This is a genomic window from Ensifer sp. ENS08, from assembly GCF_014852195.1.
Lineage (GTDB): Bacteria > Pseudomonadota > Alphaproteobacteria > Rhizobiales > Rhizobiaceae > Ensifer > Ensifer adhaerens.
This window is the reverse complement of the sequence record NZ_JACVBF010000005.1, coordinates 286,423-343,641: the sequence shown is the minus strand read 5'-3', so window position 1 is coordinate 343,641 and position 57,219 is coordinate 286,423. Positions and strand designations below refer to the sequence as shown.

Sequence of the window (57,219 nt, the reverse complement as noted above, 5' to 3'; positions counted from 1 at the left end):
TGGGCGAGTTCATGAGCCAGGGGGAGACGGTCGATGGATGAAGCACTGCGAGCAAGGGGAGAGGCCATCCGACGCCAGGTGCTTGGCGATGACTATGTCGATGGGGCAATTGGCAGCAGCGATGCCTTCTCGCGGCCGTTTCAGGATCTGTTGAACGAACGTTGCTGGGGCACCGTCTGGACGGACGAAAGCCTCGACCTGAGGAGCCGCAGCCTACTGAACCTCGGAATGCTTGCAGCGCTCAACCGCATGCACGAATTCGGCGTCCACTTTCGCGGGGCGATCCGCAACGGTTTGACCGACGAAGAGCTTCGCGCAGCACTCGTGCAGATCGCGATCTACTGCGGCATTCCCGCAGGCGTCGAAGCGTTCCGTGTGGCCCGGCGCGTCCGCGACGAGATGGCTGAAAAAGGAGAGCGCTGACTTCCACGTTTTCTAGGAAGGGGCAGCGCCGCGCTACCTCGTATCGCCGGAAGACGGATGGCGGGCTCAGAACTCAAGATCAACCCGATGGCAGGAAGAGGACCCTGTCAAAAACCAGAACGACAAAGGGAACGACAACATGAACACATTCGCAAAACTCACCGCGGCGGCATCGTTTGCCTTGTCGCTCGCGATCGTTCCGGCCCACGCCGGGGCCGTACTCGACCACGTGCTCGATGCAAAGACACTGAAGGTAGCGACCGACGCCAACTGGGCGCCGCAGTCCTTCATGAACGAAAAGAACGAGATGGACGGCTTCGATGTCGATGTCGCCAAGGAACTCGCCAAGCGGTTGGGTGTCGGTGTCGAGTTTGTTACCCCCGGCTGGGACATCATCACGGCCGGCAATTGGCAGGGGCGCTGGGACATGCATGTCGGCTCGATGACGCCGACAAAGGAGCGTGCCAAGGTCTTCGATTTCCCGGCCGTCTACTACTACACCCCGGCCGCCGTGGCCGTGCACAAGGACAGCCCTGTGGTCGGCCTGATCGATCTGGACGACAAGGTCGTCGGCGCGACGGCGACGTCCACCTTCGAAGCCTATGCCAAACAGGATCTGACCCTCGACGCTGCTGGCGCACCTGCCTTCGAATACACCTTCAAGCCGAAAGAGGTGAAGTCCTACGCCAACTCGACGACCGCATTCGATGATTTGCGCCTCGGTGACGGCGTGCGGCTCGACGCAGTCGTATCGTCGCTGCCCAGCATTCGCGACGCAATCAAGGCCGGCTATCCGATCAAGCAGGTTGGCGACCCGGTCTTTTACGAACCGCTCGCAGTCGCTGTCGAACACGGCGACAAGGAGCTGAGCGACAAGATCGCCGAAGCGATCAAGGCGATGCAGGACGATGGCACGCTGAGCAAGCTGTCGGAGAAATGGTACGGCGTCGACTACACCGTCGTGAAGTAAGGCAGCCATGTCTGGCGGTCCGGGCAGCCGGACCGCACGTTGTCCAAAGGGACCAAAGATGCTTTATCCCGATACTGTCGAGTCCGAAATACTCGTCCACAAACCATGGTTCGTGGCCAGCATGTTCGCTGCCGTCCTCATTGCCTTCACGGCCTTCGGCCTGACCGGCACAACGATGGGCGAATTGATGCGGCCAGTGATCGGCGAGCCGCTCGAAAGCGGATTCTACGGCCGCTTTGCGACCGCCTTCGTCGTGGCGGTGCTCTTCTGCCTCAACATCGTCCTGATCGGCTTTGCGAGCCTCAGGGTCCAGATCGTGGTCGTCTGGCTCGAGTTGCTGGCGCTGTTCCTCGCCTTCTTCCAGACCTTCGATCTCAGCCTGCCCTTCATAGAGGAAAAGTTGCCGTTCCTCATCACGCAAGGGCTGGTGACGACGGTCTATGTTTCGGCGATCTCGATTGTGATTGCCTCGGCGATCGCCATCCTCGGCGCCGTGGCCAAGCTCTCGACCAACGGCTTCGCCTATGCGATTGCGAGCTTCTACACGTCCTTCTTTCGCGGTCTGCCGCTGTTGATGCAGGTTTATCTGATCTATCTCGGCCTGCCGCAGCTCGGCTTCATCATCGACGCGGTGCCGGCCGGTATTCTGGCACTTTCGCTCTGCTACGGCGCATACATGACAGAAATCTTCCGCTCCGGCATCCAGAGCATCGACCGTGGCCAGTGGGAGGCGTCGCGCTCTATCGGCTTCGGCTTCGGGCTGACGATGCGCAAGGTCATCCTGCCTCAGGCGCTGCCGGTCATCATCCCTCCGACCGGTAACCAGTTCATTTCCATGCTGAAGGACAGCTCGCTGGTCTCCGTCATCGGTGTCTGGGAGCTCATGTTTCTCGCACGGACGCTCGGCCAGAAGACCTTCCAGCATATGGAAATGCTCATATCAGCCGCCATGCTCTACTGGACGATGTCTATCGTTCTCGAGCTGATCCAGTCCCGCATCGAACGTCACTATGCCAGGAGCAAGGTCAGATGAGCGCCGAGACCATCATCGACGTCAAAAATGTTTCCAAGTGGTACGGCGCCTTCCAGGTGCTGACCGACATCAACCTGACGGTCCGCAAGGGCGAACGCATCGTGATTTGCGGTCCGTCCGGATCCGGCAAATCTACCTTGATCCGTTGCTTCAACCGCTTGGAAGCGCACCAGGAAGGTGAGATCGTCGTCAACGGCATCAACCTGCATCCGAAGATGCGCAATGTCTCGGATGTGCGCCGCAACGTCGGCATGGTGTTCCAGCACTTCAACCTTTTCCCGCACATGACCGTGCTGATGAACTGCATGGTCGGACCGATGTGGATCAACGGCGTGCCGGAAGCGGAGGCGCGGGCAAGGGCGCTCACATTCCTCGATCGGGTACGCATCCCGGAACAGGCCCACAAGTTTCCAATCCAGCTTTCCGGCGGCCAACAGCAGCGCGTCGCGATCGCGCGCTCGCTCTGCATGCAGCCGGCCGTGATGCTGTTTGACGAACCGACATCCGCGCTCGACCCCGAGATGGTGTCCGAAGTCCTTGATACCATGACGAGCCTGGCAAAGGACGGCATGACGATGGTCTGCGTCACCCACGAGATGGGGTTCGCCAGGGCCGTCGCAGATCGCGTAATCTTCATGAACTCGGGACAGATTCTCGAGGAGGCTAGGCCCGATGATTTCTTCGACAATCCAAAACACGAGCGGACCAAGCTGTTTCTCGGTCAGATCCTGAAGCATTAGCTCGGCGCCCAACAGTTTCAGCTACCAGTTGATGCTCGTTGGTGCGTTCTGATGCGCGGAACGCGCTCGGCGTGTCTCCGAACGCTTTGCGAAACTCACGCGAGAAGTGCGCTGTGTCCGCGAAGCCTGTGATATTTGCAATTTCCATCACAGTCAGCGAGCCCCCGGAAAGCAGGTACCGCCCGTAGTTCAGTCGCATGTTCCTAAAGGTTCAGCCCTTCTGCGCGGCCCGCAAGGCGGAGGCCGGATAACGTAGGGTCGGGTCGAAGGGATTGAGCTTACTGCTGATCGCTTGCGCCTCTGCCTTCAAGAGATCGGTGATCGTGCCGCTTCGCGTTTCCGTCAGGCGCGATGCCAGCGTGCCGATGCTCAAGGAGGCGACGGCGATGCCGTTGCGGTCAATTACCGGCACGCCGAGCCCAGCCATGCCCTCGATCATCTCGAAATTCATCTGGGCTGCGCCGATCCGCCTGACCTCCTCGATCTTGATGCGCAGGTCCACCTCGTCGATCGCCGCCCGGTCCATGATGCGAGGCATATTAAACTTGATGATCGCCTCGCGTTCTTCCTCTGGCAGGTGGGCGAGGATGGCGATGCTGCCCTGGCCGATGCCGAGCGGCACCTTGCCACCGATGTCGCCGGTAAAGGAGCGGATCGGGAAGGGACCCTCGACGCGGTCGAGGCAGATTGCGTCAAAATTGCTGCGCACCAGCAGAAAGACCGTATCGTTGAAGGTGGCGGACAGCCTCAAGAGCGACGGCCGGGCGATGTCGAGGATGCCTTCTCGCCTGCGCGCCTGCGAGGCGATCGAGAAGAACTCCAGCGACAGGCGGTAGGATTTCCCCTCTGGCATTTGCTCCACGAGGCCTTCGGCAATCAGGGTCTTCAATAGCCGATGCGCCGATGGCTGGCTGAGATTCAGCCTCCGCGCGAGATCGATGACCCGCACACCCTCGCTCGCGTTATCTGCGAGGTCTTTCAGGATGTGGATCGCCTTGGTGAGGCTGGAGCTTCCGGCGTTCTCTGATTCCGACATTTGCGAAAATCTTTCAAAATCTGCGTGGCATAATTCCGTATATCGGATTTTTCTAACAAAAAATTCCGAAATAGAAAATTGCATTTGTGTTTTTCGTCAATTTCCTGGAGTTAATTCACACAAGCCTTCTTCAAGGGGTGGATGTGCCAGACGTGAATAGCCGAGAGGCTATTCCGAGAGCGAAACCGTGCCTTTATCGGGGCACTCGCGTACGCCGGAGATCTCAACGCCTGAAGGAAGGTTCGATGGTTGACGACGTGTCGCAGCCGCCGGGATCGCCGACAAGAAAAATGGGGCAGGCGATCTCAGGGGTAGCGACCCAGGGGAGAATGAGCATGAGTTTCCTGAACCTTGAGAAGGTCTCCAAGTATTATGGATCGGTCGCAGCCGTTCATGATTTCGATCTGGAGGTCGAAAAGGGCGAGTTTATCTCGCTGCTCGGGCCCTCGGGCTGCGGCAAGACGACGACCCTGCAGATGATCACCGGGCTCGTGCGTCCCTCCTCGGGCACGATAACCATGGGCGGGCGCGACATCACTCATTTGCCGCCGCCGCAACGCGAACTGGGCGTAGTCTTCCAGAGCTATGCGCTCTTCCCCCATATGACCGTGGCGCAGAATGTTTCCTTCGGCCTCGAAATGCGCAAGGTCGCAAAACCGGAGCGCGACAAACGGATCAAGGAGATCCTGTCGCTGGTCCATCTCTCGGCGCTTGCCGATCGCTACCCGCGCGAGATGTCGGGCGGGCAGCGCCAGCGCGTGGCGATTGCCCGGGCGCTTGTCATCAATCCGCCGGTGCTTTTGCTTGACGAGCCGCTATCGAACCTCGATGCGCAGCTTCGCGAAGAGATGCAGTTCGAATTGCGCCGCATCCAGCAGACCGTCGGCATCACGACGATCATGGTGACCCATGATCAGGCTGAAGCGCTGTCGATCAGCGATCGCGTCGTCGTCATGGAGAAGGGGCGCATCACCCAGGTCGATACGCCTTACGAACTCTATGAGCATCCCCGCAACGACTTCATCTCGTCCTTCGTCGGCAAGTCCAACTTCATGTGTGCGACCTCGTCCTTCAACGGCAAGGGCGCGTCGATCTGCATCGACAACACGCCGATCCGCTTCAACACCGACCGCCGCGAGCCGGATGGCAAAGTCTCGATCTTCATCCGCCCGGAAAAGCTCCGATTGACCGAGCCGGGCGAGGGCCAGATCCAGGGCAAAGTGACGACACGCTATTTCATGGGGAGCCAATGGCTGGTCAGCGCCGAGACACCGGCGGGCGTTCTTGCCGTTGCTGTTCCCAATCTCGGTGCGCCGCCGCCGATGGAAGGCGAAACCGTTGGGCTTGCCTGGCAGAGTGCCGACTGTCGTGTGCTGGCGGGAGCGGCCAAGTGATGAGCGCCGCTACCTCCGCCATCAAGCCGCGCCAGCTCGCGCCGTTGGCTCTTTCCGGGCCGACCACCCTGTTCTTCATCGGCCTCGTGCTCTTGCCGCTTCTGTTGACGGTGATCCTCTCCTTCAACAGCTATGACTATACCGCCGGGATCCAGAGCGACTTCACCTTCGCCAACTACCTCACGGTGTTGCAGGACGAATATTATCTCTCGACCTTCTGGCGGACATTGCGGCTTGCGCTTCTGACGACGGTCATCGCGGTGGCGATCGGTGTGCCGGAGGCCTACGTCCTCTCGAACATGCGCAAGCCCTGGCGGTCGATCTTCTTGCTCGTGATCATCGGCCCGCTGCTTGTTTCTGTGGTGGTGCGCACCTTCGGCTGGAGCATGCTGCTCGGCAAGAACGGCTTTGTAAACAGCGCGCTTGCCATTGTCGGCCTTGACCCGGTGCAGCTTCTCTACACCGAGACGGCGATCGTCATCGGTCTCGTCCATATCATGCTGCCGTTCATGGTCATCCCCGTCTGGACCGTTCTGCAGAAACTCGACCCGACGGTCGAGGCGGCAGCGCTCACCCTCGGCGCCTCGCGCTTCACCGCCCTTCGTCGCGTCGTCTTTCCGCAGGCGGCTCTCGGCATCCTCTCGGGCAGCCTCATCGTCTTTGCACTCTCGGCAAGCTCGTTTGCCATCCCCGGCCTGCTTGGCGGTCGGCGGCTGAAAATGGCGGCAACACTTGTCTACGACGAGTTCCTGATCGAGCTGAACTGGCCGCTCGGTGCGACCATCGCGATCATCGTGCTTGTCGCCAATCTCGTCATCATGCTCGCCTATAACCGCCTCATCGAGCGGCAGGCGAAGCGCAAGCTGGGTTGAAGCCATGCAGAGAAACGGACCCATCGCTCTCGCATTCCATAGCCTTGTCGTCGTCTTCATGCTGGCGCCGATGGTGGTCGTCTGCCTCGTGGCCTTCACGCCGGAAAACACCCTGGCGATGCCCTGGAATGGGCTGTCGCTACGGTGGTTCAAGGCGGTTTTCCATCATGCCGACTTTATGTCGTCCTTCGGCAACAGCGTAAGGCTCGCCCTGCTGTCAGCCACCATCTCCACCGTTTTTGCGGTTCCGGCGGCGCTGGCGATCACCCGCTACGATTTCCGCGGCCGTGAGGCGCTGAACGCGCTCTTCCTGTCGCCACTGATCATTCCGCACCTGGTCCTCGGCGTCGCTTTCCTGCGTCTCTTCTCGCTGATGGGCATGGGCGGGTCCTTCGGTTGGCTTGTCGCCACCCATGCGATCGTCGTCACCCCCTATACGCTGCGGCTGATCCTGGCGTCACTCACCAGCATGGACCGCAATGCCGAAAATGCGGCGCGCACGCTGGGGGCTGCGGAGTGGACGGTGTTTCGCCGGATCACCATGCCGCTCATGCTGCCAGGTGTCAGCGGCGGCTGGTTGCTCGCCTTCATCAACAGTTTTGACGAGCTGACCATGTCGATCTTCGTGACCTCGCCGTCGACGGTAACGCTGCCGGTCCGCATGTACATGTACGCAAGCGAATCCATCGATCCGATGATGGCGGCCGTTTCGACGCTCATGATCGGACTCGCCACCGTTACGATGATCATCCTCGATCGCCTGTTCGGTCTCGACCGGCTGCTTGTGGGCAAGGGCTGATATCCGATGTCGATGAACCCGTTACTCCGGCGGCGCTACCGCCTGGACGAGACACTCGTGCCCTTCACATTGAACGGGACGGCCCAAACCGGGCGCCGCGGCGACACGGTACTGACGGCGATACTCTCGGTGAGCGGTCGCCTGAGACAGAGCGAATTCACCGGGGAGAACCGGGCCGGCTTCTGCCTGATCGGCGCCTGTCAGGATTGTTATGTGATGACGGCGCAAGGCAGCCGCGTCCGCGCCTGCAGCACCGCCTTGCTCGCGGGCATGGCTTTCATCACCGATCTCGGCGCGGTGTCGGAGACGGCCCATGATTGAGCCGTTGCAGCCCGTCATCGTTGGCGCCGGACCGGCGGGCATACGCGCCGCCGAGCGCCTCGTGCGCGCAGGTCTCAGGCCGATCGTGCTTGACGAAGGTCTGCGCGCTGGCGGGCAGATCTATCGACGCCCGCTGATCGACGACGGTCGATCCTATCGCAGCCGCTATGGTTCGGAAGCCGGCAAGGCAAGAAGGTTACACGAGGCTTTCGAGGCACTCTTGCCTGCGATCGACTATCGCCCCGAAACGCTGGTCTGGAATGTTTCGGCGGCTGAGCACGGCAATCAGCTCGATGTCCTTTTGGCCGGCGTGCATCGGCAGATCGGCTTTTCGCAACTGATCCTGTGCACCGGCGCGACCGATCGCGTGCTGCCATTTCCGGGATGGACGACGCCTGGAGTTTACACGCTCGGCGCCTCCCAAGTGGCGCTGAAAGCCCAGGGCTGCACAATTGGCGACCGCATCGTCTTCATGGGCTCCGGTCCGCTGCTCTACCTCGTTGCCTGGCAATATATGAAGGCCGGCGCGTGCGTGGAGGCGGTGCTCGACACAGCACCCATCACGTCGAAGCGACACTTGCTGTCGCTTGCCATCCATGCGCCGCGCATCGTCGGGCTTGGTGTTTTCTACGGGCTCCAGCTCCAGCTGGCCGGCGTGAAGATCCGCAACGGCGTGCGGCCGGAGGCGGTCCTCGGGACGGGCCAGGTCGAGGGTCTTCGCTTCCGTCGGCGGGCAAGCAAAGGTGAGGTCGTCGAGACGGTATCCTGCGACGCGCTCGCCTACGGTTTTGCCCTTCGTCCAGAAACCCAGCTTGCCGATCTTGCCGGCTGCCGTTTCTGTTTTGACGAGCGCGATCGCGTGTGGCTGCCTGAGCGAGACGCCATGGGGCGCACTAGCCGGGCCAACGTATACGTTGCCGGTGACGGCAGCGGAATTGCCGGCGCCGATGCGGCGGAAGTCTCGGGCGAGCTCGCCGCGGCCGCTCTGCTCGAGGATGCGGGGAAAGCATCAGCGGATGGAGCGCGCCTGATGGCGGCTCGCGAAGCGATCCTGCGGCAGCGTGATATCCTCGAACGTGCCTTTCCCTTCCCGGTTGATTGGTTCGAGACGGTCCCGGACGAGACGACGCTGTGTCGTTGCGAGGAGATTACCATTGCAGAAGGACGCCGCGCCATTGCGAGCGGCTCCATCAGCGAGATCAACCGCCTGAAGGCGCTGAGCCGGGTCGGGATGGGACGTTGCCAGGGGCGCATGTGTTCCGCCGCTGCCACCGAGTTCTTGAGCGGGCTTTGTGGCGTTTCGCCCGGTGAGGTTGGTCGCCTTCGCGCTCAGGCGCCGGTCAAGCCGATCCCGCTTGGTTTCGGTGCTGCCGTAGAAGCGGAGGCTCGGTCATGAGATGGCGCATCTCCGTCGACGTCGCGATCATCGGCGGCGGGCTGGTCGGCAGCTCCGCAGCACTTGCCATGCGTAAAGCGGGGCTTTCAGTCGCCCTCATCGATAGGGGCTATTGTGGCGCGCAGGCGAGCGGGGTGAACTATGGCGGCGTGCGCCGGCAGGGCCGCGCCCCCGAACAATTGCCTTTGTCGCAGCGCGCACACGGTATCTGGCCGCAACTCAAGGCAATGGTCGGCATCGATGCCGAGTACATGCGCTCCGGCCATCTGAAGCTCGCCCGCACGGAAAAGGATTTTGCCAAGCTCGAAGCCTATGCCGAGACGGTTCGGGACTATGGGTTGGGGCTTGAGCTCGTTGCCGGTTCGGCGTTGGCGCACCGGTTCCCCTGGCTTTCCGCCCAGGCGGTCGGCGCGTCGCTCTGCCCCGATGACGGCCACGCCAATCCGCGTCTCGTTGCGCCCGCCTTCGCAAGAGCCGCCGAGCGCGCCGGCGCGATGGTACTGGAGCAGACGCCGGTGCGCGACGTCGCTGCGACCGGAAACGGTTTCGAGATCCTCGCCGGCGACGGCATCGAGATCCGCTGCCAACAACTGGTCAACAGCGCCGGTGCCTGGTCCGACCGCTTTGCCGCGAATTTCAACGAGCCTGTACCGCTGACACGTATCTATCCCTCGATGGTGGTCACCGAACCTCTGCCATTGCGTTTGCCCGTCAGCATGGGTGAACAGGGCGGCAGCTTCTATGGCCGGCAGGTGGCGCGCGGCAACTACGTCATGGGGGGCGGTCGCGGCCTGCCCCTTGGAGATCCCGACTATTCGCGTCCGTCGGTGACGGCTGCATCCTCCGTCATGCAGCGTGCAATCACGCTCTTTCCGCATCTGGCTGAAGCCCAGGTCATCCGCTTCTGGTCTGGAACCGAGGCGGAAATGCCCGACGGCAACCCGGTGATCGGCCCGAGCGAGACGACATCAGGCCTCTTCCACGCTTTTGGCTTCTGCGGCGCAGGTTTTCAGACCGCGCCCGCCGTCGGCGAAGTGCTCGCAGAACTCGTCACCGCGGGCCGCAGCACTACGCCGATAGACGCCTTTTCCATTGGCCGCTTCCGCAAGGTGGCGGCCGAAACTGCAGCCTCGTTGTGAACAGAAAGGGGAATACCATGATCGACCAACGGCTTACCAAAACCACGGCCCTCGCACTGCTGGTGTTCGTTGTGCAGCACAATTGTGCCTCGGCGGAAACCAAGACGCTCTACATCGGCATGAACGGCGGAAACTTCGAACGCGCCTATACGGAGCACGTGCTGCCGCCTTTCGAAAAGGCGAACGACGTCAAGGTCGTCGTCGTACCCGGCACATCCGCCGACATCCTCGCCAAGGCAACCGCCGCCAAGGACAATCCGCAGATGCATGTCATGCTGCTTGACGATGGCGTAATGGTGCGCGCCATCGGCGGCGGTCTCTGCCAGAAGATTGCTGCTGATCCGGTGCTTGACCAGATCCAAATGGCTGCCCGCCTGAAAGACGACATGGCGATCGGCGTCGACATGGGCATGACTGGCCTTGCCTATAACAAGAAGCTCTTCGACGAGAAGGGCTGGCCGGCGCCGACCTCGTGGATGGACATGGCCGATCCCAAGTTCGAAAACGCCGTCGTGTTCCAGTCGGCTTCCGCATCGAGCTTCGGCCTGCACGCCTTCCTGATGTTCAACCGCATCCAGGGCGGCGACGAGACCAACGTTGAACCGGGTTTCGACAAGTTCTCCGATACGATCGGCAAGAACGTCATCGAGTTCATCCCGAGTTCGGCGAAGATCTCCGAAATGGTGCAGACCGGAGAGGCAGCGATCTTCCCGCTGACCCCAACGGCCGTCAACAACCTCAAAGACAAGGGCATTCCAGTGGAATACGCCCAGCCGAAGGAAGGCTCCGTCGTGCTCGCCGTCACCGAATGCGTGATCGCCAACAACAGCGAACCGGAACTCAGTCAGAAGCTCGCCCACTACCTGCTTTCCGCCGAGGCACAGAGCCTGGCGCTCGATCAGGGCAACATCATCCCGTCAAACATCAACGCCAAGGCCGGCACAGATGCGGCAAACGCGAAGCTCTCGACGTTTAAGGCCAACATGGAGACCGCCAAGGTCCTCGATTGGGATGCGATCAACCAGAACCGGCAGGAATGGAACAAGCGCTGGAACCGCATGATCGAACGGTAGGTATGGCGGGAACGCTTATCGGTCCGCCAGGCGCGCAGGCGCGCCTGGCGGTGCGACATGGGTTCCCGGGCAATGCACCGGAAAATCCAGTCAACGACGGCGCGAACGAGGTGCTGGCGCGCTTGCTTGAAGCGTACGCCGTGCGCACAACGAAAATGAGCCTCCGCAGGGGGGCGGAGGCTCGCGCGCTCAAATATTGTCGGTAACAAGTTTTATAAATATCAAGCAGTTACACGGAAACATGAACCGTAAACGCAGCGGCGGCTGCGTCGAAATAGGATGGCGGTGTGTGCAAATGCAGATGCAGTTTGCCAATCGGGAAACCGCATAGCAACTCGCCCAAATGGACACTTTGCGTAATACATTGGGATTAGCCAATGACGCGACGCGAGCGCTAGAAAAATCGCGTAACGTTTCGTCGGGGCGGCTCCGCCACGTTAGTGATTGCGACGTGGCTGTGAGGCATCGGCGCTCGCAATATGTACACTGAAACGATCAAATCATTGGGGAAAGGCGAAGCGGTAACGCATGTAGTGCCTCTCCCGACGGTCGCGACCTAGTCTCGCAACAAACAGCGCAAATCACCAACGTCGTGCAATTGTTTTTGAACTTATGCCATCCGCGTAAGCAGCACAGCCAGTGGGATGCTTGCGGCATGGCGCTCATGGCTGCCCCCGCTCTATAATCGAGCTGTCGCGTATATCATTCACAATTGTAACGAGCCCTGTTGGAATTAACTGTTACATTTGGAACAGGTTCGTCGGCACTCGTCATGTAAAGTGCGGAAAGGCTGGCTGAATAAATTCAGTCAAAGGCTATGTCCGATACTAAATGTCAGGGATTTTCGTCCGAAAATCCGACGGATATCCTTGTTTTGTCGCCAAAGTAAACGTTTCTCGTTGAATTTTTAACGAGGTGGATCTTTTCCATAGTGTTGCATACGAAACCCGACGACCAACTGACGGCTCTGTCCCAATGTGAAGCAGAGCCCGACGGCGGTTGGACATGCCCTGGCGTTGGTCTGGGCGATTGGCAGGTCCCGCGTGGCGTGACCGTGCCAACTTGAACGCACAGTAAACCGACCATCAGCCGCGGCAGAACTAGCGGGCAACAGCGCGCTACAAAAACGATGGGAGGCTTCCGTGAAGACAAGTGTACGCTGCATATGCGCCATGCTCGCCGAAGAGGCAATCGTCCTATCAGCCTACAACGATGGCACAGGAACCATGACGGTCGGCGCCGGACATACGGCGGCGGCCGGTCCACCTGTTCCCCGCTCCGGCCTGACGATCACCCTGACGGAGGCGATCAACATCTTCCGCACCGATCTTGCCAAGTTCGAGGCGCAGGTCCAGGCAGCCGTCAGGACCCCACTGGCGCAGCATCAGTTCGATGCCCTTGTGTCGTGGCACTTCAATACGGGCGCGATATCGAAGGCAGGCTTGACGCAGAAGCTCAATGCCGGAGACGCTGTTGGCGCGGCCGCCGAATTTGCGCGCTGGAACAAGAGCAACGGCAAGGTGCTCGACGGCTTGGTCGCGCGTCGCGAGCGTGAAGCAGCCATGTTCGCAAAGGGAGAGTATGGCAGCCCGAAGATCCGCGTTCTGGAGAGCAGGGGCGGCCCGGACGAAATCTTCACCGCCGACCAGATCGAGACGCTCCTCGGGGGTGCCCCGAACTCGGAAGAAGAACAGACCACCGAAGAACTGCTGGCCAATCCGATCTCGCAGCTTCTCCCGCTCAACCGGCCCAAGCAATCCGCCGCGCTCACGAACACCGTGCTTCAGGAGTTTAGAAACCTCATCCCGGAAGAGGGGCGTGATGACGCTGTGACGTTGGTCGCCGTGCGCGGCTACTACCTCAACTCGATGGGCAAGGAGAGCGCAAACGATCGCGGCGTCTACGACGACGCGATCTTCATCGTCGAGCCGAGCGGTGTCCACAACTTCAACGCCAATACGGACCCCAGCCGTTTCGGTCGCGGTATCGCGCGGCTGAAGCCACGCCAGGCGATCCGGTACAGACCCGGTCTACACGGGTTTGGGCGCAAGAACGGACCCTATCCCGCCTTCCGGCAGGACAGCGACTGCACGGTCATTCGCGATGAAACCGGTGAGGATACGGATTCGCAGGATGGCCGCTTCTGGATCAATCTCCACCGCGGCGGCGTCACGTCCACCTCCAGCCTCGGTTGCCAGACGGTCCCACCGCATCAGTGGAACGAATTCAAGACCCTCGTAGACGGTCTGCTGAAGAAGCATGGACAGGAGACTTTTTACTACTTGCTCGTCGATCAGGACGATGTCCCACAGGAGGAAACGACCATGCCTGTTATCACGCAGCCGGCACCGGCTCCGGCGACGACCGAGGCGAACCCCGCACAATTGCTGCAACAGATCCTCGCGCTCGCTGCGATGTCGCGCGGACACAAGCCCGCGAACCAGGGCGACATGACCTGGCTGGTCGATGTCTTGCGGGCACTTGTCACCCAACCGACGATCAATGGCGTTGTCCTGAATGGCGCGAAACCGGACCCGCTCGCATCGGTCAGCGACCCTGACCTGACGCCGGTCAACGGTGCGCTCGGAAAGACGCTCGGGAATGCGCTCGACGGCCGCAAGACCGCGATAGGTGCCATCGGCATGCTCGCCACGACCCTTCTGCCAATCTTCTTCCCGCAGCTGGCGCCGGTCACGGCGATCGCTGCACCCTTGATCGAGGGGGCGGCGAACGCGGGCGCCACAGCGGCGGCGACGCATGCTGGCGGAGGGCTCGGCAGCGAGCTTGTAACGGCCGCCTTCCCTGTCTTTGCCGCGATCAGCGGCTGGGGCGTGATGGGCAAGGTTGAAAAATGGGTCCGCGCCCTTCGGGGCGGGCTTGAAGCGCCGGCCGCGTGAGAACCGCGGCTGCTCACGCCAAGACAACAGGGAAACGCACATCAGGGCCATAAAGGAAAAAAGAGATGAAACGCTTGGTTGTTTGTTTCGACGGAACCTGGAACGACGCCGATAGTGCCCGTTCCGAAACGAATGTCGCGCGGATCGCGAGGGCCATTCGCGCTTGCCAGGACGAAAGAGGCGGTATTCCGCAATCTGTCCTGTACCTGCGTGGTATCGGATCGTCCGGCCTGCAAATTCAACGCCTTTTGGATGGCGCGATCGGCACTGGCGTCGATGAGAACATCCGCTCCGGATACATGTTCCTCGCCCAGAACTATGTTTCAGGCGACGAGATCTATCTGTTCGGTTTCTCGCGTGGCGCCTTTTCCGCGCGCAGCCTGGCGGGGCTGATCGCCTCATGCGGACTTCTCAGACGGCAGCGGCTCGGGGATCTGCGCAACGCCTGGCAGTATTACAGAACCACCGAGGACCGGTCGCCGAAGGATTTCGTTGATAGATATTCGACGGATGCGCACCTGGATGTCGAAGTCACGATGCTCGGGGTCTGGGACACGGTCGGCGCGCTCGGCGTTCCCAGCCACATTTTCAGTGGCTTCAACTGCAGGGAATATGGATTCCACAATACCACGGCCTCAAAGATAACGCGCCACGCCTACCACGCGATGGCCATCGATGAGTCGCGAGACGAGTTCGTGCCGACGCTCTGGACAGGCGACGTCCCGGCCAATTGCACGATAGAGCAGGTCTGGTTCGCAGGCAGCCATGGAGACGTTGGCGGAGGGTATGTCGACCGTTCACTGGCCGATATCCCGCTGGTCTGGATGGCGCAAAAGGCGCAGGCCTGCGGGCTTGTGATGGACTGGACGATGCTCCCGAAAGGACTCGACGTCAGCGCCCCGCATCACGACTCGCGTGCAGGCTGGTCGCTTAAGGACCGGTTGACGCCGACATTCCGGCAAATCTGCGAGAAGCCGTTCAGGGTGAATTACTACGAAACGCTTTACCGGCCGCGCGATGGACAGGGCATCGCTCAACGCACGATCAACGAATCCCTTCATGAAAGCGTGATCGCGCGCTATGGGCAGACAGTTTCCTTTTCTCCGGACGACGATCCGTCGGCGCGCGCGCAGCAAGTCTACAAGCCCAGAAATCTCGCTCCGCTTTTCAATGTCCCGGTTCGGGGGCAGCGCCCAGTGGCGCCCAATGTGATCGCGGCTCAGACTGCCCAGGTCGCGACCGTTTGAAAACACCTACACGCCCGGTTCATGGGGCTGGACGGGACGATGCACGGCAAGACGAGGAGGTCTTGCCGTGCATTTTCGTCTGGCCGCTCGTGAAGCCAAAGCTGGAATGGATTTCACCTGAGCCGGAGGTCAAGGCGACACTGCACATTCGCAACCGCATTGCACCGTCATCGGTTTTGTGGAGCCGGACGTCCGTGCCGCAGCGTTTGGGGCCGAGCAACTTTCAGGGGGCCTCGCTTGATGGCCCACCCGAGAATGCGCCGCAAAAAAGAGATCGCCAGGTGGTGCCCGTGACCTACTGCCATGGTCCAATCCGCTTCACGTGTCCGCACGGACCAGCATTGCCAGCAATCGTGCACTGCCCGCCGGTAAGCGAGCGGCTAGGCACGTTCTAGGCCCTTGCGGGCTTGCGGTCACGCTGCCGAGGCAGAATAGGCGATCGGTGGTTAGTCCCAGTGACCGTGACGCCGGTCGCCTCGTCCGTCTTCTTGAGCTTACGGATCCCGGCCCACATATGGCGTCGTCGGCGCCGGCTAGCGGTCCGTCTTCGAAATGCTTTGCGAAACCTCGGGCAAATGCACCGGATCTTGCTGCGCACCGGCACCAGACCCAGGCTTCTCAGTCATGTCGCTTCCCGCCGGAATGCTGTTGATCCGGAACAGGGTGGCGAGATGTTGAGACTTTTGCGTCCCGGGAAAATGACCTGAGAACAGCCGCTCGACGGTTCCGTCCTCGAACATGCCGTAAAGCGCAAGTGTGATGCGCTCGGGGAAATCGGGGAAACGGCGAGATGAGACCACGAGGGCGTAGGGCTCGTAGGTGCCTTCCGTAGTCGGTGTGGTGTCGGCAGCACAACGGGTACCGGTACGTTCGCCATAGTCGGCAAGTGCGGCCTTGATGATATCGACATCCCCGAAATAGCGGGCCAGCCGACCGTTACAAAATTCGTCCGCCGCCTCGGAATGCGAGTCGATTTCTCGCGGGCAGATCATCCAGTTGTCCTGCGTCAGGTGCGCCGCATTGGTTTTCAGCGTGTCGCCGATCGTAGATCCCTTGACGTAGCCCCAGATCTCAAAGGTTCTCTTCTTCTCGGTGTTTTCCTTCGTGGGCTGCTGGAGAGTGAAATCAAACTTCTGTTCCAGCCAGCCGAGAAGGCCGTTTCCGGCGGTTGCTGCAGGTTGGGTCGTACTGGGCGGGGTGGCTTGGTTCGCGGGCACCGACGACCATCTTCTCGTCTTCGGATCTTCGCCCTTTGCCTGTTTCAGCCAATTGAACACGTCCGTGCAGGTCGGTTTGGGCGGTGCGTCTTTGGGAAGGTCTCCGGCTGCCTCTGACGAACGTGGATCGAGATGCGCCTTGACGTATGAGCCGTTCGCCACGAAGACGATGGGCGAGAACGCAAGATAGGGTGCCTGCCCGTTGTAGGCGAAGTTCTGCATCCGCTTGAGCGTGATCGTCGTCGGATCGCAAAGTAGGTCGTAGTCGCCGTCGCCTGTTTTCAGGAACGCGGCTCGTTTCTTTGCGTCCACGCCCTCTTCGCTAAAATGATATCCCGCACGCTGGACGGCCTCGGTGCAGATATCCCAAAAGAAGCCGAGATAGCCTTTGGTGTCTCGGTCCCGCCAGATGAAGGGTCGCGCATCTTCGCGCACCCCAATCCTAATCTCACCGCTGTCAAGCGTCTCAGCACGCGCAGTGTAAGAGAGGACATGCGCTGGGACGAGTGCGGCGACGACGAATTTGGCGAGCAGTGGGCGCATCGGCTACTCCGCGGGTGTTGGTCTTGACGCCACGCGTGCGGGCGTCTTTCCCGAACGGAAGCGCTCGGCGCCGCCGCGTTGGTTGAGAAGAGCAGCCGTGACGCAAAACACGACGACGAAGCCGATGAACGCCGAGAACATCGCCGAGTAGACGACGAGACCTCTATCGATTGCGTCGAGGCTCAGAGTGGTTGCGGGCTTTGTTGCCCATGATGTCAGGTAACGGGTCGCCCCTCCGCAGACGGCCATGACAACCGATGCGCCGACCGCCCAGATCAGGCTTGAGAGATACGTCGGCTGCAGCGAGAGTGACAGTGCCCGAGCCAACCATGCATCGAGCAGGAACGCCACGATCAGGGCAAGTACGGCGCCGCGAACGGCCGTCGGCGCGTTGTATTCGAACGAAAGCTGCAGGAACAGCGAGAGGCCTTGATCGCCGGCGGCCCAACCTGTGTCGAGGCCGGTTTTCCAGAGCTGCAGCCCCATGACGAATACGGCGGCGACGGCCCAGGACACGAAAACGACGAGCACGGCTTGCGGCAACCACGAGGTCCAATGCGCCTCGCGCATGTTCCGCCAACGACGCGACTGCATGCCTGCGTCGCGAAGCGCGAGCGTCACAATCATCGGGATGCAGTAGTTGTTGAACGCGTAGAAGATGTAGGTCAGCGTGCGAGAATAGACATTGACGGGGCTACCCCATACGAGCTCGCTTTCAAACCGACCGGGTAGCAGGCTCCAAAAGAGGCTGACGAAGAGCACGGTGCCGAGGGCCCAGAGCGCAGTCAACGTCGCGTAGGATCTGCGATAGCCAGCGCTTAAATGGGGGTGCAACAGGGCGCCGAGGAACTGCTCGAGCTTTTTCCGGGCAACGACTTGCTGATGTGCCGCCGCCTCGTCTGCCGTCGCCGGCGAGACGACGATGATCTCGTGCTCGACATAGAGCGCGAGCAGGATGCAAAGATCGTCTGCAAGGTCGTCGGCATCCGACGCCAATCGCTCCCAGGTCGCCCTCTTGCGTTCGCCGAGGCTTGCATCGGCGGCTCCGTTGCTGACAGGCGCTTCCTTCGCCGCGCCTGACCCGTAGCCCGACCTCTCGTCCAGATCCACGACCAACTGATCCCGTCGCTTGCTGAGCTCTTCCTCAAGTTTCTGAAAACGCTCCCGCGCGGGGGCGTTGGCGAGCTTCAGCTTGCGGTCGAGGATCCAGGCAGAGACGGAGAAGATCAGTTCCAGATCGAGACGAAAGTCCTCGGGTTCGCTCAACTGATCCTTCGCGGCCGCCTGATAATGATCAATACGCTCCCAATTGCTGCGCGGAATGAGGAGGGTGTTCTTTTCGAGGGATGACGCGCTGTCGGCCGAGATCGCGAGGTCCTTCCGGCGCAGATCTTCACTGGCGCCGATGACGCGGGTGGGAATACCCGCCAGGCGGTGGGCAGCACTTCGCATCCAGTCCTCGAAGCTTCCCAGAAGCGGGAAACTGGGTGCCAGACCGACCATGATCAGCGCGATGGCAAGCGAGACCGATGCGTCGATGCCAATATCGATGTCCCGCACGACCGACGGAACGACGATGGTGGACAGAGGCTGCATCCAGGTGCTTGCAGCACTGTTGCTGCCCGGGGTGAAGCCTGTGGTGATCGCTACCGGGGCATCGACGGAAGGAACGGGAAGCTTGCTCGCACCGATCGAAAGATCCGGGCCACCGAGCATTGGGAGGAGTTCCGCGTAGGCGCAGAGGAAGAAGTAGATGATCAGAAGTATGAGCGCGTAGCATGCGTAGGCGTGCATGACGATGCGCCGCGCCCGAAGCTTGTCGGGCGACAACAGGTTGACAAGCCGCTCCATCTGCCGCCCGCCCTCGTAGGTGACACGGTTGAAGCGCCCGTAAGAATAAAATAGGACTATCGCCGCTCCGAAGAGCAGCGCGACAAGGTTCGGCATGGTGGTAAATCACAGTTTGGGGCAGTGCCTTAACGGCACTGCTGTACCGCCGGGTTGCATTGTGCAGCTGCCGTCGCAGGCACGAATGACGTCAGGGCAATGAGCACGAGCAATAGCTTCATCATGGCATCCTCCCTTGCGATTTTGCTTTTTGATGCAGGAAGCGATCAGTTAACAAGTCGCGTTGTCGAAAGGCATAAGTTGCAAGACAACCGAGTGTTCAAGGAACTACTTTCCCGATTGTATGATACCAAACGCGTCACGGCGTGGATGTTACGTTCGTAACACCTGAAGTCTCTGGGCAGGTGTAATTTACATCGGTCTCTGTGCGTTCCGCGCCATCGCCAGCGCGGTCACCAATCTCCGGATCTCCAGGCAACGCGCCGGCGAAAGCTGGATGGATGGATCTCTAGCGCAGCCGCGGGCTGCTGCGGAATATCTCAGCAGCGGCGCTTGAGCCGTCGCTGACATTCGACGCCGACCGGATAGGACCAAGTCTTCCGTCCGAATGGGGCGGCCCGCATCGTTATGGACTGGGAGGCCTGCCACTGGCTGGCGCCAGCTGGTACGAGACGGTCCTCATGGCACCATAAGGGACGCTCCACGGCGAGGTAGGGAATGGCTGCTGCACGGAAGAAGAACCTGACTTGCGCAATCGCGGATCGGGCGGACAGTTCGCGCGAACCGGCTTTGTTCGCTTTCGCGGCCGCCGCCTGGTACACCCACTTTGTCCGTCTGAGCGGCACCGCGACCACCGCCGTATTCGTGGATCCGTTTCGCGGTGCCTACGCACCCTTGCCAAATCGGCTTTCGAGATATGCTACACCAAACGACACGATGTCCCGCGCGTCGAAGAGGTGGCAGAACGCATCTCCGACCGTCCCGCTCCGGTGCCGGCTAGTGGCAACGTAGGCATTCGCAATCGTTTCGACCGCGTCGGCCTGGCCCGCGACCGCAAAACGATCAAGGATGCCGTTGGTGTCAAAGTCTTCGGCGGTCTCCCATACCGTTTCACCATTCGGACCAAGAAGCGGCATCTCGTAAGTCACGCGCCGCTTGCCGGGGATGTCGGCGATGGCTTCCGCATAGTGGAGAGCGGTAACGGAGTTCAAAGGGGCGCCCAGCAAGAGCACTTTTCCCCTTAGTTCGACAAATCGTTGGATTGGCGAGCCATTTCCCAAGGCCTGGCCAAGCCGATGAGGCTCGATCAACGTCTCGGAAAGTGGCCCAACCGCAACCATAGATGCGTCGGGATGAGCGCTACGGCGTGCGCCGGGCGCTTCAACAAGAAACTGGTTGAGCAGGCCGAAACCCGGATAGGTGCGAGCGGTTGCGGGATCGAACGGCGGCCAAGTACGACGCGCTTCATCAGCCATCCGGGCGCCATTCAAAGTTTCCTCGTAGGGTGAGCGGTCCCATGAGGCATAGCCCATAAGGGTGCCCGATGATCCAATCGCATCGAGAAGTGCGCCGACAATGGCCGTCGGCCCGCCTTTGACAGCACCAACGGCTTTCAAGGAGGCGTGAACCATCACAAGATCGCCCGTTCGAACGCCCAGTTGTCGAAGATCCGTCGTAATTTCAGTCCGGGTTTTCATCGAACCAGTTCAGATTTTCCGAGGTCTTGAAATCAGGCCGCCAGGGCCAGCACGAGTACCCACGCTACCAGTGAGGGCGAAGGTCAAAGCCAGCATGCTTGTGCGGAGGCCGGCGGGCGACTTGCCAATTGTAGGCATGAACTGTCTCCTCTCCGAGCAAACAATGCTTAATTGAGGCTGGATGCATAGGCGTGTTCCATGCGATGTTTAAAGCGACGCCCGACGAGCCGTAGCGAGCACCGTGGCCTAGAGGGCCTCGCTCGCGACTTTGGCCGCCATCGATACCAGGAGCGCTGCCAAAGCCACGGCTGTTCCAAGTCTCGCGATCTTCATACGGCGTTCGCGACGGCCGTTCCAGTCATATCCCATCAGCGTCGCCTCCCGTTCCGCATTTGGTTTGGTCCGCCAAGGGCTTTCAATCGACCTTGCGCCCTGGCCGGCGTTCTTGAAGTAACTTGAGGTATCTGCGCCGGATGCAATCGATGGGCACATCGCCGGTGAACCGCAGCTTGAGCAGGACCTCGACCTCGGCATCACGCTCGATCGCCATGCCGCACTCTGCCCATTTCGCAACGACGCGATCGGCGATTTCCTTCCGCGTGGTCACGAACGTCCCTTTGCTTTGGGTCATTTTCGTTGCAGGGCGAGCGCGCCGGCCTCCCGGCAGACACCCCGCAGCGATGAAGACCGATCCGCAAGGCCTCCCAACGTCCCACTGATGTGATCGGCCTGTTGTCTGGTTAATCTGAACTGCAGCGCCGACACATCCGTGAGATTAGGGTCGACGCTGAATTCGATCCTCAAGAAAACGTCGCCCGTTTCATCGCCTTTTGCCGGCTCGGCTTTCCAGCCGACGATGGTCGAGGACCTGACATTGCCACGCCCGTCCGTACTCCAGTCGTTCATGTGCTTGCAAACCTCTCTCTTTGCGAAAACCAACGACAGACAAGAAGCTCTAGACCGCACGCCAGGAAGAATGTCCGAAAGTGCGCGTATCGGAATTGGTACATACCAGTGTTAAGCAATAGTTTTGATTTATGCATTTGGCATTTAAAAATTACAGGTCGCTAAAAGATTGATGCGACAATAGAGCCAGACACTTCCTTGCGCTGATTGTTAGCGCAAGGATTGCAGCTTGCCTGTAGGATGTCCTTTCTCAAAGCAAACGGGAGGTTGTTATGAGTGATCACGTCTATAAGAAGGTAGAGCTGGTCGGCAGTTCGAAGTCGTCTGTTACAGACGCTATCGAAACCGCGATCGCGCGTGCATCGAAGACCATGAGAAACCTGGAATGGTTCGAGGTCGACCAGATCAGGGGACACATCAAGGATGGCGAAGTCGCGCACTACCAGGTGGTCATGAAGGTCGGGTTTCGTATTGACGACTGAACAGGCGACGCGTGGGCGCCAGCTTGGATCGACTGGCGCTTGCAGCAACGATCGTTGCGCCACGCCGGTAAAACACGCGGCTCAGTCGATTGTGCAGGGTTAGTAAGGGCTACATTCTGTTCCAGCATAAAGCTCCGCGCATGACAGGGGTGTGCCATGGAGCCCCTGCGGGCACGCTGCTGCAGAGCGAAAGAAGACGTGGTGGCCAGGACGCTGGTCAACGAACGCGGGCGCGAGATCATGGCGAGGTTCCGCGGAACCACGCTCGCCGGCTGTCTTTCCCGCGCAGGTGCGCAGCAAGGTGCGGTACAGGCTGAGCGTCGTCTTTGCCAGACCGAGCAACTTGAACACCATCGACGTAAGGTAAGTTTTGCCCCGAAACCCCACCCCTCGAACTACCTTCCGCCCATCAAGTTCAGGACGACAAATCGTCAGGCTCCCCGGCCTTTTCGATCTGCTCCCGGATATAGGATTCGATGTAGTCGAAGACCTCGGCCGCGCCTGCGTCCGTCGCGATCAGATCGATCGGCCGACGGCCGCCGAGATGCACGCTTTCTCTGCGTGCCCATTTCAGGATCTCGCCTTCGCCTCGCAGGACCGGGCGCGCCATCTCCAGCATTTTCGCAAGGTGATGCGGCTTCGCATACCATGAGTGTGGCTTGATGCTGGCACGACGGCGGCCGGGAACGACATCCGGCAATTGCGAGGCGCGCAGCTCTTCATCCAAAATATGCCGCCGCACCCAATGGGCGAGCTTCGCAAGCGAGACGTTCGCCTCGCGCTCAAGATCGCCGCCAGCGCCGACATTGCGCGTCGGGATCACCAGCCCACGGACGATATGGGGGCAACGCGCTTTCAGCATCTCAAGTGCCGGCGCCAGGTCCGTGTCATTGGTGACAAGTACCACTTGGTCGACGTCCCCGCTCAGCGCGTCGTCGTAGAGTTGGAGCGCCAGATTCACATCCGACTGCTTTTCCTCAAGCTTCCACACCTGGATCTTGTCGCAGTCACGCGGCCAGCGTTTCGGATCATCCGCCGGAACGATATGCTGGTTGGCCTTGTAGAGCGAATAATAGCCCATCACGAAGGAAAGCCGTCCGGCACAATGCGCCGTCAGGGCATTGTGGTAGTGAGCCTGCGACGAGACCGAATCCTCTCCCTTGGCCGCGCTGTCGATAATCTTCGCCGTGAAGTATTTAATCGCACAGTCCGGGTGCAGGATCATCGTCGCCGGATCGGCGCCCGGTTCGGGACGATAAAGGATGCTCGGCAGTATATGCGCCTCGAATAGGGCGAGAACATCGAGCCATTTAAACGCGGTCTTGCGTAGGCATCCATAATAGAGATTATAGCCGTCGATATAGACGCGTGTTCGTAACGCTGGCACTCCTTGCTCCCGGGCATAAAAAAACCGGCTTGCGCCGGCTTTTTCCCCCAACCGCCCGGAGCCCATGTCTCTCAGGATGCTGGGTTAGTTGTTAACTGCCAACATAGTGTTGGGAGGGCTTATAGTCAATTGGATTTGACGGTCGTTTGCGCTTCGAAGCCAACGATTTGGCCTTGTAGGCCGCTAAAATAGGCATGCCTTGCGAAATTCGCAATCGAATTGCCCTATCCGTCGCAGTCGATCGTTCTGCCGATCGTCGAGGACCTGTCACTTGCCATGGTCGACCGGTTCAGCGCCAGCCGCTTCTGGAATCAGGTGAGAACCTACGGTGCCACCCCCATCCACTACCTCGGCGGGATTCTCCAGATTCTCCTAAAGCAACCCGAAAGCAAAGGTGACCGCGAGCATCCGGTGCGGGTCGCGTGGGGCGGCGGCTGCCCAAAGGAGGTGTGGCCGCTCTTCAAGGAGCGTTTTGGTATAGATATGCGCGAGTGCTACGGCATGACCGAAGCCTCCAGCATCACCACCTGCAACGCCACCGGCGTTGTCGGCGCCGTGGGTCAACCGATGCCCTGGTTCTCGGTCGATATCCTCGACGAAAAGGGCGAGCCGGTGCCGACAGGGGGCAGGGGCGAGATCGTCGTGCGCACTTCGCTGGAGGGCGCGCTGCACACCGGCGATTCCGGCTCATTCGCGCAACATCGCCGTTGTCGACGAGTTCGAACGCACGCCGAGCCAGCGGATCATGAAGAATCGGTCGCCTGTCGCACTCGGCGATTGCTGGGACCGACTGGCGCAGCAATAGGGCTGGCGTGCTTTGGGCCGAGTGCGCGCATGAAGGGAAGCGACGGTATGGATCAGTCTGGCGAAATCGTGCTGGTTGGTTGCGGCAACATGGGTTTTGCGCTGCTTGAAGGCTGGGTGGCCCGGTTTGGCATTGCCGCTGACCGAATTCATGTGGTCGAGCCGGTGGAGGCCCTCCGCCGGCGCGCAGTGGCAGCGGGCGCTGCGGCCTACGCGGATGCGTCCGAGCTGCCGCAGGCACTGCAGCCGCGCGCCTTCATTGTCGCCGTCAAGCCGCAGGTCATCGGCTCGATGCTTGCGACATACCGGCGGTTTAGCGCAACCGCCGCCTTTGTCAGCATCGCCGCCGGCGTGCCGATCGCGACCTTCGAGGCGACGCTTGGTGCGGTGCCGATCGTGCGCGCCATGCCCAACATGCCGGCGTCGATCGGCATGGGAGTTATTGCCGCTTTTGCCAACGCGCACACCGGTAACGTTCAGATTGCCTATGTGAGTGATCTTCTGGCAGCCGTCGGAAACGTCCATTGGCTGCCGGAAGAAGAGCTCATCAATGCCGCGACTGCAATATCGGGGTCGGGGCCGGCCTACCTCTTCCATTTCATCGAGTGCTTGACCGAGGCAGGTATCGCTGTCGGTCTGCCGGTAGAGACTGCGCATGCGTTGGCGAAGCAGACGGTTGACGGTGCTTCAACTCTCGCCAGCGCCAGCGTCTTTTCTCCCACGGAGCTCCGCCAGCAAGTAACCAGCCCGAACGGCACGACTGCTGCGGCACTTGAGGTCCTCATGGCCGAGCCGAGTCTGGCGGCTTTGCTGAGGGAGGCAGCCGCGGCCGCGCATCAGCGGGCTCTCGAGCTTGCTGTGGTCGGTTGAGCGGTAATGCCTGTGCGAGACAATGACGGACCGGTGCGCCTCGTTCATTCGCTCAAGGATAGCGATGTCGCCCTCGCTAGAGCGTTGGCGCTTCGAGTGCCGTTGCACCGATGAATTCTGCGGTCGCCTGCGTCATGACCGGACACGGCTGTCCATGGCTCAAACAGGTTGCCGTTCGGATATGGCATCATGTTGGTAGAGTTGCACGAAGCGTCACGCCGGCACGACGAAATGATCGATGCAATTGCGGACCACGATCCTGACCGAGCTGAGGCGTTGGTTCGCGCTCACCTCGATCTGTCGCGCAAGAACATGGCGGTGTAGGCCGCCCAGGAAGGGATGGCGATTTCTCTCGGCGTGTAGCGTATCTGAGACGGCAGGTATTCTTACGTTCGTGCGCCAGTCGATTGATCCCACTTGGACGCGAAGCGACCAATGACGTCGAAGACAGCGCGCGACACGCGAAATGGCTGGTCAATCGAGCGAGGCCTGCCGCTAACGCCTGGAACGTAGACACCAAGTTCCTTGAGCCGCCGGACCTGTTGGTGGGCGCGGGCGATGTGGTCGCTCCCTGGCGGGCCCGGCATCATCGCAATCACCGTCAAACCCACGGCGGGCGAGGTATCGCCCGTTCTGAAGCTTGATGCGTCCAGCGACCAGGAGCCACCGGAAAGTCCGGCCGACAGCATTTCGACGAGGAGCGCGACGTTCGCACCCTTGCGGCCACCGAAGGGTAGCAGCGCGCCTAAGAGTGCCTTTTCGGCGTCCCGGGTATCGGCGCCTTCGTTGTCGACCGCCCATCCTTCCGGGATTTCTCGCCCCTCGGCGGCGGCGGCGGCAATGTTGACGTAGGCAGTCGCGCTTGACGATTGGTCGACGATGAGTGGCGGCGCGTTGGCGCCGAGCGGAAATCCGAAGGCGATGGGGTTCGTGCTGTAGACAGCCGGTCCTCCTGCCTTCGCTACGACCATGGCATTCGCGTTGGTCGCCGCAAGACCGCTCAGGCCTTCCAGCGCGAGCCTGCGCACGTAGTAGCCGAGCTCGCCCGTTGTATAGCTGTTCTTCTGGGTGAAGAGCGCGATCCCGAAGTTGCGGGCAGCATCCACGAAATCGCGGAAGGCAAGGTCGAAACCGAGCTGCGCGATGCCTCGGTCGGCATCGCAGGTGATGTGAGCGGGGAAGGGGCGCGTGGCGGCCGGCGTGGGATCGCAATTGATGCGCCCCTCGCGAAAACTGTTCAGATAATCGACGAGGTGCGGAAACCCGACCGCGCTCGGGCCGAAGCGGGCGGCCGACACTGTTGCGTCCACGAGCGATCGGGCGCTCGCCGGATTGGCGCCGGCACCAAGGCAAGCTCTCATCGCCAGATCTTCTGCTTGCCTCTGGTTGAGTTCGACCTCTTCCATCTCAGATCTCCAGTCCCGCTTTCCTACCCTCATAAAACGCATAGGGTGCCTGCCGCGGTGCGGCGCAATCGCCGATCTGGCGCGTAGCGATACCGCGTTCGGCGAGCCCCGGCATCAGCCAGTCGGCCGGGGCATTCGTGGTGGCCGTCACCAAGGCATCCGCGTCGATGAAGCGACACTCTCCCGTGGTGTGGTCGACGATGGTCGCGCCGTTGCCGTGCCATTCGATGACGCTGGCTTCGACGATCCATGTGACGCCGAGTTTCCTGAGCGCCTGCCGCATCGGAACGTCGGCTGCGGTTCGCTGCAGCTCCTTGCCGACGAACGGGTCGGGCGTCAGGAGCGCCACCTCGTGGCCCTCCTCGGCGAGCTTCCAGGCGGTGCCGCAGCCGCGCCAGCCGCCGCCTTCATCCAAAAGCAGAACGCGCTTGCCCGGCCTTGCCTGCCGCGCCATGACGGCTTCGACTGTGAAGACGTTACCCTTCGCCAGGCCCGGCATCGCCTCGACCGCCGGCAGCGCTTTCTGGAACACCGTCTCCGGCGAATAGGAGCCGGTGGCGACGATGACACGCCCGAACTCGGAAGGATCGATGTCCTCGGCCTCGACATAGGAGTTGAGGCGAACCTCTACACCGAGTTTTTCGAGCTGGCGCTCATACCAGGCGATGAGATCGAGGATCTGGGCCCTTCGTGGCTGCATGCCTGCGAGCAGGAAGTTACCGCCGAGCCGGTTCGACGCCTCGGCGAGCGCGACTTCGTGGCCACGCTCGGCGGCCACCCGGGCGGCCTCCAGTCCGGCTGGGCCGCCACCGATGACCAGCACGCGCTGGGGATCGCTGGTCTTCAAAAAGCGGTCGCCGTTCCATTCGGCCTCGCGGCCGACGGACGGGTTGATCAGACAGCTGATCCAGTAGTCGCGCGACCGGCGTCCCCAGCACATCTGATTGCACGAGATGCAGCCGCGAATGTCCTCCGGGCGATCTTCGGCCGCCTTCTTTGCAAGATGCGGATCAGCGATCTGCCCGCGCACGATCGAAACGAGGTCGGCTGCTCCCTGGCCGAGCACCGTTTCGGCGTTTTCGGGGGTGCGGATGTGGCTTTCGGCGATCACAAGCGCGTTCTTGACGACACTCCTCAGGACTGAAGCGAGATCGGCGCCAAGTTTTTCCGGATAGAGGAACGTGGGCATCAGCTTGTAGAAATCGAGGTAGCCGCCAGAGCCGCAGGTGACATAATCGATAAGGCCCAGTTCGTCGTGCAGGCGGATGATTTCGGCAAGCTCGTCGCGTTGAAGCGCAACCTTCACGTCCGGTTCGTCACTGACGGCAAGGCCGACAATGAAATCCGGCCCGCAGACGTCCCTGATCCGCGTCAGGATTTCCCGAGACATCCGCGTGCGGTTTTCAAGCGAACCGCCCCACTGATCGTCGCGCCGATTGCACCATGGCGTCCAGAATTGGTCGACCAAACCGAGATAGGCAGCCCATACTTCGACGCCGTCAAAGCCGGCGTCCCGACAGCGACGTGCCGCCGCAACGAAGCCATCGATCGTTTCCAGGATTTCCGCTTCGGTCATCGGATGCGAGCCGTCGCTGTCATGATAGCTCGGCCCGCCCGAAGGCGACCAATGCGGATGGAACGAATTGTCGGAATCCCCATGCGCTCCGACGTGATAGAGCTGCTGGATCGCTATGGCTCCATGCCCTTTGATCGCCTCGACCACCTTCTTGAAATGGGGGATGACACTGTCATCGGAGTGGCGAAAATTGCCGCGAGTTAAAACGGCTGCGGCATGGACGGGCATGGGTTCGACGACGATCATCGCGGCGCCGCCGATCGCTCGTTCCCGGTAATAGGCGGTATGTCGTTCGGTCGGCAGACCCTCGACCGCCATGTTCGCCGTGTGCGCGCCGAACACGATCCTGTTCTTCAGCGTGTGGGACCGCAGTTTGAGAGGGGAAAACAGCCGAGGAAATTTCTTGGACATGGCGCAACTCCTGGCGGGGAGGGGTCGGGACTGGAATGGAATGAGGGAGGAGCCACCCTTGGCGCTTTTCCGGGCGGAGGACCGGCCGCACGGAGGAATGGCATTCGCCGGCCGATCCGCGCTTACGCCGCGTTGGCCGCGATTGCCATTGCGCGATCGTTCGTCTCGTGCGCATTGACCATGGCGCCCGCGAGCTGGCGGAAGGTGACAGTGCCGAGAGGCATTCCGGACGGATCGACGACGGTGATATCACCTTCGGGTGCAGAGGCGAGCGTACGGACCGCTTCTTCGATTGTGAGATCGGCGGCAATCCGTTGCCCACTGTCGGCTGCAGTTGCACCAAGCGGTGCCATGATCGCCTCCACATGGACAACGCGGCCCCGGTTCACCTCCTTGACGAAATTGGCGACATAGTCGTCGGCAGGCCTCAGCACGATATCCTGGCTCGTGCCCTGCTGGATGACCTCGCCGTCGCGCAAAATGGCAATCTGGTCACCGAGCCTCAGCGCTTCGTCGAGGTCGTGGGTGATGAAGACGATCGTCTTTTTAATCTCCTTCTGCAGGTCCAGAAGCACCGTCTGCATGTCCGTGCGGATGAGAGGATCGAGGGCTGAATAGGCCTCATCCATCAAAAGCACCGGTGCGTCGTTGGCAAGCGCGCGGGCGAGCCCGACGCGCTGCTGCATGCCGCCGGAGAGCTGATTGGGATACTTGTGCTCGAAGCCCTTAAGTCCAACCCGTTCCAGCCAGCGCATGGCAGTATCGATGCTTTGTGCGCGCGCTACGCCCTGGATTTCAAGGCCGAAGATCGTGTTGTCGAGCACGCTTCGATGCGGAAGCAGCGCGAACTTCTGGAACACCATGGCGGTCTGGTGGCGGCGGAACTCGCGCAGTTCCGCCTCTGGCATCTTCGCCACATCGACGCCGTCGACGAGAACTTCGCCGGCCGTCGGATCGATCAGCCGGTTGATATGCCGGATGAGCGTCGACTTGCCCGAGCCGGAAAGCCCCATGATCACCTGGATCGAGCCCGACGGCATCTCGATGTTGATGTCGCGAAGGCCGAGCACGTGCCCGTGACGCTCGTTCAGTTCGGTCTTGGTGAGGCCGTTCTTAACCGCCTCGACATGAGCCCCGGCATTCGGTCCGAAGATCTTATAGAGATGGCGGATTGCGATGCCGCCGAAAGCGTGCTCAGCCATGGACCACCTCCCGGTGCTTCTGCAATCGTTCGCCATAGGCCTGGCTGACCCGGTCGAACATGATGGCGATGCCGACGATCGCAAGACCATTGAAGATACCGAGCGTGAAGTACTGGTTGGCGATCGCCTTCAGTACGGGTTGGCCAAGACCCTGAACACCGATCATCGAGGCGATGACGACCATGGCAAGCGCCATCATGATCGTCTGGTTGATCCCTGCCATGATGGTCGGCAGCGCAAGCGGGAGCTGCACCTTGAAGAGCTTCTGCCGGTTGTCGGCGCCGAAGGCATCGGCCGCCTCCAGTACGTCCTTGTCGACCAGGCGAATGCCGAGATTGGTGAGCCGGATCATCGGCGGGATCGCGTAGATGACGACGGCGATCAGGCCCGGCACCTTGCCAATGCCGAGCAGCATGACGACGGGGATCAGGTAGACGAAGCTTGGCATGGTCTGCATGACGTCGAGCACCGGGTTGACGACCCGCTGGACCCTGTCGGAGCGCGACATGAGAATGCCGATCGGCAGGCCGATCGCGATCGACAGGATCGTGCAGACGAAGATCATCGAGATCGTCCGCATCGTATCGTCCCACATGTCGAAGTAGCCGATGAGCAACAGCGTCACGAGACAGCCGGCGGCGATGCGAATGCTTCTGGTCGCTGACCAGGCGATGGCGAGGATGAGGAGCGTGATGATCGGCCAGGGCGTCTTGGTCATGAACCGTTCAGAAGCGATTAGAAAATGCTGGAGCGGCGCGAAGAAGCCCTCGATCAGATCACCGTAGTTTCGGGTAAAGCCGCGAAACGTTTCGTCGATGACTTTCTTGAGGTTTCGAAGCGCGTTGTCGTCCATGCTGGGAAATTGATAAAACCAGTCCATTCGGTTCCCCTTCTCGAAAGAGCCGATGCGTTCTTGTTGTTATGTCGGCGAGAACGGTGCGATATGCTGAAGGCACACCGCACCGGGTTTTCGGCCGTGCTGACTACAGCGCAGCCTCGATCTTGGCGGCGGCCTCCGGGGAGACCCACTTCTTCCAGATATCCGGGTTTTCTTCGAGGAAGTGCTTTGCACCTTCCTCGCCGCTCGCCTGGTTGTCGGTCATCCAGGCCATCAACTTGGCGATTGTCTCGTTGCTCCAGGAGCGCTTGTTGAGGTACTCCATGACCTCGGGGCCAGCTTTTTCGGAAAAGGGCTTGGCGACAAGTGTCACGATCGTATCGACCGGCCAGGCGCTCGGCTTCGGGTCAGTGCATTCGGCAACCGTAATGCAACGCTTCCACTCGGCTGCGTCATAGGGGACGCCTGCCTCAAGCTGCACCATCTCGTATTTGCCAAGCAGGGCGGTCGGTGCCCAGTAATAGCCGACCCAGCCTTCCTTGCGCTCATAGGCCTTGGCAATCGAGCCGTCGAGGCCTGCTGCCGAGCCGGTGTCGACCAGCGTCCAGCCGGCCTTCTCTGCTTCGAAGGCCTTGTAGAGCTGTGCGGTCACGACCGTTCCACCCCAACCCTGTGGACCATTGAAGATCGCGCCCTTGCTCGGGTCTTCAGGATCCTTGATGAGGTCGGGATGCTTCAGGAGATCGGGAATACTCTTGATGTCTGGATGGGCATCGGCGAAATACTTCGGGATCCACCAGCCCTGAACGCCGCCATCGGGCAGCGGAGACCCGACCTTTACGATACGGCCTTCTTCGGTTCCCTTCTTGACCACGTCGGGAAGCAGATCGATCCAGGCCTCGGGCGCGATATCCGGCTCGCCTTTTTCCGCCATGGAGGTGATCGTCGGTACGGTATCGCCGATGGTGATTTCGGCGCTGCAGCCGTAACCTTCATTGAGGATGATCTTGTCGAGATTGGAAATGACCTCGGCACTTTGCCAGTTCATGCTGGCGATGGTGACGCTGCCGCAGTCTGCCGCGCTGGCGAGCGACGAACCGGCGACGGTCCCAAGGAACAGGCATGTCGATGCAAGCAAGCTTTTCATTATCGTTCCCTCTTTTGGCGGCTTTTCTTCTGAGGCGGGGCGCCGCGGACCCCGTCTCAACGACGCTAGGAGGCTTCTCCCATGCGAACCGATTTCCTGAACGCAGCCCTCAATCCGCGTGAGACGGCGGTATCGAATCCGGCCGCGCGCATCTCCTCTATCGCGGCCGCGGTGGTGCCGCGATAGTCGAGGAAGGTCTGGACAATGTCGGTCGGACAGTCGTCACGCTGCTCAAGCAGCCGACCGGCACCCGTGATAAGGGTATTGACGGCACGCTTGGCGATCTCGGGAGCCAGTCCTTGCGAGACGGCGTCTGCCATCATCGCTTCGGCGAGCAGCGCCGGAAAGGCAGGCCCGGATCCGGTGAGGCCGGTCAGATAGTCGATTTCCGCTTCTGAATGCACTTCATCCTGAGAACCGCAAGCATCGAAGATCGCCCTTATGATGTCTCGATCGTCGTTCTGCAGCCCGGCGGCTGCGACCCACGGCGTGTAGGACTTGCGGACTTCGGCCGCCGCATTTGGCAGGGTTCGGGCCACGCGGTCCGTCCGATGATGCTCAACAAGGGCGCTGAGGCGGATGCCCGCCATGACGGAGATGACAAGCTTGCCCTCGGCGACAACGTTCAGGCTGAGCCAGTCAGCCGGACGGACGGAGAGAACGATGACGTCCGAGCGGTCGGCAAGTGCCTGATTGTCCGATGTCCAGAAGGAGCGGTTGAAACGGTCGGGGCGCTCGCTGCGATAGGAGAGCGACAGGTTCTGAGGCTCGACGATGCCGGCGTCGAGAATGGCGTCGGCGATTGCTCCGCCCAGCCATCCCGCACCACCAATTACGCCAACCCTCAAAGGCCCGCCCGTTTCCATGCTTCTCTCACTCTGGTTTGTAGCCATGCCGGGCGAAGAAGCGATCGAGCTCCCTCTGCTGTGGTGTTTGTCCGGTGTAAATCGCGATGTATTCCGGAATGCGCTTCATGCGGAGCGCAAGATCCTCCTTGGACTGCATCGAGATGTATCCAATCTGGACCAGGTAGGTCGTTCGTGCGCGAACGTCCGCCGGTCCCGCGTCATATCCGAACCGCATGAACATGCGGCCCAGCGCCTCCATTCTCGCCTGATCGGCCTCATGGACTTCGGCCTGTATCTCGGGCGATTGCAGCGCCCAGCTGCGAACGGCGAACTCGAACTGGGAGTCGAACAGTTCCTTGTTCACCCAGCAGTCGAAAACGTTCAGCATCGCCTCGGCCAAGGACTCCGCATAGGCTTCGGACTGTTTGACCAGATTGCCGGTATTCTTCTCCCTCCAGCGCGCGACGAGGGCACTCAGCAGTTCCTCCCGGTCCTTGAAGAACCAATAGAAGCTGGTCCGGGAAAGATTGAGCCGTTTGGCCAACGGCAGGATCTTCACCGAGTCCACGCCCGACTCGAGCAGGGAGTCATAGGCGGCCTCGAGCCATCCCTCCTGAGAACCGCGCCAGCCAGTGTCAGTCATCGCCTGTTCCATGATTGCCTCCTAACAAATCCAAACGGCCGTTTCAAGCAAAATGTACATATGTGTCGAATATCTGAACCACGGTGTTTTTGATTATTGACACCTATGTACATTTCCGCTTACCGTTGCGATAAATTCCCATAAACCGGAGCCCGTCGCATGTCGAACGATCCCCTGCTTCAGCCGTTTCAGTTGAAGCATTTGACCCTGCGCAACCGCATCATTGTTACGTCTCACGAGCCTGCCTATCCCGAAGACGGCATGCCGAAGGACCGCTACCGCGCCTATACCGTTGAGCGGGCCAAGGGCGGGGTGGCGCTGACGATGACCGCCGGCTCGGCGGCAGTGTCCAAGGACAGCCCTCCGGTCTTCAACAACCTGCTCGCATACAAGGACGAGATCGTGCCTTGGATCCGGCAAATGACCGACGCCGTGCATGAAGAGGGGGCTGCGATCATGATCCAGCTCACGCACCTCGGCAGGCGTACCCGCTGGGACAAGGGCGATTGGCTCCCGGTCGTTGCACCCTCACATCATCGCGAGGCAGCGCACCGAGCCTTTCCCAAGAAGCTCGAAGACTGGGATATCGAGCGCATTATCAAGGACTTTGCGGACGCCGCCGAACGGATGAAGGCGGGCGGTATGGATGGTGTCGAGCTGGAAGCCTACGGGCATCTTATTGACCAGTTCACCTCGCCGCTCACCAACGAACTCGACGGTCCTTATGGAGGTTCGCTCGATAACCGCCTGCGCTTTTGTTTCGACGTCTTCAGGGCCATGCGCGAAAGGGTCGGCAGCGACTTTATCCTTGGCGTTCGCTATACGGCAGACGAATGTCTTCCCGGCGGGACAGGAAAGGCCGAAGGCCTGGAGATTTCCCGTCGTCTCAAGGAAAGCGGCCTCATCGATTATCTGAATGTCATCCGCGGTCATATCGATACGGATCCGGGCCTCACAGATGTCATCCCGATTCAGGGGATGGCGAGCGCACCACATCTGGATTTTGCCGGCGATGTGCGCGCGGCAACCAAGTTTCCAACCTTTCATGCCGCCAAGATCCAGGACGTGGCGACGGCTCGTCACGCAATCGCTGCCGGCAAGGTCGACATGATCGGTATGACCCGCGCCCACATGACCGACCCGCATATCGTGCGGAAGATCATGGAAAAGCGCGAGGATGATATTCGCCCCTGCGTCGGCGCCAACTACTGTCTCGACCGCATCTATCAAGGTGGCATGGCTTTCTGCATTCACAATGCGGCGACCGGTCGCGAAGAAACGATGCCGCACCGGATCCCGAAGGCTGCCGTTCGCAAGAAGGTCGTCATCGTCGGTGCCGGTCCGGCCGGCCTTGAGGCTGCTCGCGTCTCGGCGGAACGGGGTCATGAGGTCGTTGTTTTGGAGGCCGCGAACAATCCGGGCGGTCAAATCCGCCTGACGGCCCAGAGCGAGCGCCGGCGGGAAATGATCGGCATTATCGACTGGCGCATGAGCCAGTGCGAAAAGCTCGGCGTCACCTTCCGGTTCAATACCTGGGCCGAGGCTGAGACGGTACTCACCGAAAAGCCCGATGTCGTCATTATCGCTACCGGTGGATTGCCGCACACAGAGGTGCTGTCGAAGGGCAACGAACTCGTCGTTTCCTCCTGGGACATCATCTCCGGTGATGTGAAGCCTGGAACCAACGTGCTCATCTTCGACGACGCCGGCGACCATGCGGGCCTCCAGGCTGCCGAGTTCCTCGCCAAGGCCGGTGCCAAGGTGGAAATCATGACACCGGACCGCTCCTTCGCGCCCGAAGTCATGGCGATGAACCTCGTTCCTTACATGCGCTCGCTGCAGAAACTCGACGTCACCTTCACAGTCACGTACCGGCTGGAGTCGGTTGAAAAGAGTGGCAACCAGATCATCGCCCATGTTGGCAGTGACTATGGCGGCGTTGCCAAGCAGCAGACCTTCGACCAGATCGTCGTCAACCACGGAACCATCCCGCTGGACGACCTCTATTTCGAATTGAAGCCTGGCTCGCGGAACCTTGGCGAAGTCTCCTACGACGAGCTTATTGCCGGCACGCCGCAGTCCGTCGAACGCAACCCGGAGGGCGCCTATCAACTCTTCCGGATCGGCGATGCCGTTGCGGCCCGCAATACACATGCGGCCATCTACGATGCGCTGCGTCTTGCCAAGGACATCTGAGAATGGCGCGGTTTGACGCCTTGCAAGCGTTTTTGGACGCGGCCTTTGTCGCGTTCAACCAGTTTTCACAGGATCTGAGGGCGCGCCAGTCACTCATGCAGATTTTTGCCCAGCTTGAAGCGCCGCAACCGCAACGTCTGGACATCGGCAAGCGCCTCCCGGTCTGCAGCCAACATCTCGACAGTGTGCTGGCTGCAGAAACCGGCCGATCGTCCCTGGATACGCTAATCAGACGCTTCTCGGACCTTGAACCGATGCTCGAATGGAAGTGGCGCTCGGTCTACGACCATACGGCCAGCGAAAATTTCTTGGTGAGCCACGCCAATGCGATGATCGCCGGACCGGGCGGCCTGGAGGACCGGAGGGACCTCTGGCTCGGCGCGACGCTGATGGCGCCGTATGTGCGTTATCCCGACCACGACCACGCCCCGGAAGAGACGTACCTCGTCCTGTCGGAAGGCGAGTTTCAGCATGGCGATTCCGAATGGTTCTCACCCGGGATCGGAGGTTCCTTCTACAATCCGCCTGGCGTCAGACACGCCATGCGGTCGGGTGAAAAACCGCTGTTTGCATTCTGGGCATTGTTGCCTGATCGACCGAGGCACTGACGAAAGGGCGTTCGGCCGAGACCGAGCGCGGGAGAAAGGTTTGCCATGAAAATACTTGTGACGGTGAAACGGGTCGTTGACTACAACGTCAAGATCCGGGTGAAGGCAGACGGTTCGGGCGTCGAACTTGCGAACGTGAAGATGTCGATGAACCCGTTCGACGAAATCTCGGTCGAAGAGGCGCTCAGGCTGAAGGAAGCCGGCAAGGCTGAGGAAGTCGTCGTCGTTTCCGTTGGTCCGGCCAAGGCCGAAGAGACGCTGCGCACGGCGCTTGCCATGGGTGCCGACCGCGCCATCCTGGTTGAGACCGAAGACCAGGTCGAGCCGCTCGCTGTCGCCAAGATCGTCAAGGGCGTGGCCGAGGCTGAACAGCCGGGCCTGATCATCGTCGGCAAGCAGGCAATCGACGACGATTCGAACCAGACCGGCCAGATGCTGTCGGCCCTGCTCGGCTGGGCGCAAGGCACCTTCGCCTCCAAGGTCGAGATCGGCGATGGCAAAGCAACCGTGACGCGCGAAGTCGACGGCGGTCTGCAGACCATCGACATCAAGCTGCCGGCCGTCGTCACCACCGACCTGCGTTTGAACGAGCCGCGCTACGCCTCGCTGCCGAACATCATGAAGGCGAAGAAGAAGCCGCTCGACAGACACACCCCGGCCGACTTCGGCGTCGACACCGCCGCCCGCCTCAAGGTGCTGAAGACCGAGGAGCCGTCGGGCCGCAAGGCCGGCATCAAGGTCAAGTCGGTCGCCGAGCTCGTCGAAAAGCTTAAAGTCGAAGCCGGCGTCCTCTGATTTAAGGAAGGGAGATTTTATCATGGCCATTCTTCTTCTGGCTGACCACGACAGCAACCACCTTTCCGACCAGACCGCCAAGGCGCTGAGCGCGGCCTCGAAAATCGCCAGTGGGACTGGAGCCGATGTGCATGTTCTCGTTGCCGGCGCCGGCGCGAAGCAGGCTGCCGAACAGGCGTCCAAGCTTGCAGGCGTTTCCAAGGTGCTCGTTGCCGACGACGCCTCGCTTGCCAACAACCTTGCCGAGCCGCTCGCTGCCCTGATCGTCTCGCTCGCTGGCAGCTACGACACGATCGTGAGCGCCGCCACCTCGGTCGGCAAGAACGTCATGCCGCGCGTTGCAGCGCTGCTCGACGTTTCCCAGGTGTCCGAAATCATCGAGGTCGTCTCTTCCGACACCTTCAAACGTCCGATCTATGCCGGCAACGCCATCCAGACCGTACAGACGACCGAAGCCAAGCGCGTCATCACCGTGCGCACCGCTTCCTTCGCTTCCGCCCCTGAAGGCGGCTCGGCCGCGATCGAGAGCGTCTCGGCTGCCGCCAACCCTGGCGTTTCCTCCTTCGTCGCCGACGCGCTGTCGTCGTCCGACCGCCCGGAGCTGACGTCTGCCAAGATCATCATCTCGGGCGGTCGTGCGCTCGGCTCGTCGGAAAAGTTCCAGGAAGTGATCCTGCCGGTGGCCGACAAGCTCGGCGCTGCCGTCGGCGCTTCGCGCGCTGCGGTCGACGCCGGTTACGCTCCGAACGACTGGCAGGTCGGCCAGACCGGCAAGGTCGTTGCCCCCGATCTCTACATCGCCTGCGGCATTTCCGGTGCCATCCAGCACCTCGCCGGCATGAAGGACTCGAAGGTCATCGTCGCCATCAACAAGGACGAAGAGGCGCCGATCTTCCAGGTCGCCGACTACGGACTGGTTGCCGATCTCTTCGACGCTCTGCCGGAGTTGCAGAAGGCTTCGTAGGTCCGTTTTTAAGCGACCGAACCCAGGTGGGCTGACCGTGGTTCGGTTGGCCCTTCCACGCGATTGAAGCATCAACGAAAAGGATACCACAGTGGATGTACGCGCCGCCGTTGCCGTTCAGGCAGGCAAGCCGCTCGAGGTCATGACGGTTCAGCTCGAAGGCCCGCGGGCCGGCGAAGTGCTGATCGAGGTCAAGGCCACAGGCATCTGCCACACCGACGATTTCACCCTGTCCGGCGCCGATCCGGAAGGCCTGTTCCCTGCGATCCTCGGCCATGAAGGCGCCGGCATCGTCGTCGACGTCGGCCCGGGCGTGACCTCGGTGAAGAAGGGCGACCACGTCATCCCGCTCTACACGCCCGAGTGCCGCTCCTGCCCGTCGTGTCTGTCGCGCAAGACCAATCTGTGCACCGCGATCCGCTCGACGCAAGGCCAAGGCCTGATGCCCGACGGCACCTCGCGCTTCTCGATCGGCAAGGACAAGATCCACCACTACATGGGCTGCTCGACCTTCGCCAACTACACGGTGCTGCCGGAGATCGCGGTTGCCAAGGTCAACCCGGACGCCCCCTTCGACAAGATCTGCTACATCGGCTGCGGCGTGACGACCGGCATCGGCGCCGTCATCAACACGGCACAGGTGGAAATGGGTGCGACTGCGATCGTCTTCGGTCTCGGCGGCATCGGCCTCAACGTCATTCAGGGCCTGCGTCTTGCCGGCGCCGACATGATCATCGGTGTCGACCTCAACAACGACAAGAAGGCCTGGGGCGAACGCTTCGGCATGACCCACTTCGTCAACCCGAAGGAGGTCGGCGACGACATCGTGCCTTACCTCGTCAACATGACCAAGCGCGGAGCCGACCAGATCGGCGGCGCCGACTACACCTTCGACTGCACCGGCAACACCAAGGTGATGCGCCAGGCGCTCGAGGCCTCGCATCGCGGCTGGGGCAAGTCGGTGGTCATCGGCGTTGCCGGCGCGGGCCAGGAGATCTCTACCCGGCCATTCCAGCTCGTCACCGGCCGCAGCTGGATGGGCACCGCCTTTGGCGGCGCGCGCGGCCGCACCGACGTGCCGAAGATCGTCGACTGGTACATGGAAGGCAAGATCGAGATCGACCCAATGATCACCCATACGATGCCGCTCGAAGACATCAACAAGGGTTTCGAACTGATGCATTCGGGCGAGAGCATCCGCAGCGTGGTGTTATACTGAGCGCGGGTTGAGGACCGTTTCCAGACTGCAAATGCACTTTTTGCGCCGCAGCGTGATCTAGCCGGCGGCGCCAACAAGCAGCCGGGCATTGTGCGCCGGCCAGAAGGAGGAGAAGCCCATGCCAAGCATTGCGATCCATCCATCCCTCGACAGCGGGTTCAAGGCGACGGACGCTGCCTTTTCCGGCGGCACGCTGGTCTGCAACTGCGCGAGCAATCCCGTGAAAGTGCGCGTCAAGGGTGATATCGCCCACAACCATGCTTGCGGCTGCACAAAGTGCTGGAAACCCGAAGGTGCGGTGTTTTCGGTCGTTGCCGTCGCACCGACGGCCAACGTCGAGGTGCTGGAAAACGGCAACAAGCTTGCGGTCGTGGACCCGGCGGCGCTGATCCAGCGCCATGCGTGCAAGGATTGCGGCGTACACATGTACGGCCCGGTCGAGCGTGACCACGCGTTCAAGGGGCTTTCCTTCGTTCATCCTGAGCGCTTCCAGGAGGCAGGCTGGGCAAAACCGGGTTTTGCCGCCTTCGTATCGTCGATCATCGAGAGCGGCTATGACCCGGCCGGAATGGACAGCATGCGCGCGCGGCTGCGCGAACTGGGCCTCGAACCCTATGACTGTCTCAACCCAGTCCTGATGGACGTTCTCGCCACCTGGGCGGCCAAGAAGAGCGGCGCGCTTCCTGCCTAATAGTCAGACCGCTGACTGTCCGCTATGTCGATCGCTAGGCCAAGCCTAGCGATCGACGACGAGATCACTGAGCGGCTTCGAACAGCAAGGAAGGAAAAGCCCAGCATCGATCTCTCGTTGCCTTATCCCGCCATTGTGGTTCATCTCGACCGAACCCGATACGAGCTTGGACTTGCACGTGCCGCAGACGCCGTTCGAACACGATGAGGCGAGTTTTACGCCCGCTTTCTTTGCGCAGGAAAGCACGGTCTGCTCGCCCCCGATTTCGATCTTGCGGCCCTGTTTGGAGAACTCGACCTGGAACGTTCGGGTCGCCGGCTGATCGACGATAGGAATATCCGGGGTGTCGATCACGGCCGCATCGAAGCTCTCCTCGATGTAGTTGGATTGCGGAACGCCGAGTTCGGCAGCGATCGTGCGCGCTGCCGCCATGAACGGGGCAGGGCCGCAGCACATGACAATGCGTTCGGCGATATCGGGAACAGCAAGCTGCAAGTAAGCAGCCGATATGCGTCCCGTCAGGCCATGCCAGTTGGTTTCGCCGGTAACGACTTCCGGCAGAAACTGCAAGCGCAGGCCCTTCATCCGGTTGGCGAGTGACGCGAGTTCGTCGCGGAAGATGAGGTCCTTCGGGGTTCGCGCCGCGTGCATGAAGACGACGTCGACAGGCTCGCATGTATCGGCCAATTCGCGAACCATCGCCATGACCGGTGTGATCCCCGACCCTCCCGACAGAAAAAGGTACTTCCGACCGTTAGGGCGAATGAACTGGCCGAGGGGACCGTTCGCCTTGACCTTGGCGTTGACCGTGAGCCGATCGTGAAGCCAGTTCGAGATCTTGCCGTCGACGACGCGCTTGACGGTCACCGAGAACGCATTGCTGCGCTTCGGCGAGGACGAGATGCTGTAGCAGCGGCTTTCCGGCTCGCCCTCGATATCGAGGTCGAACAGGAAATACTGACCGGCTTCGAAGGCAAAACGTTTGCCTTCGGTGGACGCAAAGGTAAAGGTCTTCACGTCGTGTGTTTCCTGATGGACATCGATGCAGACCAGGTCCTCGTCCGCGTCGCGGCTCCAGATATCGCTCGGCTCGAGACGCCCGGCGGAAGAAAAGTTGCTCTTAGTATCCATGGGCGCGCATCCGATCGATGTACCACGACGCGAATTTGTCGAGGTTTGTTTCGGAGAAGGGCGAGTAGGGACCCGGCACGTAAGCGGGATCTTCGACGCCGGCGTGGGAGCGGGCGACCAGTTCGGCGTCCTGCTCGGTTGTGGCGATCCAGACGTTGGTGAGCTTTTCGAGTTCGTAGTCGACCCCCTCGACGGCATCCTTGTGCACAAGCCATTTCGTCCGCACGAGCGTCTTGTCGGCCGATAGCGGAATGACGATCGAAACGACGGCGTGGTCGCCCATGAAGTGGTTCCAGCTGTTGTGACCCCAGAGATGCATGTCGCCGAGATCCTTGCGCGACATCGTGCCGAGCAGCTTTGCCGAGGCAGCGGTCGCGTCGGGCGTCTGGGATTCGCCCGCCCCCGAAATGATCAGCCGTTGCGTCCGAAAGTTGGTGGTGCAGTCCACCAGTTGCTCGACCGCCGCGGAGGGGTAGCCATCTGCCTCCCACCGCCTGGTGCGCTCCTCATACAGCGAAAAATGCTCCTCCGCCTGGGCGCGATCTTCCGGGCTCAAAGCGTCCGGATCGAAGCCGAAATCGAGGTCGACGAAGGAGACGCAGAGCTCGGGATGGTTGGCGGAACAGTGGTAGCATTCACGGTTGTTCTCGATCGTGAGCTTCCAGTTGCCTTGTTCGATGACATCGGATTCATACGCGACCTTGGCGTTGGCGATATCGTAGGGAGCAAGCCGTTCTGCCATGACCCCGACGAGACGCTCAATATCTTCGGGCGGATCGTTCGAAAGGCAGACATAAACAAGGCCGCCAACCGACTTGAAGATCACGGGCTTGAGGCTGCGGCATTCCTTGTCGAAGCTCTTGCCCATATGGGGCGCATAGCTCAGTTCACCGGAAAGCTCATAGGTCCAGGTGTGGTAGGGACAGACAAGCTTCGAAACGATCGTCTTGCCTGGATCGAGCAGTCGGGCGCCTCGGTGGCGGCAGACATTGTGCATGACGCGGATCCCGCCGTCATCGTCGCGCAGGAGGATGAGGCTGGTCTTGCCAATATCGACGACGGTTGCATCGCCCGGCTCCGGTACATCGCATTCAAGCCCAATGCAGATCCAGTGCCGGCGGAAAAAGACCTCCAGATCCGCCTCGAAGACATCCTCTCGCGTGTAGAGACCGGCGGGAAGCGAATGGCCCTCCGCTCTTGCATCAAGCAGCGATGATATGGGAGAAGAAAATGTCTGCAGCATAATTCCACCTTATGTTCCGATCGGAAGCTCGAGGGGCTCCACAAAGAGGATCGCTCAGGCGCGGCAGTCGCTCAACGGCACAAATATGCGCGTTTCACATTACCAAATGTAATGGATCCAAGATGGTCAATCTGAGGAAGAAACTCCCCCCGCTCACCGCGCTGACGGCCTTTGAGGCAGCGGCTCGATTGTCGAGCTTCACACGGGCCGCGACGGAACTCGGCGTGACGCAGGCGGCTATAAGCAGACAGATCCATTTGCTCGAAGAGGACTTTGGGTTCCCCTTGTTTCGGCGGCTTCATCGCAAGATCGAACTGACTGATAAAGGCCGGCTGCTTTACGCAGCGGCGGGCGACGCGTTCAATCTTATTGCCGACACCGTTGCGGATCTTCGGTCGGAGGGAGCAGATGACGAGCTGGCAATTGCAGCGACCATCTCCTTTTCACATTTCTGGCTGCTGCCAAGGATCGCTGCGTTTTCTCGAGCCTACCCCGAAATCAAGCTTCGCATCATCACACAGGATGCTCGAACGAGTATCGAGGCTAGCGATGTGGACCTGGCGATCCGCTACGGGACCGGTACCTGGCCGGACGGCCAGGCGGAGTTCTTGTTCGAGGACGAGGTTTTCCCGATTTGCAGTGCAGATTATCTGGCCACGGCGGATCCGATCCGCACGCCGGGAGACCTCATCAATCATCCGCTGATTACGAGCGATATTGATGACCCGACATGGACGGGCTGGGATGAATGGCTTGCAGCATTTTCCGTAAAGGCGCCGAAACGCGCCCGCGGCCTGCGATGCAGCTTCTATACGGAAGCCATTTATGCGGCGATGAACGGGCAAGGCATTGCGCTCGGTTGGAACCGCCTTGTCTCCGACCTTATTCGGCAAACTCGTTTGGTCCGCCTTACCGAAGCCTCCATTCGCACCAGGGCGGCATATTTTGTCGTGGTGCCGGCGAGAAGACCGAAAAAGGAAAGCGGACGGCTGTTCATCGAGTGGCTGCGCGAGGTCTCTTCAAGCGCTGAATGAGAGATCGTCCGTAACTTGTGGTCGGGGGCCGATTTAGCGCGTCCCGCCACTCTTCTTTTTTGAGAACTGAGCGACAGCCGTTTGGTGATCGATAAATGCTCCTTCACGGCGGCCGGGCTCGCTCCGGAATGAGCCAATGCGACGCCTTTTTTGCCGCGCCAACCGATGCGCTTGCCGAGCACATAAGACCTTTGCCGGCCGCCATAAGACTGAGGTCCTATGGCGGAACCTCTCGCGGTAACTAACTTGGTCAGAGGGATTCGATCTGTTGATGATCGGTGGCACCTGCGTGGTGCCGAGCCCATTTGACCCGTTGGAGGTCGAATGCCGATCGCTAGGACTCTGTAGGTGGGAAATTTATGAAGAAAATAGGTGCAGTACTCTTGGCCGCCGGCACGGCGCTATCGGCGGTCTCGGCGCAGGCGGTTCCGATGTTCGCTGTTTCCACTGGGCAGACCTCCCAGCCGGTCGATTTGATCCATCATAAGCCAGGTCATTACGGCGGACCGCCGCACAAGCGCGGCTACGACGGCTACCGCTACGGCAGCAACCGCTACAATGCAGCTCCACGATACGGCCATTACAATGGCTATGAGGGTTACCGGTACCGCCGCGACGGGTACCGTCGCCACAGTGATGGATGGTGGTATCCCCTGGCCGCATTCGGGACAGGAGTGATCATCGGTGGCGCAATCGCCTCACCGCCTCGGCAGGTCTATTCCAACGCGCCGTCGTCGCATGTCGAATGGTGCTATGACCGCTATCGTTCGTACCGTGCCTACGACAACTCCTTCCAACCCTATTATGGGCCGCGCCAGGAATGTGTGTCGCCGTACTACTGACCAGCGAGGCGCCCGCTTGCCAGAACGTGTCGGGTCGCTTCGATGCTCTCCGACACCGTGGTGGTTGCTGCTTCAGCCGCGTTGCTTGAAGTGGCGACCCAGAATTTGGGGGATCATGCCGCCTGCTAGGAGGCTCTCTACTTCTTGCCCCGTCTCCACGGCTGCTCGGGCCGTCAATCGCAGGCATTCACCTGAAACACGTCTCAAGACCAGTGGCACGGGTCCGCGCGGAGAAATGGTCGTCGCGTTGACTTCCAGGAGATCGGTGGCTGTTATCCGCGGCACTTCCTCCTCCTGCAGAAGAATAGGAAGGATGCCCATGCCAATGAGGTTTGTTCGATGAATCCGCTCAAAACTCAAGGCGATCACGGCGCGAACGCCGAGTAGCCCGATGCCTTTTGCGGCCCAGTCTCGCGACGATCCAGCGCCATAGCGTTGCCCTGCAATGATAACGACGGACCGGTGCTCCAATCGGTAGCGCTCCGCCGTCTCCCACAGCGGCGCTTCCTCTCCTGTAGGCGCGTGGATGGTCATCGATGCAGGCCTTCCGCCAAGGAGGTGGTTGGCGGCTGTACGATTGTCAAAGAGGCCGCGCACCATTGCTTTCCAATTACCGCGACGTGCGGCGTAGACGTTAAGATCGTCCGCAGGGTCGCCAGCGGCCACGAGGTGGCGGCCGGCGAAGCTCGAAGCGCTAATCTGGCCCGCGGGCGAGATATGGTCCGTCGTCATGTCGTCCCCCAACACGAGCAAGGGATGTGCCCTGTAGTTTCCGAGGCGATTGGCTGTCTCCACAGCAGCAAAGGGTGGCCGGCGGATGTAGGTTGAGGCTTCGTTCCACGGAAACGTCGGCGACTTCGGAGCGGCCAGCGCGCGCCAGGCATCATTTCGTTCCGCATCCAGGAAAGCCTGGGGAAAATCTTGTGCGTCGGAATGCTGCTTGAGAACAGCGTCGATCTCGTCACTGCCAGGCATCAAATCACCGAGATGAATGGCTGTCTGCTCCGGGCTCCGGGCGATTTCCCACTTCATGGGGTTTGGAATGAACCTTCCGATCAACGACAGAGCCACAACATGAGGCGGCGATGCCAGGAAGCCGAACTGGAGCCTTGGATGCACGCGGCCAGGAAAGTTGCGATTACCGGAAAGCAGTGCTGCCGCGATCGTGCCGCCGGCGATTGCTTCAGCCATATCGCCCTGAAGCGGACCAGAGTTTCCGATGCAGGTCGTGCACCCGTGCCCCACGATGTCGAACCCGACGGCCTCAAGATCAGCAAGCAATCCACTGCGCCTCAAGAAACGCTCGGCCGATGGCGAGCCGGGTGCCAGCGATGTCTTGACCCAGTAGGGTGGGCGCAGACCCAACCGGTTCGCATTGCGGGCAACCAGGCCCGCCGCGACCAACAGCCGTTGATCCGACGTGTTGGTGCAGCTCGTGATGGCGGCGATCGCGATTGCGCCGTCCGGTATGCCGGGTTTGCCTTGCTCCAAGGGCCGGCCGCATGCGGTCTCAAGTGCACCTAGGGCATCGGCCAATGGCAGCTTGTCCTGCGGGCGGCGTGGACCGGCCATCAAGGGTTCGACCGCCGCAAGGTCGAGCTCGATCACGCCGGTATAGCGCGGCGAAACGGCAGGCTCGAACCAGAGGCCGAGCATCTTCGCCGCGTCGCGGACGAGTTGGCAATGGGACGGAGAGCGACCCGTCTGGGCGAGATAGGAAAGGGTTTGTTCGTCTATAGGGAAGTAACCCGTCGAGGCGCCGTATTCCGGTGCCATATTGGCGACGACGGCGCGGTCTCCGGCCGAAAGCGTCGAAACACCCTCGCCGAAGAATTCGACAAATTCCCCTGATATTCCGTGACGCCGCAGCAGGTGGGTCACTTCCAGCGCGAGATCGGTTGACAGAACGCCTGGTGCGAGCCGTCCCATCAACCGCACGCCGACCACATCGGGAATGCGTAGCGTCACAGGAAACCCAAAAAAGACGCTTTCGGCCTCAAGACCCCCGACGCCCCAAGCCAATACGCCGATGCCGTTGATCATCGGCGTGTGGCTGTCCGTGCCGATCAGCGTGTCGGGTACGGCCCATTTTTCTCCATCGCGTTCCTCGATGGAAATCACCTTTGCGAGTTGCTCGAGGTTGATCGTGTGCATGATGCCGGTACCTGGGGCGTGCACCTTGACACCCGGTAGAGCCTGGGTTGCCCACTTCATCAGGCGGTAGCGCTCGCTGTTTCTGTCCATTTCCCGTTGCATGTTGAAACGGCGGGCATCAGGCTGGCCGTAGCGATCGACGGCAACGCTGTGATCGACGGAGACGTCGACCGGGAGAACGGGGCTCAATTCGCTCGGATCGCCACCAGCATCCGCGACCGCGTCCCGCATGGCGGCAATATCAACGAGAGCCGGCACACACGTCGTATCGTGCATGAGGACACGGGAGGGGTGAAATGCGATTTCTGCCTCGCTCGTGCCGGTCAAAAGCCAGGCCTTGAGGGCCGAAACGGTGGCGGATAACCGAGCCACATCCTTGCGCGCTACGTTTTCAAGGAGATTACGCAGAACCCAGGGCAGGCATTCGAAGTCAGGACCAAAAGCGGTGCGCAGGTCAATTGCGTTCAGCGTTCCGTGTTCCGAAGGAATGCGCAGCACCATGTCGATTGCTCCTATATTGCTTTTTGATAACTAAAAAGCCAAAATAGCAGCAAAGTCAATCAATGGACCGCCTTCCTTTGGCTTTTTCGTTGGCGAAATATGCAAAAAGAAGGGATGTCAGTTCCCTTTGGCGGTGGGGTGAAATATCGTTGGACCCGGCAAAGCTTTCCGAATCCGGGGAATATCGACATGCGTTCCAGCCAATTGGCCCAGACCATCGCCAACGAAATCAGCCTGCTTGTGACATCGGGAGAGCTCACTGTCGGCGACCATGTAAAGACGCAACAATTGGCCGATCGTTTCGGCGTTTCCCGTTCACCGGTCCGCGAGGCGATGGAGATCCTAGCCGGGCAGGGGCTGCTGGAGCAGAAGGAGAACCGCGGCTTCTTTGTGAAAGAACCGCCAGGTGCCATCGCCGAGCGGGTCCGTGAAGACGCCGAGCCGTTCGAAGTTGCGAACGACTACCAGCGCCTTGCCGAAGACTGGCTAACCGACCGTATCCCGGCGGAGGTCACGGAGCAGACGCTGCGCGAGCGCTACGAACTGACCAAGTCCCAGGTTAACGACGTGCTGATGCGCGCGACCCGTGAAGGATGGGCTGAGCGCAAGCAGGGTTATGGCTGGCGCTTCCTGCCGGTCGCAAAAACACCGGAAGCCTTCGAGCAGATCTATCGTTTTCGCATGCTGATCGAGCCGGCCGCCATGCTTGAGCCGGAGTTCAGCCTCGATCGAAAGATCATCGATGAGCAACGGCGCATCCAGATGCGCATGCTTGAGACGGACATCGAGCGACTACCGGCGGAGCGCCTTCTGCACAATGGCGCGCTTTTCCACGAAGAGCTCATCAAGATGTCAAACAATCCCTTCTTCCACATCTCGCTAGTGCGGGTAAACCGCATGCGACGCCTCCTCGAATATCGATCCCGCGTCGATCGTAGCCGTACGGTACGGCAATGCCAGGAACACCTCGAAATCCTTGATCTTCTTGAGCGCGGCGAGGTCGTCGAGGCTTCCTACGCTATGCGTCGGCACCTTGGGGGCGCGCTGTCGAAGAAGTCGCCGATTACCTGGTCCTGGTCGCACCAAGCGCATGAAAAAGACAATCTCGAAAAATAGAGATTGCATTTTCAGATTTAAAAAGCCAATAATTCGCCCGTGACGTAGAGCGGCGACTTCGCTCGTCGCCTCATGGGAGATTAGCTGATGAAAATATTCGTGACGCCGTGTGATGGAATCGGTCCGGAGATCACTGCGGCAACCATGGAGGTCCTGAAGGCAGCCGACGCGGCTTTCGATCTCGGCCTCGAGTACCATTTCGAAGACACCGGTTTCGCGAGCCTGGAAAAATTCGGCTCGACGCTTCGCGACGAGACGCTGGATCGTGCCCGCACTTTTGATGGCATTATCTTGGGCCCCCAGTCCCACATGGATTATCCGGCCCGCGACAAGGGTGGCGTGAACGTCTCGGCAGGCTTCCGCGTCAAGCTGGACCTCTACGCGAATGTGCGTCCGGCGCGCTCCCGTCCGTTCTTGAACGACGCCAAGAAGATGGACCTCGTCATTATGCGCGAGGCGACGGAAGGCTTTTATCCCGATCGCAACATGTATGCCGGTACGGGAGAGTTCATGCCGACGCCGGACGTGGCGCTTTCCGTGCGCAAAATCACCGCCTCTGCCTGCGAGCGCATAGCGCGACAGGCCTTCCTGCTCGCCATGAAGCGCAACAAGAAGGTGACTGCGGTCCACAAAGCCAACAACTTTATCCTTACGGACGGCCTGTTCCTTCAGCAGGTACGCAAGGTCGCCGCCGAATACCCCGAGGTCACGCTCAACGAATTCATCATCGACGCGATGGCTGCCCATCTGGTTCGCGACCCCTCGCGGTTTGACGTGATCGTCGCGACAAATTTCTACTCGGACATTCTTTCGGATCTCGCCAGCGAGCTCTCGGGTAGTCTCGGCTTGGCCGGTTCGATCAACGCCAATGCCGAGACAGGTCTTGTCTGTGCCCAGGCGCAGCACGGCTCTGCCCCCGATATCCAGAACCAGAACGTCGCCAACCCGACTTCGCTAATCCTGTCCGCAGCCATGATGCTCAGCTGGCTCGGCGAGCAGCGCGGTCTGCCACAATTTGAAGCGGCGGGCGCGGAGATCGAGCGGGCGGTCGACGAGGTTCTCGCGAACCCCGACGCGCGGACGCGCGACCTCGGCGGCAGCACCGGCACGGATGCTTTTGGTTCGCTCGTGGCACGTGCTGTTCGCAGTGGTGAGGGTGATCGGAAGCTTGCGAGAGCCTGATCGAGCTTTGTACTTTGGATAATTAAAAGCCAAAGTGTGGACATGGAGACGCGAGGGCGGCAACGGCCCTCGCAGAACTGCCCGGAGGAGATTTGGAGCCGGGCGTCTTTTGGGAGAAGAGAAGATGAACAAGTATGTTTCCGGCCGCCTTGCGGCCGTTGCGGTCACCGCGGTCATGACGGCATTTTCGGCGCACGCGCAGGAAGTACCCGCGGGCTATCCAGCAGATTATGCGGAACTCATCGCCAAGGCGAAACAGGAGGGCACCGTTTCGATCTACACCTCGACCGATGCTGCCCAGTCGCAGAAGCTACAGGATGCCTTTACCAAGAAGTACGGGATCAAGATCGCCTATAACGATCTCGGGACGAACGGCGCCTATAACCAGGTGATCTCGGAGGCCGCCGCCAGCCAGACCACCGCCGACATCGTCTGGAGTTCGGCGATGGACCTGCAGATGACGCTGGTTCAGGATGGCTATGCGGCCGAATACGCTTCACCTGAAGCCGGCAATCTTCCGAGCTGGGCCAACTACAAGAACACGCTCTACGCCACCACGGTCGAACCGATCGGCGTGATCTACAACACCAAGGCGCTTTCCGAAGACAAGCTTCCGAAGACCTATGGCGACATGATCACGTTCCTGAAGAGCAACAAGACCGAGCTTCAGGGCAAGGTTGCCACGTTCGATCCTGAAAAGAGCGGCTCCGGCTTCCTGCACCACTCCAACGACGCACGCAACCGGCCGGATTTCTGGGATCTTGCTAAGGCCATGGGCGACGATGGCGCCAAGATCTATTCCAGCTCCGGCGGCATGAAGGAAACGGTCGTTTCGGGTGAAAACGTCATCGCCATCAACATTATCGGCTCTTACGCGCTCGATTGGGTCAAGGAGAGCCCGAACCTCGGCGTGCATTTCGCCACGGACTATACGCCGGCCTTCTCGCGTCTGGCGCTGATCACCAAGGACGCTCCGCATTCGAACGCGGCCAAGCTTTTCGTCGACTTCATGTTGTCGTCCGAAGGCCAGTCGCTTCTGGCTGAAGGCGGCCTGCCGTCGATCCGTGAAGACGTGACCGCCGGCCTCAACATCAAGACGCTTAACGAACGCGTCGGCGGCGGCCTGAAGCCGATCGCCGTCGACGAGGGTGTTCTGGAATACATGGACCAGATGAAGCGCGTTCAGTTCCTCAACGACTGGAAAGCCGCCCTCGGCCGTTGATGCTTAGCCGACCGCGGCGCTCAGGCGCCGCGGTTCCGCCACCGTTTGCGAGAGGCATAGAATGTCAACCCACATCCAAGCACCGGCTGCAGTCCCTTTGACGAAAGCCGCAGCCGAAAAGAAGTATCCGGCAAAGATGCCGCGGCATGGAAATGCAAACTTTTATCGGCGCATCGTCATCGGTCTGCTCGCGGTTGCCGTCCTGGCACCCGTCGGCCTGATCATCTATCAGAGTTTCCTGACGGCTGCGTTCTTCAGCCCCCGTGCGCACTTCGGCTTCGATGCGTACAAGTACGTCTTCACCGACAAGAATTTCTATCGCGCTCTCGGTACGACGGCGATCTTCTCCTTCGGCATGGTGGCGATCGCAGTGCCGCTCGGGGGTCTGCTCGCCTTTCTGATCACGCGCACCGACATCAAGGGCAGGCGACTGCTCGAGATCCTCGTGCTCGTGCCTATGTTTATTTCGTCTATCGTGCTTGCCTTTGGCTACACGGTGTCGGTCGGTCCGACCGGTTTCGTCTCGCTCTTCTTCCGCAGTGTGCTGGGCTTCGTACCCTGGAACATTTACAGCCTGCCGGGCATGATCCTGATCGCCGGTCTGAGCCACGTTCCGCACGTCTACCTCTATGTCTCTTCGGCCATGAGGAACCTGCCGTCGGACCTCGAAGAAGCCGCACGCACCACCGGCGCTTCCGTCTGGCAGGTTTCGCGCGACGTTACGCTGCCTATGGTGCTGCCGGCGCTGATTTTTGCGGCGGCCCTCAACATCCTGCTCGGCTTCGAGACCTTCGGCATTCCGCTCGTTCTTGGCGATCCGAACGGGATCATGGTGCTGACCACCTATATCTACAAGTTGACGACGCTGTTCGGCACACCGACCTATCAGCTCATGGCTGTCGTCGCGGTCGTTTTGGTACTGATCACGCTGCCGCTCGTCTGGATGCAGCGCAGGCTGCTGCGCAATGCTCGCAAGTATGCAGCGCTCGGCGGAAAGGGTGCCCGGGTCGCCACCTTGAAACTCGGCGCGAGTGGCCAGGTCATTGCCCTTTCGCTCATCGGTTTCTGGCTCTTCGTATCGGTTGTCCTCCCGATCGGCGGCATCACCGTACGTGCCTTCGTCGATGCCTGGGGCGAGGGCGTCAACCTCTTCGACCAACTGACGCTCACCAATTTCAGCCGCATGCTCGAAGTGCCGAGCCTCTACAACGGTATCGTCAACACGATCATCCTGTCGGTCGTCGGTGGTGCTGCGGCGGTGGCGATCTATCTCGCCGTCGGCCTGGCCGGTCACCGCAACTGGGGCATGTCGAACACGGTGCTGGATTATATCGTCCTCCTGCCGCGTGCGCTTCCGGGCCTCGTCGTCGGCCTTGCCTTCTTCTGGGTCTTCCTGTTTGTGCCGTTGCTTACGCCGCTGAGGCCAACACTGGTCAGCCTTTTCGTCGCCTATCTGGTCGTCGGCTTGTCCTATGGTCTGCGCCTCTTGCAGGGCACGCTCATTCAGGTTGCGCCGGAGCTCGAGGAGTCCGCGCGCACCACGGGCGCCACGATCGGCCGCACTTGGAAGGATGTGGTGATCCCGATCGTCCGGCCGGGTCTGGCCGGTGCCTGGGCGCTCATCATGATCATCTTCCTCCGCGAGTACGCGACCGGCGTCTACCTCATGGGCGCCGGCACGGAAGTCATCGGTTCGCTGATGGTCTCCCTTCTTCAGACCGGCGCCATGAACACGATCGCCGCTCTTTCCCTCATCAGCATCGTCTTGACGGGCGCAGGTCTCGCACTCGCCCTCCGCTTGGGAGCAAAAATCCATGACTGAACTCGTTGTCAGCAATGTCCAGAAGTGGCTGGGCGGTCTGCAGATCCTCAAAGGCGCGTCCTTCACCGCGCAGCGCGGCTCCATCGTCGCCCTGCTCGGCGCGTCGGGCAGCGGCAAGACCACACTGTTGCGCTGTATCGCCGGGCTCGAGCAGCCGGAGATTGGCCAGATTGTCATCGGCGGCAAGACCGTGCTCGATGGCGAAAAGAAGCTCGCGCTTCCGCCCGAGCAGCGCAACATCGGTCTGGTATTTCAGTCCTACGCTCTTTGGCCACATCGCACCGTCAAGGAAAATGTCGGCTACGGGCTGAAGCTCCGCGGCGTGACGCAGGCCGATATCGAAAAGCGCGTGCAGGCGATCCTGGAGCGCATGGGTCTTGGCCATCTTTCCGATCGCTTCCCGTCGCAACTGTCGGGCGGTCAGCAACAGCGCGTCGCCATCTGCCGGGCGCTGGTTTACGAGCCGCGCGTGCTGTTGCTCGACGAGCCGCTCTCCAATCTCGATGCGAAGCTGAGGGAGGAGGCTCGCTACTGGATCCGCAAGCTGATCCTCGACCTTGAAATTTGCGCTATCCTCGTCACGCACGATCAAAGCGAGGCGCTCGCCGCAGCCGACAACATTCTCCTGCTGCAGGACGGTCGCATCGTTCAGCAAGGCGGACCACAGGAGATCTATTCCAACCCGAACAGCTTCTATTCGGCTGACTTCCTGGGCGCGAACAACATCGTCAAGGCGAAGGTCAAGTCGATCAACGGCCGCAGCGCCGTCATCGGCGGCGACAACTGGAGCCTTGACGGCACCGTGCGCGATGCCTCCGGCGTCAACCCATCCGACGACGCGCGGGCGGTGATCCGGGTCGAGCAGATCAGCGTCAGCGACCAGCCCGAGGCGGGTGGGCTCGAGATGAACCTCGACGACAGTATCTATCTCGGCGACCGCTGGGAATACCGTCTGCGTCGCGGTGATTTCGTCGCCAAGGCACACGGCGCAAGGCAGCTTGCGACCGGCACGGTCTGGGCACGAATTCCATCTGAAAGCGTCTGGGTGTTCTCGGCAGGCCAACGCTAGCGAAGGCCGCCAGGCGGTCGCTGCTTCTTGCGGCGACCGCTCCATTCAAGGGTATATTCATGTCGAGACAGCCTCGGATAACGCTCGTCCATGCAACGCCGATCGCGATGGAACCGATCAAATTTGCTTTCGCAACGGCCTGGCCGGACGCCAATCTGGTCAACCTCCTGGAAGACAGCCTTTCGCCCGACCGTGCCGCCAGCGCCGACATCACCGAAGTCCTGACGGCCCGTATCGAGGCCCTGACCCAATATGCGCGGCAGATCGGGAGTGCGGCGGTGCTGTTTACCTGCTCGGCCTTCGGTCGGGCGATCGAGCAGGCTGCGGCGACCGTCGACATCCCGGTGCTGAAACCCAACGAGGCGATGTTCGAGGCTGCGATCCGGAAAGGCGGCAGGACTGCCATGCTCTACACCTTCCCGCCTGCGCGCGACGGCATGGAGGCGGAGTTTCTGGAAGAGGCCGAAAGGATCGATCCGACCGCAACCATGGAGAGCTTCCTGGTTCACGGAGCGATCGAGGCGGTGCGGGCGGGTGATGTAGAGACCCACAATCGGCTCGTCGCCGAAGCGGCGGCGGGTTTGCGTGGCTTCGACAGCATCGTGCTTGCGCATTTTTCCACGGCACGCGCCGTACCGGAGGTGCGGGCGGTGACGGACATCCCGGTTCTGTCGAGCCCGGATGCCGCCATCGACAAACTCAAGCGCCTTCTCGGCGCAGCATGAAATTCGGGAGTACACCTTCAATGCTGCTTGGGGTTATCGCAGACGATTTTACAGGGGCAAGCGATATCGCGAATACGCTCGCCAAGGGCCTGCCGCGGCAGGGTGGTCTTCGCACGGTACAATACCTTGGAATCCCTCGTGCAAAGGCCGAGCCTGAGGTGGAAGCCGGCGTCATTGCGCTAAAGAGCCGGTCGATCGATGTAGCGTCGGCCGTCGAACAGTCGCTGGAAAGCCTGCGCTGGCTGCTCGATCAGGGGTGCCGGCAGATCGTCTTCAAGTACTGCTCGACCTTCGATTCCACTCCGGCCGGCAACATCGGCCCGGTTGCCGAAGCGCTTGCTGAGGCCTTGGGCGTCAGCGGCGTGATTGCCTGCCCCGCATTTCCCGGTGCCGACCGAACGGTCTATAAGGGTCACCTCTTCGTGAAGGATCGGCTTCTGAGCGAGTCCGGCCTGCAAAACCATCCACTTAACCCGATGACCGATGCGGACATCCGGCGCTGGCTGCGGCTCCAGTCGACGACTGAGGTTGGACATGTCGAGATCGCCGTCGTGCGGCAAGGCTCGGCCGAAATCGGAGCAGCGCTGCGGGAGAACGGCGAGCGCAATCGCACGCTCGTCATCGTCGATGCAATCACGGATGACGATCTCGTCGCAATCGGTCGTGCTGCGGCGGGAGATCGCCTTGTCACGGGAGGTTCTGGCATCGCGATCGGTCTTGCCGCGAACTTCATCGAGCAAGGCCTTGCTGCCGGAACCAGCGCCAGCGTCGCAGGCGTCGATGGGCCGGAGGCCATTCTCGCCGGAAGCTGCTCCGGTGCGACCCGCGAACAGGTCGAGATCCACCGCAAGAACCACCCGACGCTCGCGATCGACGTTGGAGGTGTCATGGCCGGCTCGGTGACGACCGCCATGCTGACATCCTTCCTGCTTGCCAACGAGGGCAGGGCGCCGCTCGTCTATTCCTCGAGCACCCCCGACGAGGTCCAGGCGGTCCAAGCGCGCTTCGGCCGGGAAGCGGTTGCCGCGGCGCTCGATGAACTCTTTGCGAAAACGGCTCAGGAACTGGTCAAGGCTGGTGTCCGTCGCCTCGTCGTTGCCGGTGGGGAAACGTCCGGGGCGGTCGTTTCGGCACTCGATCTCGGTGCGCTGACGATTGGGCCGGAAATCGATCCCGGGGTGCCGGTGTTGTTGTCGGGTGGGGCAAAAGCTGTGTCGTTGGCGCTGAAGTCCGGCAATTTCGGCGCCCCCGATTTTTTTGTCAAAGCGTTGGAAAGGCTCGCAGGCAGATGAGTGCTGAAATCAGGATGCGCGACGAGATCGCTCGGCTTTCGAAGTCGTTGTTCGACCGTGGTTTCTCGGTCGGCTCCGCCGGCAACATCAGTGCTGCGGTCGAGGACGGGATCCTGATGACCCCGACGAATTCGTGCCTCGGTTTCCTCGATCCTGCACGTATCTCGAAGCTCGATCGCAGCGGCCGGCACATCTCCGGAGACAAGCCCTCGAAGGAAGTGTTCCTGCACCGGGCGTTCTATGAAACACGACCACAGACAGGTGCGGTGGTTCACCTCCACTCGACCTTCGCCACGGCTCTCTCTTGTCTTGCCGACACCGATCCGGACGACTGCATTCCGCCGCTCACCCCTTACGTCGTCATGCGCGTGGGGCAAGTGAGGCTGCTCCCCTACGTCAAGCCGGGCGATGAAAGCATGGGCGACATGATCGCGGAGCTTGGTGGTCGCTATGCCGCCGTGCTGCTTGCTAATCATGGCCCCGTCGTTACCGGCAAGGATATCGCATCGGCGGTCTACGCAGCCGAGGAACTGGAGGAAACTGCCAAGCTGCTGGTGCTGCTGCGCGATGCGCCGAAACGCATGCTTTCCCCTGAAAACGTCACGGAATTAAAGGCCGTTTTCGGCAGCTATTGAAGGAGAAACTGATGAAAACGGCTGATCTCGTCGATGCGCATGGGGAGGAAGTGCACTTCTGCGATCTTCCCTTTTTGAAAGTCGGGAAGACGAAGTCCTTCAGCGGTCCGATTGCGACCGTCAAATGCTTCGAGGACAATGCTGTGTTGAAGGCCGAACTGCAGAAGCCGGGCGAGGGCAGGGTCATGGTCGTCGATGGTGGCGCCTCGAGCCGCGTCGCTTTGCTCGGCGACCAGATCGCGATGATCCTTCGCGACAATGGCTGGGCCGGCATCGTGATCAACGGTGCGGTGCGCGACAGTGCTGAGATCGCGGAGATGGACGTGGGCGTTTTCTGCCTTTCGGTGACACCGAAGAAGTCCGTGAAAGACGGTGCCGGCAAGACGGGCATACCGGTCCAATTTGGCGGCGTCACGTTCGCGCCCGGCGCCTACCTCTATGCGGATGCGGACGGCGTGCTCGTCAGCGCCCGCGATCTTTGCTGAGGGGATGGTGCGGTGACCACGCGGTCCATGTTCTCGGCCCATATCGGCTATCGGTTCAGGGAGCTACCCTTCGAGGAACGCTTCGAAGCGGCGGCTGCGGTGGGTTTTGATGCCATTGAACACCCTTATCTGGAGACGTTCGAGCCGGCGATCATCCGCGGTCTTTTAGAGAAACACCGTCTCCGCTTTGCGCAGCTCTCCTGCGCATTCGGCGACCTCGCGAAGGGCGAAAAAGGTCTCGCCGCTCTGCCGGGCCGGCAGTCCGAATTTCGCGCAGCCTTCGATAACGCCCTTGAGTTCGCGCTCACCGCCGATGCGCCCTACCTTCACCCGATGGCCGGCATTCCACCTAGCGATGCAGACGCCGAAAGCGTGTACTTCGAGAACCTGCATTACGCCATCCAGGGAACAGCCGGCACGCCGGTGAAGATCCTGATCGAGGCGATCAGTGAGCGGTCGGTGCCAGGCTATGCGCTCTCCACACTGGAGCAGGCGCGCCACGTGCAGGATGTCTTTGGTCCCGGCAATCTCTTGCTGCTCCTCGATACCTTCCACGCGAGCGCGACCGCCATCGATCCGGCCCGGTGGATCGCGGCAAATGCCTATCGCATCGGGCACGTCCACATCGCCGATTATCCGGGGCGGCAAGAGCCAGGGACTGGGACGATCGATTTCGAACCGGTCCTTTCGGCACTCAAAGCGCATGGCTTCCAGGGCGCCGTCGGCTTCGAGTTCACACCCTCGGCGAACACTGCCGAGAGTTTGACATTTCTCGCCGCCTGGCGGGCGAGATCAGAAACCAGGAGAAGAGCATGATCGTTTCCATCAATCCGGCCAACGACCGCGAGCTCGCGCGCTACGACCTTCACGACGATGCCTATGTTGACCAGGCGTTGAGCGCGGCGGCGAAGGCACAGGCCGGCTGGCGAAGAGTGGCAGTCGCTGAGCGCTGCACGCTTCTTTACGCCATGGCGCGGGTGCTGCGGTCCGGAAAGTCTCGCTATGCCGCCATGATCACCCGCGAGATGGGCAAGCCGATCGTAGAAGCCGAAGCTGAGGTGGAAAAATGCGCCTACAACTGCGATTTCTACGCCGAGAATGCGCCGAAGTACCTTGCGGATGAACCGG

52 protein-coding genes and 1 pseudogene (2 of these 53 cut by a window edge) are annotated in these 57,219 nt (G+C 60.8%); 36 read left to right on the top strand and 17 right to left on the bottom strand.

The genetic code is table 11. The features are described from left to right. From IB272_RS15240 to IB272_RS15220, 5 genes are all read left to right on the top strand, one after another. A protein-coding gene (locus tag IB272_RS15240; protein WP_034799940.1) for an alpha/beta fold hydrolase crosses the window boundary here: on the top strand, nt 1–41 show its end. 769 nt of this gene lie to the left of the window's left edge; only the last 41 of its 810 coding nucleotides appear in the window; its start codon lies off the left edge, out of view; it ends in the stop codon at nt 39–41. Next, nucleotides 34–423, top strand: coding sequence for a carboxymuconolactone decarboxylase family protein (locus IB272_RS15235; RefSeq protein WP_192444536.1), 390 nt, complete (start codon nt 34–36; stop codon nt 421–423). The genes IB272_RS15240 and IB272_RS15235 overlap by 8 nt, the downstream gene beginning before the upstream one ends. A gap of 139 nt (nt 424–562) precedes the next feature. Beyond that, nucleotides 563–1,393, top strand: coding sequence for a transporter substrate-binding domain-containing protein (locus tag IB272_RS15230; protein ID WP_060607905.1), 831 nt, complete (start codon nt 563–565; stop codon nt 1,391–1,393). A gap of 58 nt (nt 1,394–1,451) precedes the next feature. Continuing rightward, nucleotides 1,452–2,426, top strand: coding sequence for an amino acid ABC transporter permease (locus tag IB272_RS15225; protein WP_034799945.1), 975 nt, complete (start codon nt 1,452–1,454; stop codon nt 2,424–2,426). Continuing rightward, entirely contained in the window at nt 2,423–3,166 is a 744-nt protein-coding gene (locus IB272_RS15220; RefSeq protein ID WP_034799947.1) for an amino acid ABC transporter ATP-binding protein, read from the top strand. Before IB272_RS15225 ends, IB272_RS15220 begins: the two co-directional genes overlap by 4 nt. Nucleotides 3,167–3,377: 211 nt before the next feature. On the opposite strand, the gene IB272_RS15210 is transcribed toward IB272_RS15220, so the two are convergent. Next, nucleotides 3,378–4,202: an IclR family transcriptional regulator gene (locus tag IB272_RS15210; protein ID WP_060607900.1), complete on the bottom strand. Its 825-nt coding sequence runs from the start codon at nt 4,200–4,202 to the stop codon at nt 3,378–3,380. Nucleotides 4,203–4,537: 335 nt separating this feature from the next. On the opposite strand from IB272_RS15210, the gene IB272_RS15205 reads away from it, so the two are divergent. From IB272_RS15205 to IB272_RS15165, 9 genes are all read left to right on the top strand, one after another. Then, entirely contained in the window at nt 4,538–5,596 is a 1,059-nt protein-coding gene (locus IB272_RS15205) for an ABC transporter ATP-binding protein (RefSeq protein ID WP_060607897.1), read from the top strand. Next, nucleotides 5,596–6,468 carry an ABC transporter permease gene (locus IB272_RS15200; protein ID WP_060607894.1) on the top strand — a complete coding sequence of 291 codons (873 nt, stop codon included), beginning with the start codon at nt 5,596–5,598 and terminating at the stop codon, nt 6,466–6,468. The genes IB272_RS15205 and IB272_RS15200 overlap by 1 nt, the downstream gene beginning before the upstream one ends. 4 nt (nt 6,469–6,472) lie before the next feature. After that, on the top strand, nt 6,473–7,267 hold the full coding sequence (locus tag IB272_RS15195) for an ABC transporter permease (RefSeq protein ID WP_060607891.1): 795 nt from the start codon (nt 6,473–6,475) through the stop codon (nt 7,265–7,267). 6 nt (nt 7,268–7,273) lie between these two features. After that, nucleotides 7,274–7,588 carry a (2Fe-2S)-binding protein gene (locus IB272_RS15190; RefSeq protein ID WP_060519053.1) on the top strand — a complete coding sequence of 105 codons (315 nt, stop codon included), beginning with the start codon at nt 7,274–7,276 and terminating at the stop codon, nt 7,586–7,588. Further along, nucleotides 7,581–8,984, top strand: a complete 1,404-nt coding sequence (locus IB272_RS15185) for an NAD(P)/FAD-dependent oxidoreductase (protein ID WP_060607888.1) — start codon at nt 7,581–7,583, stop codon at nt 8,982–8,984. The genes IB272_RS15190 and IB272_RS15185 overlap by 8 nt, the downstream gene beginning before the upstream one ends. Then, nucleotides 8,981–10,123 carry an FAD-dependent oxidoreductase gene (locus tag IB272_RS15180; RefSeq protein WP_060607885.1) on the top strand — a complete coding sequence of 381 codons (1,143 nt, stop codon included), beginning with the start codon at nt 8,981–8,983 and terminating at the stop codon, nt 10,121–10,123. Before IB272_RS15185 ends, IB272_RS15180 begins: the two co-directional genes overlap by 4 nt. A gap of 17 nt (nt 10,124–10,140) precedes the next feature. Beyond that, nucleotides 10,141–11,196, top strand: coding sequence for an ABC transporter substrate-binding protein (locus IB272_RS15175; RefSeq protein ID WP_060607884.1), 1,056 nt, complete (start codon nt 10,141–10,143; stop codon nt 11,194–11,196). Nucleotides 11,197–12,338: 1,142 nt separating this feature from the next. After that, nucleotides 12,339–14,093, top strand: a complete 1,755-nt coding sequence (locus IB272_RS15170; RefSeq protein WP_192444533.1) for a lysozyme — start codon at nt 12,339–12,341, stop codon at nt 14,091–14,093. A 65-nt stretch (nt 14,094–14,158) separates the two neighbouring features. Beyond that, nucleotides 14,159–15,340 carry a DUF2235 domain-containing protein gene (locus IB272_RS15165; protein WP_060607876.1) on the top strand — a complete coding sequence of 394 codons (1,182 nt, stop codon included), beginning with the start codon at nt 14,159–14,161 and terminating at the stop codon, nt 15,338–15,340. Nucleotides 15,341–15,873: 533 nt separating this feature from the next. Here the strand turns inward: IB272_RS15165 and IB272_RS15160 are convergent. From IB272_RS15160 to IB272_RS15140, 5 genes are all read right to left on the bottom strand, one after another. Continuing rightward, entirely contained in the window at nt 15,874–17,100 is a 1,227-nt protein-coding gene (locus IB272_RS15160; protein WP_060607873.1) for a transporter substrate-binding domain-containing protein, read from the bottom strand. A 3-nt stretch (nt 17,101–17,103) separates the two neighbouring features. Further along, complete coding sequence (locus tag IB272_RS15155; RefSeq protein ID WP_060607870.1) at nt 17,104–19,047, bottom strand: hypothetical protein; 1,944 nt, start codon at nt 19,045–19,047, stop codon at nt 17,104–17,106. 785 nt (nt 19,048–19,832) lie between these two features. Then, complete coding sequence (gene aac(3) / locus IB272_RS15150; protein WP_192357285.1) at nt 19,833–20,645, bottom strand: aminoglycoside 3-N-acetyltransferase; 813 nt, start codon at nt 20,643–20,645, stop codon at nt 19,833–19,835. 415 nt (nt 20,646–21,060) lie between these two features. Further along, nucleotides 21,061–21,252, bottom strand: coding sequence for a hypothetical protein (locus IB272_RS15145; protein WP_162766055.1), 192 nt, complete (start codon nt 21,250–21,252; stop codon nt 21,061–21,063). 20 nt (nt 21,253–21,272) lie between these two features. Next, entirely contained in the window at nt 21,273–21,551 is a 279-nt protein-coding gene (locus IB272_RS15140; protein WP_034799974.1) for a hypothetical protein, read from the bottom strand. A 272-nt stretch (nt 21,552–21,823) separates the two neighbouring features. Between IB272_RS15140 and IB272_RS15135 the strand changes: the two genes are divergently transcribed. Further along, nucleotides 21,824–22,033: a dodecin gene (locus tag IB272_RS15135; protein ID WP_034799975.1), complete on the top strand. Its 210-nt coding sequence runs from the start codon at nt 21,824–21,826 to the stop codon at nt 22,031–22,033. 415 nt (nt 22,034–22,448) lie between these two features. Here IB272_RS15135 and IB272_RS34945 read toward each other — a convergent pair whose 3' ends face one another. Next, entirely contained in the window at nt 22,449–23,420 is a 972-nt protein-coding gene (locus IB272_RS34945; RefSeq protein ID WP_060529593.1) for an NYN domain-containing protein, read from the bottom strand. 276 nt (nt 23,421–23,696) lie between these two features. Between IB272_RS34945 and IB272_RS35590 the strand changes: the two are divergent. Beyond that, a pseudogene (locus IB272_RS35590) lies at nt 23,697–24,011 on the top strand (AMP-binding protein); the annotation flags it as partial. A 261-nt stretch (nt 24,012–24,272) separates the two neighbouring features. Then, the gene (gene proC / locus IB272_RS15120; protein WP_192444532.1) at nt 24,273–25,094 is read left to right on the top strand and encodes a pyrroline-5-carboxylate reductase; all 822 of its coding nucleotides are present in this window, start codon (nt 24,273–24,275) and stop codon (nt 25,092–25,094) included. A gap of 386 nt (nt 25,095–25,480) precedes the next feature. Here proC and IB272_RS15110 read toward each other — a convergent pair whose 3' ends face one another. From IB272_RS15110 to IB272_RS15080, 7 genes are all read right to left on the bottom strand, one after another. Next, nucleotides 25,481–26,500, bottom strand: coding sequence for an Ldh family oxidoreductase (locus tag IB272_RS15110; protein WP_192357283.1), 1,020 nt, complete (start codon nt 26,498–26,500; stop codon nt 25,481–25,483). A gap of 1 nt (nt 26,501) precedes the next feature. Then, a complete protein-coding gene (locus IB272_RS15105; RefSeq protein WP_192357281.1) occupies nt 26,502–28,487 on the bottom strand; it encodes an FAD-dependent oxidoreductase in 1,986 nt (661 codons plus the stop codon). A 122-nt stretch (nt 28,488–28,609) separates the two neighbouring features. Continuing rightward, the gene (locus IB272_RS15100) at nt 28,610–29,689 is read right to left on the bottom strand and encodes a glycine betaine/L-proline ABC transporter ATP-binding protein (RefSeq protein ID WP_060607859.1); all 1,080 of its coding nucleotides are present in this window, start codon (nt 29,687–29,689) and stop codon (nt 28,610–28,612) included. Next, nucleotides 29,682–30,569 carry a proline/glycine betaine ABC transporter permease gene (locus IB272_RS15095; protein WP_060519178.1) on the bottom strand — a complete coding sequence of 296 codons (888 nt, stop codon included), beginning with the start codon at nt 30,567–30,569 and terminating at the stop codon, nt 29,682–29,684. The genes IB272_RS15100 and IB272_RS15095 overlap by 8 nt, the downstream gene beginning before the upstream one ends. A 103-nt stretch (nt 30,570–30,672) precedes the next feature. Then, on the bottom strand, nt 30,673–31,674 hold the full coding sequence (locus IB272_RS15090) for an ABC transporter substrate-binding protein (protein ID WP_060519180.1): 1,002 nt from the start codon (nt 31,672–31,674) through the stop codon (nt 30,673–30,675). Nucleotides 31,675–31,739: 65 nt separating this feature from the next. After that, on the bottom strand, nt 31,740–32,540 hold the full coding sequence (locus IB272_RS15085; protein WP_034799983.1) for a pyrroline-5-carboxylate reductase dimerization domain-containing protein: 801 nt from the start codon (nt 32,538–32,540) through the stop codon (nt 31,740–31,742). Between the two features lie 7 nt (nt 32,541–32,547). Beyond that, complete coding sequence (locus tag IB272_RS15080) at nt 32,548–33,177, bottom strand: TetR/AcrR family transcriptional regulator (protein WP_034799984.1); 630 nt, start codon at nt 33,175–33,177, stop codon at nt 32,548–32,550. 147 nt (nt 33,178–33,324) lie between these two features. Here IB272_RS15080 and IB272_RS15075 point away from each other — a divergent pair, with 147 nt between their 5' ends. The 6 genes from IB272_RS15075 to gfa all read left to right on the top strand — a co-directional run bounded on the left by IB272_RS15075 (nt 33,325) and on the right by gfa (nt 39,638). Beyond that, entirely contained in the window at nt 33,325–35,361 is a 2,037-nt protein-coding gene (locus IB272_RS15075) for an NADH:flavin oxidoreductase (RefSeq protein WP_060607857.1), read from the top strand. A gap of 2 nt (nt 35,362–35,363) precedes the next feature. Further along, nucleotides 35,364–35,969 carry a dimethylsulfonioproprionate lyase family protein gene (locus tag IB272_RS15070; RefSeq protein WP_060607854.1) on the top strand — a complete coding sequence of 202 codons (606 nt, stop codon included), beginning with the start codon at nt 35,364–35,366 and terminating at the stop codon, nt 35,967–35,969. 45 nt (nt 35,970–36,014) lie between these two features. Continuing rightward, nucleotides 36,015–36,764, top strand: a complete 750-nt coding sequence (locus IB272_RS15065) for an electron transfer flavoprotein subunit beta/FixA family protein (RefSeq protein ID WP_192340531.1) — start codon at nt 36,015–36,017, stop codon at nt 36,762–36,764. A 22-nt stretch (nt 36,765–36,786) separates the two neighbouring features. Beyond that, nucleotides 36,787–37,728, top strand: a complete 942-nt coding sequence (locus tag IB272_RS15060; protein ID WP_192444531.1) for an electron transfer flavoprotein subunit alpha/FixB family protein — start codon at nt 36,787–36,789, stop codon at nt 37,726–37,728. 91 nt (nt 37,729–37,819) lie between these two features. Beyond that, a complete protein-coding gene (locus IB272_RS15055) occupies nt 37,820–38,947 on the top strand; it encodes an S-(hydroxymethyl)glutathione dehydrogenase/class III alcohol dehydrogenase (protein WP_077961485.1) in 1,128 nt (375 codons plus the stop codon). A gap of 118 nt (nt 38,948–39,065) precedes the next feature. Then, on the top strand, nt 39,066–39,638 hold the full coding sequence (gene gfa, locus IB272_RS15050) for an S-(hydroxymethyl)glutathione synthase (RefSeq protein WP_060609992.1): 573 nt from the start codon (nt 39,066–39,068) through the stop codon (nt 39,636–39,638). A gap of 45 nt (nt 39,639–39,683) precedes the next feature. Here gfa and IB272_RS15045 read toward each other — a convergent pair whose 3' ends face one another. Both IB272_RS15045 and IB272_RS15040 read right to left on the bottom strand, forming a co-directional pair. Continuing rightward, nucleotides 39,684–40,769 carry a hybrid-cluster NAD(P)-dependent oxidoreductase gene (locus IB272_RS15045; RefSeq protein WP_192444530.1) on the bottom strand — a complete coding sequence of 362 codons (1,086 nt, stop codon included), beginning with the start codon at nt 40,767–40,769 and terminating at the stop codon, nt 39,684–39,686. Beyond that, nucleotides 40,759–42,012, bottom strand: coding sequence for an aromatic ring-hydroxylating dioxygenase subunit alpha (locus tag IB272_RS15040; protein ID WP_034801946.1), 1,254 nt, complete (start codon nt 42,010–42,012; stop codon nt 40,759–40,761). Before IB272_RS15040 ends, IB272_RS15045 begins: the two co-directional genes overlap by 11 nt. A gap of 122 nt (nt 42,013–42,134) precedes the next feature. Here IB272_RS15040 and IB272_RS15035 point away from each other — a divergent pair, with 122 nt between their 5' ends. Next, nucleotides 42,135–43,046, top strand: coding sequence for a LysR substrate-binding domain-containing protein (locus IB272_RS15035; RefSeq protein WP_034801943.1), 912 nt, complete (start codon nt 42,135–42,137; stop codon nt 43,044–43,046). 359 nt (nt 43,047–43,405) lie between these two features. Continuing rightward, nucleotides 43,406–43,888 carry a BA14K family protein gene (locus IB272_RS15030; RefSeq protein WP_060610004.1) on the top strand — a complete coding sequence of 161 codons (483 nt, stop codon included), beginning with the start codon at nt 43,406–43,408 and terminating at the stop codon, nt 43,886–43,888. 72 nt (nt 43,889–43,960) lie between these two features. Here the strand turns inward: IB272_RS15030 and acnA are convergent, their stop codons facing one another. After that, nucleotides 43,961–46,543 carry an aconitate hydratase AcnA gene (gene acnA, locus IB272_RS15025; RefSeq protein WP_060610007.1) on the bottom strand — a complete coding sequence of 861 codons (2,583 nt, stop codon included), beginning with the start codon at nt 46,541–46,543 and terminating at the stop codon, nt 43,961–43,963. Between the two features lie 99 nt (nt 46,544–46,642). On the opposite strand from acnA, the gene IB272_RS15020 reads away from it, so the two are divergent. The 11 genes from IB272_RS15020 to IB272_RS14970 all read left to right on the top strand — a co-directional run. Then, nucleotides 46,643–47,659 (top strand): GntR family transcriptional regulator, encoded by a 1,017-nt coding sequence (locus IB272_RS15020; RefSeq protein WP_244497247.1) that lies wholly within the window; start codon nt 46,643–46,645, stop codon nt 47,657–47,659. An 87-nt stretch (nt 47,660–47,746) separates the two neighbouring features. Then, nucleotides 47,747–48,841: an isocitrate/isopropylmalate dehydrogenase family protein gene (locus IB272_RS15015; protein ID WP_060610010.1), complete on the top strand. Its 1,095-nt coding sequence runs from the start codon at nt 47,747–47,749 to the stop codon at nt 48,839–48,841. Nucleotides 48,842–48,965: 124 nt separating this feature from the next. Beyond that, entirely contained in the window at nt 48,966–50,063 is a 1,098-nt protein-coding gene (locus tag IB272_RS15010) for an ABC transporter substrate-binding protein (RefSeq protein ID WP_060610012.1), read from the top strand. A gap of 61 nt (nt 50,064–50,124) precedes the next feature. Beyond that, nucleotides 50,125–51,885: an iron ABC transporter permease gene (locus IB272_RS15005; protein WP_060610017.1), complete on the top strand. Its 1,761-nt coding sequence runs from the start codon at nt 50,125–50,127 to the stop codon at nt 51,883–51,885. Beyond that, complete coding sequence (locus tag IB272_RS15000; RefSeq protein WP_034801927.1) at nt 51,878–52,954, top strand: ABC transporter ATP-binding protein; 1,077 nt, start codon at nt 51,878–51,880, stop codon at nt 52,952–52,954. The genes IB272_RS15005 and IB272_RS15000 overlap by 8 nt, the downstream gene beginning before the upstream one ends. Before the next feature lie 59 nt (nt 52,955–53,013). Continuing rightward, the gene (locus IB272_RS14995; protein ID WP_060610023.1) at nt 53,014–53,679 is read left to right on the top strand and encodes an arylsulfatase; all 666 of its coding nucleotides are present in this window, start codon (nt 53,014–53,016) and stop codon (nt 53,677–53,679) included. Nucleotides 53,680–53,699: 20 nt separating this feature from the next. Beyond that, on the top strand, nt 53,700–54,971 hold the full coding sequence (gene otnK / locus IB272_RS14990) for a 3-oxo-tetronate kinase (protein ID WP_060610026.1): 1,272 nt from the start codon (nt 53,700–53,702) through the stop codon (nt 54,969–54,971). Then, the gene (gene otnC, locus IB272_RS14985) at nt 54,968–55,606 is read left to right on the top strand and encodes a 3-oxo-tetronate 4-phosphate decarboxylase (protein WP_034801923.1); all 639 of its coding nucleotides are present in this window, start codon (nt 54,968–54,970) and stop codon (nt 55,604–55,606) included. Before otnK ends, otnC begins: the two co-directional genes overlap by 4 nt. A gap of 11 nt (nt 55,607–55,617) precedes the next feature. Beyond that, the gene (rraA, locus tag IB272_RS14980; RefSeq protein ID WP_060610029.1) at nt 55,618–56,091 is read left to right on the top strand and encodes a ribonuclease E activity regulator RraA; all 474 of its coding nucleotides are present in this window, start codon (nt 55,618–55,620) and stop codon (nt 56,089–56,091) included. A 12-nt stretch (nt 56,092–56,103) separates the two neighbouring features. Further along, the gene (locus IB272_RS14975; protein WP_192444529.1) at nt 56,104–56,907 is read left to right on the top strand and encodes a TIM barrel protein; all 804 of its coding nucleotides are present in this window, start codon (nt 56,104–56,106) and stop codon (nt 56,905–56,907) included. After that, a protein-coding gene (locus IB272_RS14970) for an NAD-dependent succinate-semialdehyde dehydrogenase (RefSeq protein ID WP_060610035.1) crosses the window boundary here: on the top strand, nt 56,904–57,219 show its 5' portion. 1,085 nt of this gene lie beyond the right edge of the window; 316 of the gene's 1,401 nt are visible here — the first part of the coding sequence; its start codon is at nt 56,904–56,906; its stop codon lies off the right edge, out of view. The genes IB272_RS14975 and IB272_RS14970 overlap by 4 nt, the downstream gene beginning before the upstream one ends.

What these genes read in the sequence shown, in the direction of transcription:
- IB272_RS15035 (WP_034801943.1), top strand. Translation starts at nt 42,135, where the DNA reads ATGGTCAATCTGAGGAAGAAACTCCCCCCGCTCACCGCGCTGACGGCC.
- IB272_RS14995 (WP_060610023.1), top strand. Translation starts at nt 53,014, where the DNA reads ATGTCGAGACAGCCTCGGATAACGCTCGTCCATGCAACGCCGATCGCG.
- IB272_RS15000 (WP_034801927.1), top strand. Translation starts at nt 51,878, where the DNA reads ATGACTGAACTCGTTGTCAGCAATGTCCAGAAGTGGCTGGGCGGTCTG.
- acnA (WP_060610007.1), bottom strand. Translation starts at nt 46,543, where the DNA reads ATGGTGCTGCGCATTCCTTCGGAACACGGAACGCTGAACGCAATTGAC.
- IB272_RS15020 (WP_244497247.1), top strand. Translation starts at nt 46,643, where the DNA reads ATGCAAAAAGAAGGGATGTCAGTTCCCTTTGGCGGTGGGGTGAAATAT.
- IB272_RS15100 (WP_060607859.1), bottom strand. Translation starts at nt 29,689, where the DNA reads ATGGCTGAGCACGCTTTCGGCGGCATCGCAATCCGCCATCTCTATAAG.
- IB272_RS15090 (WP_060519180.1), bottom strand. Translation starts at nt 31,674, where the DNA reads ATGAAAAGCTTGCTTGCATCGACATGCCTGTTCCTTGGGACCGTCGCC.
- IB272_RS15235 (WP_192444536.1), top strand. Translation starts at nt 34, where the DNA reads ATGGATGAAGCACTGCGAGCAAGGGGAGAGGCCATCCGACGCCAGGTG.
- otnC (WP_034801923.1), top strand. Translation starts at nt 54,968, where the DNA reads ATGAGTGCTGAAATCAGGATGCGCGACGAGATCGCTCGGCTTTCGAAG.
- IB272_RS15190 (WP_060519053.1), top strand. Translation starts at nt 7,274, where the DNA reads ATGTCGATGAACCCGTTACTCCGGCGGCGCTACCGCCTGGACGAGACA.
- IB272_RS15185 (WP_060607888.1), top strand. Translation starts at nt 7,581, where the DNA reads ATGATTGAGCCGTTGCAGCCCGTCATCGTTGGCGCCGGACCGGCGGGC.
- IB272_RS15045 (WP_192444530.1), bottom strand. Translation starts at nt 40,769, where the DNA reads ATGGATACTAAGAGCAACTTTTCTTCCGCCGGGCGTCTCGAGCCGAGC.
- IB272_RS15135 (WP_034799975.1), top strand. Translation starts at nt 21,824, where the DNA reads ATGAGTGATCACGTCTATAAGAAGGTAGAGCTGGTCGGCAGTTCGAAG.
- IB272_RS15005 (WP_060610017.1), top strand. Translation starts at nt 50,125, where the DNA reads ATGTCAACCCACATCCAAGCACCGGCTGCAGTCCCTTTGACGAAAGCC.
- IB272_RS15195 (WP_060607891.1), top strand. Translation starts at nt 6,473, where the DNA reads ATGCAGAGAAACGGACCCATCGCTCTCGCATTCCATAGCCTTGTCGTC.
- IB272_RS15065 (WP_192340531.1), top strand. Translation starts at nt 36,015, where the DNA reads ATGAAAATACTTGTGACGGTGAAACGGGTCGTTGACTACAACGTCAAG.
- proC (WP_192444532.1), top strand. Translation starts at nt 24,273, where the DNA reads ATGGATCAGTCTGGCGAAATCGTGCTGGTTGGTTGCGGCAACATGGGT.
- IB272_RS15075 (WP_060607857.1), top strand. Translation starts at nt 33,325, where the DNA reads ATGTCGAACGATCCCCTGCTTCAGCCGTTTCAGTTGAAGCATTTGACC.
- IB272_RS15070 (WP_060607854.1), top strand. Translation starts at nt 35,364, where the DNA reads ATGGCGCGGTTTGACGCCTTGCAAGCGTTTTTGGACGCGGCCTTTGTC.
- IB272_RS15040 (WP_034801946.1), bottom strand. Translation starts at nt 42,012, where the DNA reads ATGCTGCAGACATTTTCTTCTCCCATATCATCGCTGCTTGATGCAAGA.
- IB272_RS15085 (WP_034799983.1), bottom strand. Translation starts at nt 32,540, where the DNA reads ATGGAAACGGGCGGGCCTTTGAGGGTTGGCGTAATTGGTGGTGCGGGA.
- IB272_RS15060 (WP_192444531.1), top strand. Translation starts at nt 36,787, where the DNA reads ATGGCCATTCTTCTTCTGGCTGACCACGACAGCAACCACCTTTCCGAC.
- rraA (WP_060610029.1), top strand. Translation starts at nt 55,618, where the DNA reads ATGAAAACGGCTGATCTCGTCGATGCGCATGGGGAGGAAGTGCACTTC.
- IB272_RS15105 (WP_192357281.1), bottom strand. Translation starts at nt 28,487, where the DNA reads ATGTCCAAGAAATTTCCTCGGCTGTTTTCCCCTCTCAAACTGCGGTCC.
- IB272_RS15205 (WP_060607897.1), top strand. Translation starts at nt 4,538, where the DNA reads ATGAGTTTCCTGAACCTTGAGAAGGTCTCCAAGTATTATGGATCGGTC.
- IB272_RS15220 (WP_034799947.1), top strand. Translation starts at nt 2,423, where the DNA reads ATGAGCGCCGAGACCATCATCGACGTCAAAAATGTTTCCAAGTGGTAC.
- IB272_RS15160 (WP_060607873.1), bottom strand. Translation starts at nt 17,100, where the DNA reads ATGCGCCCACTGCTCGCCAAATTCGTCGTCGCCGCACTCGTCCCAGCG.
- otnK (WP_060610026.1), top strand. Translation starts at nt 53,700, where the DNA reads ATGCTGCTTGGGGTTATCGCAGACGATTTTACAGGGGCAAGCGATATC.
- IB272_RS15015 (WP_060610010.1), top strand. Translation starts at nt 47,747, where the DNA reads ATGAAAATATTCGTGACGCCGTGTGATGGAATCGGTCCGGAGATCACT.
- IB272_RS15095 (WP_060519178.1), bottom strand. Translation starts at nt 30,569, where the DNA reads ATGGACTGGTTTTATCAATTTCCCAGCATGGACGACAACGCGCTTCGA.
- IB272_RS15010 (WP_060610012.1), top strand. Translation starts at nt 48,966, where the DNA reads ATGAACAAGTATGTTTCCGGCCGCCTTGCGGCCGTTGCGGTCACCGCG.
- IB272_RS15110 (WP_192357283.1), bottom strand. Translation starts at nt 26,500, where the DNA reads ATGGAAGAGGTCGAACTCAACCAGAGGCAAGCAGAAGATCTGGCGATG.
- IB272_RS15210 (WP_060607900.1), bottom strand. Translation starts at nt 4,202, where the DNA reads ATGTCGGAATCAGAGAACGCCGGAAGCTCCAGCCTCACCAAGGCGATC.
- IB272_RS15200 (WP_060607894.1), top strand. Translation starts at nt 5,596, where the DNA reads ATGAGCGCCGCTACCTCCGCCATCAAGCCGCGCCAGCTCGCGCCGTTG.
- IB272_RS15175 (WP_060607884.1), top strand. Translation starts at nt 10,141, where the DNA reads ATGATCGACCAACGGCTTACCAAAACCACGGCCCTCGCACTGCTGGTG.
- IB272_RS15180 (WP_060607885.1), top strand. Translation starts at nt 8,981, where the DNA reads ATGAGATGGCGCATCTCCGTCGACGTCGCGATCATCGGCGGCGGGCTG.
- IB272_RS15225 (WP_034799945.1), top strand. Translation starts at nt 1,452, where the DNA reads ATGCTTTATCCCGATACTGTCGAGTCCGAAATACTCGTCCACAAACCA.
- IB272_RS15140 (WP_034799974.1), bottom strand. Translation starts at nt 21,551, where the DNA reads ATGAACGACTGGAGTACGGACGGGCGTGGCAATGTCAGGTCCTCGACC.
- IB272_RS15155 (WP_060607870.1), bottom strand. Translation starts at nt 19,047, where the DNA reads ATGCCGAACCTTGTCGCGCTGCTCTTCGGAGCGGCGATAGTCCTATTT.
- gfa (WP_060609992.1), top strand. Translation starts at nt 39,066, where the DNA reads ATGCCAAGCATTGCGATCCATCCATCCCTCGACAGCGGGTTCAAGGCG.
- IB272_RS15165 (WP_060607876.1), top strand. Translation starts at nt 14,159, where the DNA reads ATGAAACGCTTGGTTGTTTGTTTCGACGGAACCTGGAACGACGCCGAT.
- IB272_RS15230 (WP_060607905.1), top strand. Translation starts at nt 563, where the DNA reads ATGAACACATTCGCAAAACTCACCGCGGCGGCATCGTTTGCCTTGTCG.
- IB272_RS15030 (WP_060610004.1), top strand. Translation starts at nt 43,406, where the DNA reads ATGAAGAAAATAGGTGCAGTACTCTTGGCCGCCGGCACGGCGCTATCG.
- IB272_RS15080 (WP_034799984.1), bottom strand. Translation starts at nt 33,177, where the DNA reads ATGGAACAGGCGATGACTGACACTGGCTGGCGCGGTTCTCAGGAGGGA.